The 55,687-nt window shown below is 63.8% G+C and carries 57 protein-coding genes, 1 tRNA gene and 1 pseudogene (1 of these 59 cut by a window edge); 35 read left to right on the forward strand and 24 right to left on the reverse strand.

Annotated elements, in window-relative coordinates:
• Positions 1-140: 140 nt before the first annotated feature.
• The 7 genes and pseudogenes from FHP89_RS16440 to FHP89_RS16470 all read right to left on the reverse strand — a co-directional run.
• Positions 141-251 (reverse strand): annotated as a pseudogene (locus FHP89_RS16440) (prepilin-type N-terminal cleavage/methylation domain-containing protein); the annotation flags it as partial.
• A complete protein-coding gene (locus FHP89_RS16445; RefSeq protein ID WP_144178968.1) occupies positions 248-532 on the reverse strand; it encodes a hypothetical protein in 285 nt (94 codons plus the stop codon). The gene FHP89_RS16445 and the pseudogene FHP89_RS16440, both read right to left, overlap by 4 nt.
• Positions 533-586: 54 nt before the next feature.
• Entirely contained in the window at positions 587-3,991 is a 3,405-nt protein-coding gene (locus FHP89_RS16450) for a pilus assembly protein (RefSeq protein ID WP_144178967.1), read from the reverse strand.
• Positions 3,988-4,551 (reverse strand): pilus assembly PilX family protein, encoded by a 564-nt coding sequence (locus FHP89_RS16455; protein ID WP_144178966.1) that lies wholly within the window; start codon positions 4,549-4,551, stop codon positions 3,988-3,990. Before FHP89_RS16455 ends, FHP89_RS16450 begins: the two co-directional genes overlap by 4 nt.
• Before the next feature lie 10 nt (positions 4,552-4,561).
• Positions 4,562-5,650: a PilW family protein gene (locus tag FHP89_RS16460; protein WP_144178965.1), complete on the reverse strand. Its 1,089-nt coding sequence runs from the start codon at positions 5,648-5,650 to the stop codon at positions 4,562-4,564.
• Between the two features lie 10 nt (positions 5,651-5,660).
• Complete coding sequence (gene pilV, locus FHP89_RS16465; protein WP_144178964.1) at positions 5,661-6,137, reverse strand: type IV pilus modification protein PilV; 477 nt, start codon at positions 6,135-6,137, stop codon at positions 5,661-5,663.
• A 2-nt stretch (positions 6,138-6,139) separates the two neighbouring features.
• Complete coding sequence (locus FHP89_RS16470) at positions 6,140-6,601, reverse strand: GspH/FimT family pseudopilin (protein WP_144179006.1); 462 nt, start codon at positions 6,599-6,601, stop codon at positions 6,140-6,142.
• A gap of 150 nt (positions 6,602-6,751) precedes the next feature.
• Here FHP89_RS16470 and FHP89_RS16475 point away from each other — a divergent pair.
• The 11 genes from FHP89_RS16475 (at position 6,752) to arsB (ending at position 16,996) form a co-directional block, all read left to right on the forward strand.
• Positions 6,752-6,827, forward strand: a tRNA-Thr gene (locus tag FHP89_RS16475).
• A gap of 234 nt (positions 6,828-7,061) precedes the next feature.
• On the forward strand, positions 7,062-7,502 hold the full coding sequence (locus FHP89_RS16480) for a DUF192 domain-containing protein (protein WP_313792196.1): 441 nt from the start codon (positions 7,062-7,064) through the stop codon (positions 7,500-7,502).
• A gap of 128 nt (positions 7,503-7,630) precedes the next feature.
• The gene (gene flhB / locus FHP89_RS16485) at positions 7,631-8,773 is read left to right on the forward strand and encodes a flagellar biosynthesis protein FlhB (protein WP_144178962.1); all 1,143 of its coding nucleotides are present in this window, start codon (positions 7,631-7,633) and stop codon (positions 8,771-8,773) included.
• Between the two features lie 28 nt (positions 8,774-8,801).
• Positions 8,802-10,904, forward strand: a complete 2,103-nt coding sequence (flhA, locus tag FHP89_RS16490; protein WP_144178961.1) for a flagellar biosynthesis protein FlhA — start codon at positions 8,802-8,804, stop codon at positions 10,902-10,904.
• A 150-nt stretch (positions 10,905-11,054) separates the two neighbouring features.
• Entirely contained in the window at positions 11,055-12,503 is a 1,449-nt protein-coding gene (gene flhF, locus FHP89_RS16495) for a flagellar biosynthesis protein FlhF (RefSeq protein ID WP_144178960.1), read from the forward strand.
• Between the two features lies 1 nt (position 12,504).
• Positions 12,505-13,293: a MinD/ParA family protein gene (locus FHP89_RS16500; protein WP_144178959.1), complete on the forward strand. Its 789-nt coding sequence runs from the start codon at positions 12,505-12,507 to the stop codon at positions 13,291-13,293.
• 184 nt (positions 13,294-13,477) lie between these two features.
• Positions 13,478-14,245, forward strand: a complete 768-nt coding sequence (locus FHP89_RS16505) for an RNA polymerase sigma factor FliA (protein WP_144178958.1) — start codon at positions 13,478-13,480, stop codon at positions 14,243-14,245.
• 23 nt (positions 14,246-14,268) lie between these two features.
• Positions 14,269-15,009 carry a flagellar motor protein gene (locus FHP89_RS16510; protein WP_144178957.1) on the forward strand — a complete coding sequence of 247 codons (741 nt, stop codon included), beginning with the start codon at positions 14,269-14,271 and terminating at the stop codon, positions 15,007-15,009.
• Positions 14,957-15,451: an ArsR/SmtB family transcription factor gene (locus tag FHP89_RS16515; protein WP_260851646.1), complete on the forward strand. Its 495-nt coding sequence runs from the start codon at positions 14,957-14,959 to the stop codon at positions 15,449-15,451. The genes FHP89_RS16510 and FHP89_RS16515 overlap by 53 nt, the downstream gene beginning before the upstream one ends.
• Before the next feature lie 36 nt (positions 15,452-15,487).
• On the forward strand, positions 15,488-15,901 hold the full coding sequence (locus tag FHP89_RS16520) for an arsenate reductase ArsC (protein ID WP_144178956.1): 414 nt from the start codon (positions 15,488-15,490) through the stop codon (positions 15,899-15,901).
• A gap of 12 nt (positions 15,902-15,913) precedes the next feature.
• Positions 15,914-16,996: an ACR3 family arsenite efflux transporter gene (gene arsB, locus FHP89_RS16525; RefSeq protein ID WP_144178955.1), complete on the forward strand. Its 1,083-nt coding sequence runs from the start codon at positions 15,914-15,916 to the stop codon at positions 16,994-16,996.
• A 17-nt stretch (positions 16,997-17,013) separates the two neighbouring features.
• Here arsB and FHP89_RS16530 read toward each other — a convergent pair whose 3' ends face one another.
• Positions 17,014-18,663, reverse strand: a complete 1,650-nt coding sequence (locus FHP89_RS16530) for a methyl-accepting chemotaxis protein (protein WP_144224975.1) — start codon at positions 18,661-18,663, stop codon at positions 17,014-17,016.
• Between the two features lie 187 nt (positions 18,664-18,850).
• Between FHP89_RS16530 and motD the strand changes: the two genes are divergently transcribed.
• The gene (gene motD, locus FHP89_RS16535; RefSeq protein ID WP_144178953.1) at positions 18,851-19,720 is read left to right on the forward strand and encodes a flagellar motor protein MotD; all 870 of its coding nucleotides are present in this window, start codon (positions 18,851-18,853) and stop codon (positions 19,718-19,720) included.
• 73 nt (positions 19,721-19,793) lie between these two features.
• Positions 19,794-20,267 carry a bacteriohemerythrin gene (locus FHP89_RS16540; RefSeq protein WP_144178952.1) on the forward strand — a complete coding sequence of 158 codons (474 nt, stop codon included), beginning with the start codon at positions 19,794-19,796 and terminating at the stop codon, positions 20,265-20,267.
• A gap of 49 nt (positions 20,268-20,316) precedes the next feature.
• On the opposite strand, the gene FHP89_RS16545 is transcribed toward FHP89_RS16540, so the two are convergent.
• The gene (locus FHP89_RS16545; RefSeq protein WP_222105426.1) at positions 20,317-21,264 is read right to left on the reverse strand and encodes a hypothetical protein; all 948 of its coding nucleotides are present in this window, start codon (positions 21,262-21,264) and stop codon (positions 20,317-20,319) included.
• A 143-nt stretch (positions 21,265-21,407) separates the two neighbouring features.
• On the opposite strand from FHP89_RS16545, the gene FHP89_RS16550 reads away from it, so the two are divergent.
• Positions 21,408-21,872, forward strand: a complete 465-nt coding sequence (locus FHP89_RS16550) for an Lrp/AsnC family transcriptional regulator (RefSeq protein ID WP_144178951.1) — start codon at positions 21,408-21,410, stop codon at positions 21,870-21,872.
• A 136-nt stretch (positions 21,873-22,008) separates the two neighbouring features.
• A complete protein-coding gene (locus FHP89_RS16555) occupies positions 22,009-23,172 on the forward strand; it encodes a GGDEF domain-containing protein (protein WP_144178950.1) in 1,164 nt (387 codons plus the stop codon).
• A 15-nt stretch (positions 23,173-23,187) separates the two neighbouring features.
• Here the strand turns inward: FHP89_RS16555 and FHP89_RS16560 are convergent, their stop codons facing one another.
• The 8 genes from FHP89_RS16560 to flgA all read right to left on the reverse strand — a co-directional run bounded on the left by FHP89_RS16560 (position 23,188) and on the right by flgA (position 32,249).
• Complete coding sequence (locus FHP89_RS16560) at positions 23,188-24,063, reverse strand: amino acid ABC transporter substrate-binding protein (protein WP_144178949.1); 876 nt, start codon at positions 24,061-24,063, stop codon at positions 23,188-23,190.
• Positions 24,064-24,375: 312 nt separating this feature from the next.
• Positions 24,376-26,748 (reverse strand): DNA topoisomerase IV subunit A, encoded by a 2,373-nt coding sequence (gene parC, locus FHP89_RS16565; protein WP_144178948.1) that lies wholly within the window; start codon positions 26,746-26,748, stop codon positions 24,376-24,378.
• A 15-nt stretch (positions 26,749-26,763) separates the two neighbouring features.
• Complete coding sequence (locus tag FHP89_RS16570; protein ID WP_144178947.1) at positions 26,764-27,900, reverse strand: ABC transporter substrate-binding protein; 1,137 nt, start codon at positions 27,898-27,900, stop codon at positions 26,764-26,766.
• Between the two features lie 30 nt (positions 27,901-27,930).
• Entirely contained in the window at positions 27,931-29,910 is a 1,980-nt protein-coding gene (locus tag FHP89_RS16575; protein WP_144178946.1) for a DNA topoisomerase IV subunit B, read from the reverse strand.
• Positions 29,911-29,991: 81 nt separating this feature from the next.
• Positions 29,992-30,678, reverse strand: coding sequence for an HD domain-containing protein (locus tag FHP89_RS16580; RefSeq protein WP_222105427.1), 687 nt, complete (start codon positions 30,676-30,678; stop codon positions 29,992-29,994).
• Positions 30,671-31,147, reverse strand: coding sequence for a flagella synthesis protein FlgN (locus FHP89_RS16585; RefSeq protein WP_144178945.1), 477 nt, complete (start codon positions 31,145-31,147; stop codon positions 30,671-30,673). The genes FHP89_RS16580 and FHP89_RS16585 overlap by 8 nt, the downstream gene beginning before the upstream one ends.
• The gene (gene flgM, locus FHP89_RS16590) at positions 31,144-31,440 is read right to left on the reverse strand and encodes a flagellar biosynthesis anti-sigma factor FlgM (RefSeq protein WP_144178944.1); all 297 of its coding nucleotides are present in this window, start codon (positions 31,438-31,440) and stop codon (positions 31,144-31,146) included. Before flgM ends, FHP89_RS16585 begins: the two co-directional genes overlap by 4 nt.
• 125 nt (positions 31,441-31,565) lie before the next feature.
• Entirely contained in the window at positions 31,566-32,249 is a 684-nt protein-coding gene (flgA, locus tag FHP89_RS16595) for a flagellar basal body P-ring formation chaperone FlgA (protein WP_144178943.1), read from the reverse strand.
• Positions 32,250-32,512: 263 nt separating this feature from the next.
• On the opposite strand from flgA, the gene flgB reads away from it, so the two are divergent.
• From flgB to FHP89_RS16670, 15 genes are all read left to right on the forward strand, one after another.
• Positions 32,513-32,917, forward strand: a complete 405-nt coding sequence (gene flgB, locus FHP89_RS16600) for a flagellar basal body rod protein FlgB (protein ID WP_144178942.1) — start codon at positions 32,513-32,515, stop codon at positions 32,915-32,917.
• 13 nt (positions 32,918-32,930) lie between these two features.
• A complete protein-coding gene (gene flgC, locus FHP89_RS16605) occupies positions 32,931-33,335 on the forward strand; it encodes a flagellar basal body rod protein FlgC (protein ID WP_144178941.1) in 405 nt (134 codons plus the stop codon).
• 14 nt (positions 33,336-33,349) lie between these two features.
• Entirely contained in the window at positions 33,350-34,021 is a 672-nt protein-coding gene (locus FHP89_RS16610) for a flagellar hook assembly protein FlgD (protein WP_144178940.1), read from the forward strand.
• Between the two features lie 15 nt (positions 34,022-34,036).
• Complete coding sequence (gene flgE / locus FHP89_RS16615; protein ID WP_144178939.1) at positions 34,037-35,260, forward strand: flagellar hook protein FlgE; 1,224 nt, start codon at positions 34,037-34,039, stop codon at positions 35,258-35,260.
• Positions 35,261-35,281: 21 nt separating this feature from the next.
• A complete protein-coding gene (gene flgF / locus FHP89_RS16620) occupies positions 35,282-36,022 on the forward strand; it encodes a flagellar basal-body rod protein FlgF (protein WP_144178938.1) in 741 nt (246 codons plus the stop codon).
• A 136-nt stretch (positions 36,023-36,158) separates the two neighbouring features.
• Entirely contained in the window at positions 36,159-36,941 is a 783-nt protein-coding gene (gene flgG / locus FHP89_RS16625; protein WP_144178937.1) for a flagellar basal-body rod protein FlgG, read from the forward strand.
• A 21-nt stretch (positions 36,942-36,962) separates the two neighbouring features.
• Positions 36,963-37,631: a flagellar basal body L-ring protein FlgH gene (locus FHP89_RS16630; RefSeq protein ID WP_144178936.1), complete on the forward strand. Its 669-nt coding sequence runs from the start codon at positions 36,963-36,965 to the stop codon at positions 37,629-37,631.
• Positions 37,632-37,740: 109 nt separating this feature from the next.
• Complete coding sequence (locus FHP89_RS16635; RefSeq protein WP_144179002.1) at positions 37,741-38,814, forward strand: flagellar basal body P-ring protein FlgI; 1,074 nt, start codon at positions 37,741-37,743, stop codon at positions 38,812-38,814.
• Positions 38,814-39,761 (forward strand): flagellar assembly peptidoglycan hydrolase FlgJ, encoded by a 948-nt coding sequence (gene flgJ / locus FHP89_RS16640; protein WP_144178935.1) that lies wholly within the window; start codon positions 38,814-38,816, stop codon positions 39,759-39,761. Before FHP89_RS16635 ends, flgJ begins: the two co-directional genes overlap by 1 nt.
• 236 nt (positions 39,762-39,997) lie before the next feature.
• Positions 39,998-41,935 carry a flagellar hook-associated protein FlgK gene (flgK, locus tag FHP89_RS16645; protein WP_144178934.1) on the forward strand — a complete coding sequence of 646 codons (1,938 nt, stop codon included), beginning with the start codon at positions 39,998-40,000 and terminating at the stop codon, positions 41,933-41,935.
• A gap of 25 nt (positions 41,936-41,960) precedes the next feature.
• Positions 41,961-43,124 (forward strand): flagellar hook-associated protein FlgL, encoded by a 1,164-nt coding sequence (gene flgL, locus FHP89_RS16650; protein ID WP_144178933.1) that lies wholly within the window; start codon positions 41,961-41,963, stop codon positions 43,122-43,124.
• 1 nt (position 43,125) lies between these two features.
• Positions 43,126-43,596, forward strand: a complete 471-nt coding sequence (locus tag FHP89_RS16655) for a hypothetical protein (RefSeq protein ID WP_144178932.1) — start codon at positions 43,126-43,128, stop codon at positions 43,594-43,596.
• Positions 43,597-43,811: 215 nt separating this feature from the next.
• Entirely contained in the window at positions 43,812-44,213 is a 402-nt protein-coding gene (locus tag FHP89_RS16660) for a hypothetical protein (RefSeq protein WP_144178931.1), read from the forward strand.
• A 33-nt stretch (positions 44,214-44,246) separates the two neighbouring features.
• The gene (locus FHP89_RS16665) at positions 44,247-44,462 is read left to right on the forward strand and encodes an RNA-binding S4 domain-containing protein (RefSeq protein WP_260851649.1); all 216 of its coding nucleotides are present in this window, start codon (positions 44,247-44,249) and stop codon (positions 44,460-44,462) included.
• Positions 44,463-44,471: 9 nt separating this feature from the next.
• On the forward strand, positions 44,472-44,927 hold the full coding sequence (locus FHP89_RS16670) for a YaiI/YqxD family protein (RefSeq protein ID WP_144178930.1): 456 nt from the start codon (positions 44,472-44,474) through the stop codon (positions 44,925-44,927).
• Between the two features lie 2 nt (positions 44,928-44,929).
• Here FHP89_RS16670 and FHP89_RS16675 read toward each other — a convergent pair whose 3' ends face one another.
• Positions 44,930-47,539, reverse strand: a complete 2,610-nt coding sequence (locus FHP89_RS16675) for a TRAP transporter permease (RefSeq protein ID WP_186300352.1) — start codon at positions 47,537-47,539, stop codon at positions 44,930-44,932.
• A gap of 347 nt (positions 47,540-47,886) precedes the next feature.
• Between FHP89_RS16675 and FHP89_RS16680 the strand changes: the two genes are divergently transcribed.
• From FHP89_RS16680 to FHP89_RS16690, 3 genes are read left to right on the forward strand one after another with little or no spacing between them, the layout of a single operon-like run.
• On the forward strand, positions 47,887-48,330 hold the full coding sequence (locus tag FHP89_RS16680; RefSeq protein ID WP_260851650.1) for a DUF302 domain-containing protein: 444 nt from the start codon (positions 47,887-47,889) through the stop codon (positions 48,328-48,330).
• Positions 48,314-49,489 (forward strand): YeeE/YedE family protein, encoded by a 1,176-nt coding sequence (locus tag FHP89_RS16685; protein WP_186300351.1) that lies wholly within the window; start codon positions 48,314-48,316, stop codon positions 49,487-49,489. The genes FHP89_RS16680 and FHP89_RS16685 overlap by 17 nt, the downstream gene beginning before the upstream one ends.
• On the forward strand, positions 49,486-49,764 hold the full coding sequence (locus FHP89_RS16690; protein WP_144178927.1) for a putative signal transducing protein: 279 nt from the start codon (positions 49,486-49,488) through the stop codon (positions 49,762-49,764). Before FHP89_RS16685 ends, FHP89_RS16690 begins: the two co-directional genes overlap by 4 nt.
• Before the next feature lie 3 nt (positions 49,765-49,767).
• On the opposite strand, the gene FHP89_RS16695 is transcribed toward FHP89_RS16690, so the two are convergent.
• Positions 49,768-50,964 (reverse strand): YbfB/YjiJ family MFS transporter, encoded by a 1,197-nt coding sequence (locus FHP89_RS16695; RefSeq protein ID WP_144178926.1) that lies wholly within the window; start codon positions 50,962-50,964, stop codon positions 49,768-49,770.
• A gap of 102 nt (positions 50,965-51,066) precedes the next feature.
• On the opposite strand from FHP89_RS16695, the gene FHP89_RS16700 reads away from it, so the two are divergent.
• Complete coding sequence (locus tag FHP89_RS16700; protein ID WP_144178925.1) at positions 51,067-51,918, forward strand: LysR family transcriptional regulator; 852 nt, start codon at positions 51,067-51,069, stop codon at positions 51,916-51,918.
• Positions 51,919-51,924: 6 nt separating this feature from the next.
• Here the strand turns inward: FHP89_RS16700 and fliR are convergent, their stop codons facing one another.
• From fliR to FHP89_RS16725, 5 genes are all read right to left on the reverse strand, one after another.
• Positions 51,925-52,716, reverse strand: coding sequence for a flagellar biosynthetic protein FliR (fliR, locus tag FHP89_RS16705; protein ID WP_144178924.1), 792 nt, complete (start codon positions 52,714-52,716; stop codon positions 51,925-51,927).
• A 14-nt stretch (positions 52,717-52,730) separates the two neighbouring features.
• A complete protein-coding gene (gene fliQ, locus FHP89_RS16710) occupies positions 52,731-53,000 on the reverse strand; it encodes a flagellar biosynthesis protein FliQ (protein ID WP_144178923.1) in 270 nt (89 codons plus the stop codon).
• Between the two features lie 34 nt (positions 53,001-53,034).
• Entirely contained in the window at positions 53,035-53,790 is a 756-nt protein-coding gene (gene fliP, locus FHP89_RS16715; protein ID WP_391525816.1) for a flagellar type III secretion system pore protein FliP, read from the reverse strand.
• Positions 53,787-54,221 (reverse strand): flagellar biosynthetic protein FliO, encoded by a 435-nt coding sequence (fliO, locus tag FHP89_RS16720; protein WP_260851651.1) that lies wholly within the window; start codon positions 54,219-54,221, stop codon positions 53,787-53,789. Before fliO ends, fliP begins: the two co-directional genes overlap by 4 nt.
• A gap of 115 nt (positions 54,222-54,336) precedes the next feature.
• Positions 54,337-54,891 (reverse strand): DUF1415 domain-containing protein, encoded by a 555-nt coding sequence (locus FHP89_RS16725; protein ID WP_260851652.1) that lies wholly within the window; start codon positions 54,889-54,891, stop codon positions 54,337-54,339.
• A gap of 314 nt (positions 54,892-55,205) precedes the next feature.
• On the opposite strand from FHP89_RS16725, the gene FHP89_RS16730 reads away from it, so the two are divergent.
• Positions 55,206-55,687, forward strand: partial view of a phasin family protein gene (locus FHP89_RS16730; RefSeq protein WP_144178921.1) — the 5' portion only. Its footprint extends 58 nt past the window's final position; 482 of the gene's 540 nt are visible here — the first part of the coding sequence; its start codon is at positions 55,206-55,208; its stop codon lies beyond the right edge, outside the window.

Genomic DNA, 55,687 nt, shown 5'->3' on the forward strand with positions numbered 1-55,687 from the left:
CAAAACCGCCCCGTTCGGGGCGGATCATCGAGAGATATTTGCAGGGGAAGAGTCGAGCTAAATTGCCCGAGGGCCGGGCTCGTCCAACAAACGGTTCAGATCGTGGCTCGCTTCGCGATCACGATCTAACCTTAGTCGTTGGGGTAGGCAATGGCGGCAAGAATGCCGATGATCGCGACAACGATCATCACCTCGATGAGCGTGAAACCGCGGTGTTCATGGCGCGGGAAGGGCTGCGCTATGCGTTTCATTGCGCGCTCCCGTTGCCAAAGAGGTGAAGCTCGACGACCACGGTGTTTCCTTGGCCGTCGGCGTTCGTTTCCATGGCGATTTGCTTTCCAACCCATGCCGAAGAAACCGGCGAATAGGCCAGACCGCGATCGTCGGCGGTGATTTTCGTCGCTGTCGTGACCTTGAGCTTCCGGTCGCCGACGACAATGGTGGATGTCGCCGGGCTGACCGCTTTGATGATCCCGATTTCTTCAAGCGGGCGCTCTTGTGCGATGGCGCCGAGGCTCAGCAGCCCGATCATGCTGGCGAAGGTCAGGCGACACACAAATGTATGAATAGTCATGGCCGAAATTCCTTATTGCAGCTGCCGCCACGAAATGCGGCGACTCCCGTCGGATTGTTGAGTGCTCTTGTCGATGGTGCCAGTCGAGGTTGAGCCGTATTTGTGGGTCTTGCCGCCTGCGTCGCGAACCTGGCCCAAGCTCTTGATCATGCCGCCCACCACACGACGCCCGCTCACGACTTTGTTGTTGTATTCGTTGCTGCTGCCGTAAGTGCCGTCCCTGGACAAGTCGAACACGTTGTGGTCCGTCCGTCCGCCGGTGTAGGGCGCCAGTTCGATGATCCAGCTTGAGCCACCCCCAGCGCACGCATCATCGTCGGGGATGGAGCTCACATAGATGATGCGATCTTTCCAGAGGATCGGGTCGGTCAGGATGCGCTCGCCTTCCTTGACGTTGGTCGGCGGGATGAGATCGACCAGGAAGCCTCGATGATTCACGGTTGGGGTGTTTTGCGAGAACTGACGAATTTCCCAGACGTTGCCTTTGAATGATTGTGACCCTTCGTAGGTGATGCTCTGCACCAGCAGATCGCTTCGCGCCACTTTGGATGTCGTGCTGATACTGCCGCAACCCGTGCCAGAGACACCGATGCCGCACTCGTCCTGAACGCCATAGAGCGACTGCTTGCTCAGGTCGGTGTTGTCGCCTGACTCAAAGTACTTGCCAGTCCCGAAATAGACCATCAGGCCTTTTGTGGGGTGCTTGCTGACCTGCACTTTGGCGGTGATCGGCTGCGCTTGCGCGGGAGAGCCTCCGTCAGTTGCCTTGAACAGCGGCTTGCCGCCGAAAGCGACTTTCCAGTTACTGTTGCTGCTGCCGGTAAAGTCAAACTTCCAGACATTGCCGTGCAAGTCACCGGCGTAAATCAGATCAATCGATCCGTTCTGGTCGCTGTCGATGACGACGGGCGTCGCCAGGCCATTCGGGGTTGTCGAACTTCCGACGCCGGTATCGATTTTCTTGATCAGTGCGCCGGTACTGATATTGACGACGAACAACTGGGCTTTTTGGGCCGTGCTGTTGTAGCCATTGCCAAAGATGGCGACCCAGTCACCGCTCTCAGTCCGGCCAATGGATGCCTGGCCGAGCGTGAAGCCCAGTTCGCCGAAACCGGTGGTGGAGTCGTTGACTTCCCAAAGAACGTCAGAGGCACCGAAGCCATGCGCATTTTCAACATTGAGCGCGAAGTACCCTTTGCCGCCTGCGCCAGTAGAACCAACCAGCACGGTTTTCCAGTTGCTGCCGATGAGGGCATCGCCGACTTTTGGCGCGCCATCCACATAGTAGCGGTGGGTGTACTTCGGGTCAGCCAGCGTTGGCAGGCCGGACATGATTGAGTTGGGGACGTAACCGAACAGCTCTGCGCCCGTGTCGCTATCCAGACCACGGAAAATGCCGTCATTGGCCCCAAAGAACAGTGCGCCCTTGCGGTTCTGGAAAGTGGTCGTGAGTCGTCGCGCGATATACGCTTTTCGTTCCGATGCGCTTAGCGAGCCGGCCAGACTGTATCCATAGTCCTCATTCTTGACGAATGCCGGATCGGAGTTGACGACGTCGCCCATGATGCTCTTGCGCGTGCGGAAGGGCCCGTTGTTTGACGCCTCTTTGCTCTGGTCGCCACGCACCCACTCCAGCAGGGTCGAGTCGTTATTGAGCGCAGTTTTCTGGCTTGTCGCCAACGACGCCCAAGCCAGCGGAATGCCCTGTCCGTTGCTGGGGTTGATGGTGAAGAGGCTGCGGGTCAAGAAGGCCGGAATCTGCTTGCTCGCTTGCCAAGTTGGCGTGGTATCCGGGTCGCCGGTGTTGACATCAATCTTGTAGGCCAACATGTCACCCGTCCAGGTGCCGCTGTCGAAGCGTGCCTGGAAGAGGAGCGTATTGGTGCTCAGGCGAGTGGAGTTGGCCGCCACTGTTGCGGCCGAACTGGTCCGGGCGTTGATGGTGGCCAGCGTGGCCGCGAGTGCGTTGGCGAAGGTTTGCGGGTCCTTTGCGCTGAAGAACTCGCCACGGCCGTTCAGGCTGGCGTGCAGCAAGTCATCAATCTTGGCCGGGTCACTGGAGGTCGGGCTGGGCCAACCAGGGTCCGTCTTGGTCGCAATCGCGGCAAAGGCGGTGGTTGATGAGATGGTGCCTTCAACGCCGAGACCGACACCAAAGGTCACCATGTGCTGCCAGAAGGCGGGGTCGTCGGTACTGACCGGGACGTTGTTGGTCAGATCGCTGCGCAGATCGCGATTCCAGTAGTACATGGCGATATCCGCCAGGTTGTTGCTCCAGCTGTCCTTGAACGGGCCGACCGGGGCGTACTGGTATGTCGCGCTATTGGGGCCGGTGATGAGCGGACCATTGTTACCGTCGTTGTTTTGCCTGGCGCCTGACGTTGCCGCTTCATAGTAACTGCCATCAGTCCAGTAGCCATCGGTGGTCAGAATGGTGAAGTTCTGGCGGCACGACAAGTCCTTGCCTCCCGATACGCCCGGGGTGGTGCTGGCGGCGCCGCGACTATCTTGCCACTCGTAGTAATCGCCTGCGGCATCAAGTGCCCGACGTAGCGGGGTGCTGCCTGTGGGCTGTTGCGCAAACAGCCAGTCAAAGAACTGCTTGCGATTGTTGGTGACGTTGCCAAAGTTGTCCTTGTCGCTGAAGTCACGTACGCCACGTTCGATGGTGGACGTCGATAAGCCGTCAACGTTTACGCTGCTTCTGTTGATACGGCCGTAGCCAATCCGCAGCCCCGTGCCCTGCTGCGCAAAGGCCCGGCTTACGCCCGCCTTGGCGGCCGACATACGGTCGCGGTAATAGGAGTACCAGTTGGCGAAGTTGGTTTCTTCACTACTGCCTACCTTGACGTAGGTATAGCAGTCGTCATCCGTTGCTGTGCCGTTGCAGTTCGCGTTCCCGGCGTTGAATACGTAATAGAAAGCGGCCTGAGAATTAGCGGAATATTCATTGGAGTAACCCGCGTAATACCAGGTTGGCCTGAATGAGGTGCTGAGGTTGACCGTATTGGTTCCTCGGCTGCTTGAATAGCCGTCTTTCCAGGCGGAAGTAAAGCTTGAATTGCCTCGACTCACGCCATCCTGATCCAGCGGCGGAAGGTATGTGGCGGTGGGGTCGTAATAGATCTTGTTGTAATAGCTCGACTTGGCCCGCTTGGTATTGTGGTTTGAATAAATGCCGTCCGGCATGAAGGACCAATCCATTGAACCGGAGTCATCGAGCACGAACAAGATGTTCGGCTCCACCGTGCCCCCCAGATAGAGCGGGACCTGAGAGATGGCCAGCGATGCTGAGAGCGCCTGACTGGGCAGGCCGAAAGCGCATGCAGCAACGACCGCTGCAGCGATGGGGGTCAGCGTTTTGGGCGGTGTAGTGTTCATGGCAACACCTTTCAGAATGGCGCGCGCGGTGTTCATTGCATCACCGTCGAGCGCAGGATGACGGTACTGGTGCCACTGGCACCGGTGGAGCGGGCGGTGATGTCGAAGATGCGGACATCGGCCGGTCGAAGTTCAAGCGATGCGGTTGAAAATACGCCGGGGCGCTCTTCAATCCAGTAGTCGGGCGCTTCAGCAAAGCTCGGATACGACACGGCGGGCGACAGGGGCGCCGTATAGGAGGCCATCGCCTTGAGGTTGTTGCCTGCGGCCCAGCCGCGTACGTTGGATGTGGTTGCCCAGTTGCTGGCCACGGACTCGTCTGGTGCCGGGTTGGACGGGAACGAAAACGCACCGTTTCCAGAGAGCGAGTTGAGGGCGGTCAGTGCCTCGTTTTCGCCGGCACGCAAAGCCATTTCGGCAGCCTGTGCCGCCAGATCACGATCGCGCATATTGCCGGACATACGCTCTTCCAGCGACGTGGTTTGCATGGCGGTCAAGCCCAGCATGGTCATCACCAATAGAAGAATGAGGCCGACAATCAGCGCCGAGCCGGACTGTTCGGTGCGGACCTTGTTTGAGTGATTTCGTGGCGTCATGGCGAGGCCCTTAGAAGCGGTTGCGCAACGCGATCGTTGTCGACACCGTCGAATACATCCGTCGATCCGCTGCCGTGGTTGTTACGCCATTGAAAGTGATTGGCATCGGCGCAGATACCGCGTTGTCATCCGCGCTGGCGAGCAGCAGTTCAAACTGGATTGCGATGACGTTCGGCCAGTCGGTTGCGGTCATGGCCGAGGCAGGCAGGTAGCGGGTCACGGTGCGAGCGTTCGCTCCGGGGGCCGCGGTAGCTGCGGGCAGACCGTACAAAACGTTCATGTTGGCAACGCCCTCGATCATCTCATTGCCGTTCAGATACAAGGATTGGAGCGCTTGCCCCTGGCGATTCACTTTGCTGGACTGCGCAAGATGGAAGGTCTGCGACTGCAGGCGCATGACGCGTGTGCCATCGCCGTACTCCCTGTCGCTTGCCAGACTGTCGGAGATGTTTGCCCCGCCAGTGACTTTGTGTTCCAGCGTGACGTTGTTGCCAGAGGCCGGTACATTGCTGACGCGAAAAGCGTCAGCAGAGATGCAGTCCGCCATTATCACGATGTCGCCTTGCCGGAAGTCCAGTGCGTTGTCGCGAATGACGGGAGAGTTGGCGGATTTGACTGAAGCCGTGAGCGTTGTCGCGGCGCCAGAAGCATAAAGAATGGTAATGACGTCGGTGCCGGGCACGCCAATGTTCGCCGGGGAGGCATAGGAGCCGACGATGCCCGGTGCGCCTGCCGCGTATCGATAGGCGCTGATGGCGTTTGCGCTGTCGAAAGTCACCCCAGTCGCACTGGACCGCGGGAACACCGCGCCATAGCCTTCCTCCTCGGCGCTGGCGGCCATGTAGCCGCAGCCAAGATGCCCCACCATCCGGAAATTGCGCTGCAGGAATTCGACGGCAAAACGGCCGTTCTCCTGTATGCGTGCCAATTCTTCGTTGTAGCGATAGGTCTGTTTGTTGTTGACGAATAGGGTGATCATGCCGCCCACAAGCAGCAGGCTGATCACCATGCCGATCATCAGTTCGATCAGCGTTGAACCACGCTGGCCGGTCAGGCGACGGCAGCGGTCAAAGACGGAGAGGGGGGCGATCGGGCTCATGGTCGGGCGCTCATTCGCGGGAAACGATCTGGATGATCTGGTTCTGTCGGGCGGCGGTTACGTCGTTTGCCTCGTTCCATCTGACCGAAATGACGAAAAACGGGCCACCATCACAGGCGCCAGGGGCGGCAGGGTTGCTGACCGTGCAGACCGAGCCATCACCTAGCGGAAGTTGCGCAGCCAGGCGGGCTTTCCAGTCAGTGATTTGTTGGTCGGGAAAGGTTGTTGCGCTGGTGAAGGCGCCAAAGGCCACGTTGAAATCACCATTGGTCGCATTTTGACCGCTCGCACGCACGCGCTCCTGCATGTCATAGGCGAGCGTGACGGCCTTTGAACGCAGTTGGGCCGTCTGGTTGAACTTGAGGGAACTGACCTGGAGCCCTGCCAGGCCAAGTAAGCCCAAGGACAGCACCACCATGGCAATTAGCGCTTCGATGAGCGAAAAGCCGCGTTGGCGAGCCCGGGGCTGGGTTGTGAGCCTTGTCATGTCTAGCACCCCACTACCGTGATGGCACCGTGTCCGATCGTGTTGATGATCAGCCGTCGCATACGTAGATCGCCAGATGTGCAGCCCGGCGGGGAGAGGTCAATTGTTCGATCGGCCTGGGCGATATTGAGTCCGAAAGAGTCGAAGGCGATGGCCGTTGTTGCCTGAGCGCCGGTCATGGTGACTTTGGGTAAGGCTTCGTGATCGCGCAGCAAGGTCCCGTCACTGGCATTGACTTGCCACCCCGCGCTGTAGCCGCCCGCTTTGGGTGTCACCGTGACCGTGAGACCGCGTTTGACGGCTTCGCTGCGGGCGAGCGCAAATGCAGAAAGGAGTTCATTCGCCTGGGTTGTCATTCGATTGTCTTCAATCATGCGAGTAAAGCTCGGCGTGGCGATCGCGGCAAGAATTGCCATGATGGCCAGGGTGATCATTAGCTCGATGAGAGTGAATCCGCGATTCATGGTCGTTGTCCGTAGGTTCTGGCTTGACTCTAGATGGCGCAAAGTCTGCAAGCGACAGGCAAACGCCGGGATGTGGGTTCCGGGGGATGAACGGTGGGTGAGGATAATGATTGCAAGTTTTGCAAAGCCTCGATAAAATTTGCGCCCTTTGCTGCTGTAGCTCAGTCGGTAGAGCAACTGATTCGTAATCAGTAGGTCACCAGTTCGATTCCGGTCAGCAGCACCAGTTGTACGACAAGGCCCTGGAGGTTTTCCTCCGGGGCCTTTGTCTTTCATGGTCGGGTGAGGCGCGCTTGATTGTTCCGTGTTGTGGTGTCGCGGGGCGTTGTTTCTACGCGTGTTCGTGATGGGCGTCACGCTGGCGTGTGGGTGGTGTTCCGCCCGGTTTCGCGGCGCGTCGCCGTCCGCTGGCTGTCCTTCGACTACACTTTGCGAGACACCTTTTTCGGGAGTGGCGCGCGTGCGTGGATGGCTGTTGATCGGGTTGAGTTCTGTTGTGTCGCTGGCTGTGCAGGCGGCGGAGCCTTTCGGGCGGGTGGATCTGTCGATCGGGCTGTACCGGATCGACGCCGAGGTGGCGGAAACGCCGGGGCGGCGGGCGCAGGGCTTGATGGGGCGGGAGCGTCTGTTGTCGCATGAGGGCATGGTGTTCGTGTTTCCGGAGTTGCGGGCGCACTGCATGTGGATGCGCAATACGCCGCTGCCCTTGTCGGTGGCGTTTATCGACGACTCGGGGCGGATCATCAATATCGCGCAGATGCAGCCGCACTCCGAAGACAACCATTGTGCCGCGCAGCCGGCACGCTACGCGCTTGAGATGAACCAGGGCTGGTTTGCAGAGAAGCGCGTTGCGCCGGGCGCCAAGCTTGTTGGCCTGGAGCGTTTGCCTGCGCCGCGCTGAGTCTGTGTTTGCAGAATTGGGGCGGTTTTCTGCCCTTTCTTCAGCCCTGATATTGTCCGTTCCGATCTGATAATGCTCACATCCGCTGCTCCGCGAGGGCAGCATGTGTGGCCGGATCGGAGCGTAGCGTGGCCGAAGAGAGTGATCTCGAGAAGACAGAAGAGGCGACACCACGACGCCTGGAGCAAGCGCGCGAAGAGGGGCAAGTCCCTCAGTCGCGCGAGCTGTCGACTTTTCTGGTCATGATGACGGGGGTCGCCGGCTTGTGGGTGATGGGGCAGTGGGTGTCCAGCCGCATTGTTTCCCTGGTCAAGGGCGGCTTGAGTTTCGAGCCTGAGTTGGCGCGCGATACCGCGTTGATGGTGGTCAACCTCCGCGATGTGCTCGCCGAGGCGGTGCTGACGGTGGCGCCGGTGTTTGCGGTGCTGATGGCTGCTGCGGTCGCCGCCCCCATCTTGATGGGTGGCATGGTGTTTTCTCCGAAGGCCTTGCAGTTCAAGTTCGAACGCATGGATCCGCTCAAGGGGCTGGGCAAGATGTTCTCCGTGCATGGCGCGGCGGAACTGGTCAAGGCGCTGTTGAAGGCTTTTCTGGTCGGTGGCGTGGGCGCGTGGGCGATCTGGCGCGAGAAGGACCAGATGCTCGCCTTGATGTCCCAGCCGCTGGCGGCCAGCCTCAATGACTTCGCACACATTGTGTTGTTCTCCGCCTTGCTGGTGGTCTCGAGCCTGGCCTTGCTGGCCGTGCTCGATGTGCCTTTCCAGCTGTGGCAGTACCACGACAAGCTGAAGATGACCAAAGAGCAGGTTCGCCAGGAGAACAAGGAGTCCGAAGGCGATCCGCAGCTCAAGGCGCGCATCCGTCAGGCGCAGCGCGAGATGTCGCGCCGCCGGATGATGTCCGAAGTGCCCAAGGCCGATGTGGTAGTGACCAACCCGACGCACTATGCGGTGGCCTTGCGCTACGACGCGGGGCGCATGGGCGCGCCGGTGGTGGTGGCCAAAGGCGCTGATCTGACGGCGCAAAAAATCCGTGAAATCGCGGCCGAGCACAATGTGCCGACGCTTGAGGCGCCGCCTTTGGCGCGTGCCTTGTTCGCGCACTGTGACATCGACCAGGCCGTGCCGGCCGCGTTGTACACCGCGGTGGCCGAGGTGATGGCCTATGTCTATCAACTCAACCAGTGGCTGGCCGGCGGCGGACAGGTGCCCGAGGCGCCGCAGACGCTGCCGGTGCCCGCCGATATGGACCCCGGCGCGAGCCGTGCCTGATGCTGAATCTAACTGAACACGCTCACTCATGAACGCCATCACGCTACGTTCCCTGATGTCTCCGACGGCCTTGCGTCAGCTGGCTGCACCCATGCTGATCATCATGATCCTGGCGATGATGGTGCTGCCGCTGCCGGCCTTTGCGCTGGACGTGTTCTTCACCTTCAACATTTCGCTGTCGGTGATGGTGATGCTGGTGGCCATGTACGCCAACCGGCCGCTCGATTTTTCGGTGTTCCCGACGGTGCTGCTGATCACCACCTTGCTGCGCCTGAGCCTCAACGTGGCCTCGACGCGGATCGTGCTGCTCGAAGGTCATGGCGGCCCCGACGCGGCGGGCAAGGTGATCGAGGCCTTTGGCCACTTTCTGGTCGGCGGCAACACGGCGGTGGGCCTGGTGGTGTTTACGATTCTTACGGTGATCAACTTCGTGGTGATTACCAAAGGCGCGGGGCGGATCGCCGAGGTCAGCGCGCGCTTCACCCTCGACGCCATGCCCGGCAAGCAGATGGCCATCGACGCCGACCTCAATGCCGGCCTCATCGATGACAAGGAGGCCAAGCGCCGCCGCCGCGAGATCGCGCAGGAGTCGGATTTCTACGGTGCGATGGACGGTGCCTCCAAGTTCGTGCGCGGCGATGCGGTTGCCGGCATCCTGATTCTGCTGATCAACATTGCCGGCGGCTTGGTGGTGGGCGTCATGCAGCACGACATGGCGCTGGCTCAGGCCGCTGAAAACTACACTCTGCTGACCATCGGCGACGGTCTGGTGGCGCAGATTCCCGCGCTGATCATCTCGGTGGCCGCGGGTCTGGTGGTGTCCCGCGTGGGTGACGAGGGGCAGATCAGTGGTCAGGTCGTCCGTCAGGTGTTTGCCAATCCGCAGGTCATGATGCTGACCGCGGCCATCCTTGGCGTGCTGGGCCTGATCCCCGGCATGCCCAATCTGGTCTTCATCCTGCTCGCCTCGTTCTTTGGCTGGCTGGCCTGGTGGCGGCAATCGCATCCGATCGATGGCCCGGCAGACGAGGAGGCTGTGAAAACGCCGACTCAGGCGGACATCGCCGCGGCCACCGAGCAGTCTCAAGAGGCGAGCTGGGCCGATGTGTCGCCGGTGGACGTGCTGGGTCTCGAGGTGGGCTACCGGCTGATCCCGATGGTCGATAAGGCGCAGGATGGCGAGCTGCTCAAGCGCATCCGCGGCCTGCGCAAGAAGTTCGCGCAGGATGTCGGCTTCCTGGCGGCGCCGGTGCATATTCGAGACAACCTCGAGCTCAAGCCCAATGCTTACCGGATCGCGCTCAAGGGCGTCGAAATCGGCAGCGGCGAGGCCTACCCGGGGCAGTTCCTGGCGATCAATCCGGGGCGGGTCACCGGCCCGCTGTCGGGCCGCGAGACCAAAGATCCGGCCTTCGGGCTGCCGGCCTTCTGGGTCGACGCCAGCCAGCGCGAGCAGGCGCATGCGCTGGGTTACACGGTGGTCGATGGCAGCACGGTGGTGGCGACCCACCTGAATCACCTCATTCTCGAACACGCGGCCGAGTTGCTTGGCCGGCAGGAAACCCAAGCGCTGCTTGACCACATCGGTCGCGATTCGCCCAAGCTCATCGAAGACCTCGTGCCCAAGCAGTTGCCGGTGTCGACGGTGCAGCGCGTGCTGCAGAACCTGCTCGAAGAGGGCGTCAATATCCGCGACATGCGCACCATCATCGAGGTGTTGGCCGAGCACGCCGCGCGGATTCAGGACCCGCTCGAACTCACCTCGCGGGTACGTCAGGCGCTCGGCCGGTCGATCATTCAGGCGCTGTTCCCGGGCGACACCGAGGTGCAGGTCATGGCGCTCGATCCGGGCCTGGAGCGGGTGCTGATGCAGGCCGTCGGCAGCGGCGGGCCGGAGGGCGGGGCGATCGAGCCGGGGCTGGCCGACAGTCTCTTGCGGCAGACCGTGTCGCTGGCGCAACGCCAGGAGAGCATGGGCTTGCCGCCGGTGCTGCTGGTGCCGGGGCAGCTGCGCTGGCTGCTGTCGCGCTTCCTGCGTCGCTCGGTGCCGACGCTCAAGGTGATTGCCAATGCCGAGGTGCCGGAAAACCGCATGATTCGCGTCGGCGCCACGGTCGGATCCGCCGCTTGAGCATCTGCTGGCATGCGCCGGCAAAAATGACCGGCAAGAAATAAGGGGGGAGAACCCCCTTTTTCCGGCGACGAGGTGGACGTCGAGCTCCGCATAATCGAGCCATCAAGACTCGTCCGGACGATCGGACCGATGGCTGCGGAGATCACCATGAACGTCAAACGCTATTTTGCCCAGACCGCCCGAGAAGCCCTGCGTCAGCTCAAGGAAGAGCTGGGCGCCGACGCCATCGTGCTGTCCAATCGATCGGTCGACGGTGGTGTCGAGATCGTGGCGCTGCCGGCGGATGCGGTCGAAGTGCTCCATCAAAGTACGCGCAGCGCGCCGGTCGCCGCCAAGCCCGCGCCGGCCAAAGCGCCTGTGCAGACGCATGACGACGACGAGGGCGATTACCGCGTTCAGTTGTCGTCCGCCCGTCGTCCGGTGACGCCCGCAGCTCAGCCAGCGCGCGCGCCCGCACCCGCACCGACGCAACAGATTCGCCCGTTTCAGCCGCCGCGTGTCGATCGCCCGGTGATGCATCACGAGGTGTTCCCCCGGCATGACGACATGCGCCCGGCCGAACCCCAGCGCACCGAGCCTTTGCCGCGCCAGCGTGCGCCGGCCGCGCGCCCCGTGCCGGCCGAGCCGCGTCGCGAAGAAGAATCTGCCCGTATCCGCGCCCTGCAGGAAACCAACACCCGGCTGATGGAAGAGATGGGCGGCATCCGCGCCATGCTCGAACGCCAGCTCGCCGGCTTTGCCTGGGGTGAGGCCGGGCGCCAGGCGCCCGCGCGCACCCGCATGACCGGTGAGTTGCTCGAAGCCGGCTTCTCGGCGCAACTGGCGCGCACGCTCTGCGATGCGGTCGATCCGAACGCCGAACTGAGCGCGGCCCGCAATGCGGTCAAGACCGCGCTCAATCGTGGCCTGCGCGCTTTGTCGAACGATGCCGACGTGATCGACCGTGGCGGTGTGTATGCGCTGGTCGGGCCGACCGGTGTGGGCAAGACCACCACCGCGGCCAAGCTCGCTGCGCGCTGCGTGGTACGCCACGGCGCCGACAAGCTGGCGCTGATCACCACCGACGGCTACCGGATCGGCGCGCATGAACAATTGCGCATCTACGGCCGCATCCTCGGCGTGCCGGTGCACGTGGTGCGCGACGCCGGTGACTTGCGCCAGACCCTGGCCGAGCTGCGCGACAAGCATATGGTGCTGATCGACACCGTCGGCATGTCGCAGCGCGACCGCATGGTCGGCGAGCAGGCGGCCATGCTCACCGGCGCCGGCAACGTCAATCGTCTGCTGCTGCTCAACGCTACCTGCCGCGGCGACACGCTCGATGATGTGGTGCGCGCCTATGACGGCCCCGATCTGGCCGGCTGCATCCTGACCAAGGTCGACGAGGCCGCCTCGCTCGCCCCGGCGCTCGATGTGGCGGTGCGCCATGAGATGTCGGTCTACTACGTGGCCAATGGCCAGCGCGTGCCCGAAGACCTCCATCTGCCCAATCGCGCCTACCTGCTGCATCGCGCGATGAAAGCGGTGGACGACAATTCGCCGTATCACCTCAAGGGCGAAGAAGCCGGTTTGCTGATGGCGTCGGCCGGAGCCTGACATGATCGACGGGCGCGAAGACCAGGCCGCAGGGCTGCGGCGCTTGTTTCGAAAGGCACCGCCGACCGTCGTCGCGGTGTTCTCTACCGGCCATGCCGCCGCCAAGACCGCGGCGCAGGCGATCACCCGCCTGGGCGGTCAGGCGCACCGCGTGCTGGTGCTCGATGAGGCCGCTGGCGCGAATAGCCTGGCGGACGTGTGGGGCCATGCACCCGGTGGTGATCTGCTGCATGTGCTCGATGACCGCCAGTCGCTGGAGGGCCTGCTGCTGCCGGTGCCCGGTTTGATGGGGCGGCTGCCGACCGCGGCGGTAGCCATGGCGCTGCCGCTGCTCGACGACGAGCGCCGCGCCCAGCTGCTGACGCATTTGCAGTCCCTGCAGCGCCGCACCCGCTTCATGGTCATCCATGCCTCGGCGCAGGCGCTGGACCCGGTGTCGCCCTTTGTGTTCGCCGCACCCCGTCACCTGGTGCTGGCCGAGGCCAGCGGGCGCGGTGCAACTGAAGCCTATGCCTGCATCAAGGCGCTGGCGGCGCAGGGCGCGGGGTCTTTGCATGTGGCGGTCGCGCGTGCGCGAGATCGCGCCGATGCGCGCGCCTTCTTTGACCGCCTGGCGGCGCTGGTGCGGGCCAAAGTGGGGATCCCGCTCGCTTGGGTCGGGCAGGTCGAACGCGATGATCTGGCCGGGCCCTTGCTGCATCACGCCGCCTTGCCGCAGGAGGCGGAAGCCGCTTTCCTGCGCAGACTGCACGGCTGGCGACACACTGCGGCAGCGGCGCCGCGGCCTTAGGTCAAAACGCGATGTCGACGCGCTTTTTTGCGTCGGGATGAGAATAAGACGGTAAGAAGCCGCCTTTTTTGGAGTGCACAAATTGGGTAAAGCACGGACAATAGGGCGTATCGGGCTTCATGGCGACGGCCATGCAGCGAGTCGAGCCCCCGGTCTGGGGCTGCACCATTGAACGGGCCACTGCATGTACACCGCATCCGGCACACTTGATCGCGACCAGTTGGTGGTGCATTACGCGCCACTGGTCAAACGCATCGCCTACCACCTGATGGCCAAGCTGCCAGCCAGTGTGCAGGTCGATGACATCATCCAGAACGGCATGATCGGGCTGCTCGACGCCATTGGTCGCTACGAAGAAGGCTTGGGCGCGCAGTTCGAGACTTACGCCGTGCAGCGGATTCGTGGCTCCATGCTCGATGGTCTGCGTGAAAACGACTGGTTGCCGCGCAGCCTGCGTCGCGACATGCGCCGCATCGAAGGCGCGATCCACGAACTCGAACAGACGCACGGCCGACACCCGACCGAGCGCGAGCTGGCCGACTCGCTCGGCATGGCGCTGGCCGAGTATCAGAAAATGCTGCAAGACGCCCGCGGCCATCAGTTGGTGTATTTCGAAGACTTTACCGATGGCAATGACGACGATTATCTCGAGCGCCACGCGGTCGGCCATGAGGGCGACCCGCTCGATGCCTTGCTCGACCAGAGCATGCGCGACATTCTTGTGGCGTCGATCGACGATCTGCCCGAGCGCGAGAAAACCGTAATGGGCCTGTATTACGAGGAAGACCTCAACCTGCGTGAAATTGGTGAAGTGCTCGGCGTGTCCGAGTCGCGCGTGTGTCAATTGCACAGCCAGGCCATCGCCCGCCTGCGCTCCCGGATTCACGGCAGCAAAGGCGGTCCCAAGGCTCGGCGCGGCCGACCGCCGAAGAACGCCGCCGACGCGGCCTGATCATTTAGGACGCGCCCACAGTCATGGACAGCATCAGCCTGATCGGACTGGTTCTCGGCCTGGCCGCCATTTTGGTGGGGCAGGTGCTTGAGGGCGGCCACATCAGCTCGCTGGTCCAGCCGACCGCCTTCATGATTGTGATTGGCGGCACGCTTGGCGCGGTCATGCTGCAAAGCCCCTTGCGCGTGTTCAAGGACGGCATGGCCATGGCTAAATGGATTTTTGTGCCGCCCGCCGCGACCCACGCCGAACTGATTGACCGGGTGGTGGGCTGGAGTCACGTGGCGCGCCGCGAGGGCTTGCTGGCGCTGGAAAACCAGATCGCCGGCGTGAGCGACGGCTTCACCCAGAAAGGCATTCAATTGCTGGTCGATGGCGTGGAGCCGGACCGTCTGCGCGACGTGATGGAGGTTGAAATCACCGCCTGGGAAAGCCGGATGAAGCTTGGCGCAAAAATCTGGGAAGCCGCGGGCGGCTATGCGCCGACGATCGGCATTCTGGGTGCGGTGATGGGCTTGATCCACGTAATGGAAAACCTCACCGACCCGTCCAAACTGGGTGCCGGCATTGCCGTGGCGTTTGTGGCGACGATCTACGGTGTGGGTTTTGCCAACCTGGTGTTCTTGCCGATGGCCAAAAAGCTGCAGGCGCATGTCGCACGTCTGGTGTCTCAGCGCGAGATGCTGGTCGATGGTCTGGTCGGCATCGCCAATGGCGACAATCCACGCATCATCGAAAGCCGCTTGCAGGGCTACGACGTCTGAGCTTGCGGCCGTCTGCGCCGCGCGCTTCTCCCCTTGTCGGTTTAACAAAAACTTCACCCGCCACGTCTTTCATTTCGATATTATTCGAAATATGGAAATAAAAGACGCTGCCCTGGTGTTGTCTGCGCTCGGCCATGAGGCCCGGCTGAGCATTTTTCGCCTGCTTGTGGAAGCCGGCCCTGCGGGACTCAACGCCGGTGCGATCAGCGACGCACTGGCCATGCCGCCGGCGTCCGCCTCGTTTCATCTGGCGCATCTGAGCCGGGTGGGCTTGATTCAAGGGCAGCGGACGCACCGCTTCATTCATTACTCGGCCAATTTTTCGGGTATGGATGAACTGATTGTCTTTCTGACGCGCAACTGTTGCCAGGGCGAGTCCTGCCTGCCGCTGACGGCGGCCTGCGAGACCCGCGAAAAGCGCCGCGCCATCGCCAATGACTGATCTGTCCAACATCACTTCAAGTAATCCCGAGACGCCATGACTGACCTGAAAACCGTGCTGGTGCTGTGCACCGGAAACTCCTGCCGCTCACAAATGGCCGAGGCCATTCTCAACCATGATCTCGCCGGCCAGGTGCGCGCCTTGTCGGCGGGCACAGTGCCCCAGCCCAAGGTGGCGGACGGTGCCATCGAAGCGCTCACGCAGGCGGGGCTGCCGACGGTCGGACTGACCCCAAAGGATGTGTCGGTCGTTCTCGACGAGCCCATCGATCTGGTGGTGACCGTGTGCGACAACGCCAAGGAGAGCTGCCCGATCTTTCCCCGACCGGTGCCGCGCATGCATGTGCCCTTCCATGATCCGCACGGCGAGCCGATCGACAGCTTCGTCGCCGTGCGCGACGAGATCCGCACCCGGCTGGTGCCGCTTGTGCGCGATGCGCTCGGTCTGTGAGAGGAGGTCGTCATGTCTGCACAATGTGAAGTCACGGCCAAGGTCGCCGCAGGGGCACCGATCAGTTTCTTTGAGCGCTATCTGACGGTGTGGGTGTTCTTGTGCATCTTTGCCGGCATCGCGCTGGGCCAGATCGCGCCGGGTGTTTTTCAGGCGCTCGGCCGTCTGGAGGTCGCCCAGGTCAATCTGCCGGTGGGGGTGCTGATCTGGGTGATGATCATTCCGATGCTGATGAAGATCGACTTCGGTGCCTTGCACGAGGTGCGCGAGCAGAAGCACAGCATGGCCATCACCCTGGTGGTGAACTGGGCGATCAAACCCTTCACCATGGCGGCGCTGGGCTGGATCTTCATTCGCCATGTGTTTGCGCCGTGGTTGCCGGCCGAGCAGATCGACAGCTACATCGCCGGCCTGATTCTGCTTGGCGCGGCACCGTGCACGGCCATGGTGTTCGTGTGGAGCAATCTGTGCCGCGGGAATGCCAATTTCACGCTGACCCAGGTCGCGCTCAATGATCTGATCATGGTCTTCGCCTTCGCGCCCATCGTTGCGCTGCTGCTGGGCGTGTCGTCGATCCCGGTGCCGTGGGACACCCTGTTTCTGTCGGTGGTGATGTACATCGTCATCCCGCTGGCAATCGCGCAGTTCATTCGCAAGCGCTTGCTGGCGCGCGGCCGGGCGGCGTTTGACGCGGCGCTGACGCGGATCGGCCCCTTCTCGATCATGGCGCTGCTCGCCACGCTGGTGCTGCTGTTTTCCTTCCAGGGCGGCACCATCGTTGCTCAGCCGGGCATCATCGCCATGCTGGCGGTGCCTATCCTGCTGCAGACCTTGTTGATTGCCGGGCTGGGCTATGTGCTCAACCGCGGCTTGCGGGTGCGCCACGATGTGGCCGGGCCGTCGACGATGATCGGCGCCTCCAACTTTTTTGAGTTGGCCGTGGCGGTGGCCATCGTGTTGTACGGCTTTGATTCCGGCGCGGCGCTGGCGACGGTGGTCGGTGTGCTGATTGAGGTGCCGGTGATGCTGTGGCTGGTGCGAACGGTCAACACCAGCAAGGCGTGGTACGAGCGGGGCTTGCAGCGCGCCGGGTGAGGGCGCGCTACGGCAGCTTACAGACGGAAGCTGCTGACCGAGCCTTTCAGATCGCCGGCCAGGTCACGCAGTTGGTCCGCCGCGCCGGCCATGCGGCCTAGGGCGGACTGGTTGGCGCGCACGCGCTCGGCCATGTCTTCCACATTGCGACTGATTTGGCCGCTCGATTCGCTCTGCTCGCGCACCGCGCGGGTGATTTCACCCACCTCGGCGGTCGTGTGGCTGACCGACTCGTTGGCTTCGCCAAGCGCTTCGGAGGCCAGGCGCATGCCGCTGCGGCTGTCTTCGAGCGACTCCAGCCCTTTGTTGAGTGCTTTTTCCAATGTGCGTGCCTGTTCGCCCAACACATTCGTAATACCGTCGATCTGGCTGGCCGACTGGCCAGACTTTTCGGCCAGTTTGCGCACCTCGTCGGCCACCACGGCAAAGCCACGGCCTTGTTCGCCCGCACGGGCCGCTTCGATGGCCGCATTCAGTGCCAACAGATTGGTTTGTTCGGCGATCTCGCGCACCTGCTGCGTCATGGTGGTGATTTCTTGCGCGCTCTTGAAGAAGGCTTGCGCCGTGTCGGTGACGCCGCGCATGACGCTGGCCGAGCCTTCGACTGATTTTGCCAAGGTGTCGAGGCGGGCCGCCGCGCGGGAAGACGCTTCGAGGCCTTTCTCAGACAGCGCGCTGAGTCTTTCGGTGTTGCCGCTGATGCGCAAGATGGCGGCGGTGACGGTATCCACGCCTTGCGCGGTGTCGCCGGCAGCTTCGGTTTGCCGTTCGGCAGATTCTGCCGCCTTGCGCGATTCGACGGCCACTTCGCCCGCGGCAGCGTCGACGCTGGCGACGGATTTGGCGACCCGGCCGATCAGCGTGCCCAGGTCGTTTCGGATCGACTCCGCGCTGATGGCGATGCGGCCCAGTTCGTCACGGGTGTGAGCCCGGATCGGCTGGCTGAAGTCGCCTTTGGACAGTGCGAGCAGGCCGCTTTCGAGTTCGCGTGCCGGGCTGATGAGTTGGCTGCGCAGCAGCCACAGGAAGAGACCAAAGGCCATGGCGCAGGCGATGGCCATCAGCGCGGCAGTAATCACAATGGCTTGCCGCGAGTCAGCCTTGATGGCGTCGGTTCGTTCGGCAATTTGCGCGTTGACCAGCGCCGCCAGATCGTCGAGGTGCTTGCCGGCAATCTTGTCGGCGTCGCGTACGTCTTTTTCCAGCGCATAGATGTCATAGCTGACGCGGTAGGCGGAGAGGGCGTCACCGTAAGCCTCGCGGAGGTTATGGTGTTCGGTCAGAAAGGACTTGGCGAGCGTCTGCGTCTGCTCATTGACCAGGGGCGAGGCGGCCAGCGCGGTCAGCGCGGCTTGCAGCGCGTCCTGCTTTTTGCCGTAAGCGAGCCAGTAGTCGGCGGTGATGTCGTCTTCGGTGATGCGCAGGAGAATGTTCTTCCAGTCCAGTAATTGGGAGAGGAACTCCGTTTTGTTCTCGGCCAGCTTGAACTGCTCGGAATGGAGCGCGTCGACTTCGCTGGTGAGCGTGTCGATGGCGCGATATTGCAAAAACAGGCCGACACAGGCCGCCACCAGCAGCAGGGCGGTGCCGCCGCCACAGATCAGCAGCAGTTTGTTGCGGATGCTGGACAGGATGAAGTTCATGATCGTGCCGTCGGAGGAAGTCAAAGTTGACGTCAACGTACGGCCGCGGCGGGCGTTTCTTTAGCGAGGAAAACCCGAATATTTGCCGAGGCCTGTCGGCCACGCGACTCGCGGGGACTCAAGGGTGTCTGGGCAATGCCGTAATGAGACTGTGGGTGGCACAAACGTTGCATTGATCGCTTGTGATGCCACCGAAGGACCGGACGCCGCCATGGCCAGACGAAACCGAGACGTAGAAGAGCACGAAAACCACGAGCGCTGGCTTGTGTCCTACGCTGACTTTATTACCTTGTTGTTCGCCTTCTTTGTGGTGATGTATTCGCTCAGCTCGGTCAACGAGGGCAAATACCGCGTGCTCAGCGACTCGCTGGTTCAGGCGTTTCGCAGCGTGAGTGTGAATGAATCGGGCACCCAGATCGTGGTACAGCAGGTGCCCATGCCGACGGGGCCGATTCCCATGCCAAAACCCGATCGTGCGCAACAGGCGGCGGAGCAAGCCAAGCAGGCGGCAAAAGAGGCGGCGGTCAAAAAAGTGCGGAGCATGGCCGACGAGATTCGGCGTGTGCTCAAGCCGCTGTCCGATGGGGGCCAGGTGCTGGTTACCGAGGGTGCGAACGGCATCAAGGTGGAAATCAACGCGGAAGTGCTGTTTGCCCCGGGCGAGGCCTTGCTCGGCGCACAGGCGGTGAGCGCCCTGAGTGCGGTGGCGCAGGTGCTGGTCGGGTCGGAGTTTCCGATCGTGATTGAAGGGCATACCGACAATGTGCCGATCAGTACCTATCGCTTTCCCTCGAATTGGGAGTTGTCTGCGGTGCGGGCGTCGAGTGTGGTGCGTTTATTCGTCAATTCCGGCGTCGAACCGGCGCGTCTGACCGCGGCGGGGTATGGCGATCAGCGGCCGGTGGCCGACAACGAAACGCCCGACAGCCGCAGCAAGAACCGCCGTGTGACCTTGCTGATCGAGTCGATCTTGGTCGAGGAAGAATTGCCGCCGGTGGTGCCGTTGCGCCGCAATGATCCGATTCAGAGCATTTTGCCCAGCGCCGGTGCGCCTTCGTCGGAGGCCGCCCAGATTCTTTAAAATTGACGTGTATCAAAATCATTGCGGCGCACAAGTTTAGGATGTTGTTACATTTTTTAACATCGAGCGCGCCATGGCGGAATTGTTTCAGTGGTCCGATGCATACGGCGTCGGCATTCAGGAAATCGACGAGCAGCACAAGGTGCTGGTCGACTTGCTCAATCGGCTGCATGACGCGATTCATGCGCACCAGGGATCCGAGACTTCGCGCAAGATTCTCGGCGATCTGGCCGACTACACCCGCACCCACTTTGCGGTTGAAGAGTCGCTCATGCGGGTGTCGAACTACCCCGACTTCGAGGCCCACAAGCAGAACCACGAAGACTTGATTGGCCAGGTCAATGCCTTGCAGGCCAAGCTGGAGACCGGCGAAGCCAAGATCACCTTCGAGTTGCTGCACTTCCTCAAGGTGTGGCTGACCCATCACATCAAGGAGGCAGACAAGCGCTTTGCCGACTATTTCATCAGTGTGGGCGGTGCGCCGGCCTGGGCGCCGCACGTCGAGCAGTCGATGAGCGAAAAGAAATGGTGGTGGAAGTTCTGGTGAGTTTGAATGTTGTGCAGTTCAAATCGGCCCCACGGGGCCGATTTGCTTTTCAGGCGCTGGCGGTGTGCCTCAGCGGCAGACGGGACAGCAGACGGATCACGATCAGCGCAAACAGCAGTCGCGCCCACAGGATGCCCGACAGGTCGGCCCCCATCAGCAGGATCAGCAAGGTGTCTTCGATCAGGCTGTGACACAGGCCGAGAAAGCTCAGCGTGAGAAACACATCGCGACGGCTCAGCGTGCCGCTGCGCACTTCCTTGAGCAGCAAGCCCGCGCCGAATGTCAGGCCGAGCGTGGCGCCGATGACCGTGATGTTGGCCGCTTCGCCGCGAATGCCGATGACCCGCAGCGCCGGGACGAGCAGGGCGTGAATCAGCTTTTCGATGCCCAGAATCCGAAGCAGGCGAAGCACCGCCATCAGTGCGGCGATGATCACCAGAATCCAGAGTAGTGTTTGCGCCTGGTCCAGCGCCCAGCCCGCCAGTGTGGGCGCCGCCGCCGGCGCCTGCCAGGGCAGATCGACCGGGTGGGCGAGCCAGCCGGTGGTTTGATAGACCAGATTCAACAGGCCGCCCAGCACGATGGCCCCGACCAGTCGGATCGCCAGGGTGGCGCGCCAGTGCACGCCCGCGGCCTTGGCCACGGCGCCTTCGACCGGCAGGGAATGGGCCACCAGCATCATGGCGCCGAGCACGGTCGCTTGCGCTGCCGTCACCGGGGTGTCCGCGGCGAGCGTGAAAAACACCACCAGACCGGCGTAGATGTTGCTGAGCAAGGTCGCAGCCCAGACCAGGCCGAGATTGTCTGGCAGGCCGACCAGCGACATGACCGGCGACAGGGCCCAGGCGAGCATCTCGCTGCCGCCCGCCATGTCGAGGGCTTTCACGATGAGCAAGGCCGGCACCATGACTTTCAGCAAGGCGCCGTAGACGTAGAGCACCTCACGGGCGAAGGCGATGATGGGGTGCGTCGGCGCGGTTGGGGGCGTGGCGGACATTCTGGTTTCAGTCTTGGGCTGGGTATGCTGCCAGTCTAGCGGGGCGGTCGGTAAATAATTAGGCATTCATCGATTCATCGTTTCCAAAAACTTTTCTATTTGGTCTAAAAAGGACAGATTCTGAACTTTTCACAGGCGAAGCCATGGCGCTCGACCGTATCGACCGACGCATCCTGAGCATCCTCCAGCGGGATGCGCGCTTGACCAATCAGAAACTCGCCGAGGTGATCGGGCTGTCGCCGCCGGCCTGTTTGAAGCGGGTCAAGCGCATGACCGAGCAGGGCTACATCAGCCGGCAGGTGGTGTTGCTTGACCCGGCGCGGATCGGGCCGCTGCTGCATATCGTGGTGGAGGTGACCATGGAGCGTGATCGAAAGGATTTGTACCAGCGCTTCCTGGGGCGAGCCATGGCGCATGCGGCCGTCAAACAGTGCTATCAGGTCACGGGCGAGATCGATTTTGTGTTGATTGTGGTGGTGCCGACCATGGAGGCTTACGACCAGTTCTGCGACGAGGTGCTGTACGCCGACGACAACCTCCGCAAGTTTCGAACACTGGTGTCGCGCTTCCGGAACAAGTTCGACACGGCGCTCGACGTCGGCGCCTAGCGCCGTGCGCGTGGCGACCACGGCCTTGGCGGCAGCGCTCGTCCGCCTATCGTTTTAGCATTTGGCAGGCATAATTGATCTACTACTTGCACCGCCATCTTCGACTCAGTGGCGGTGTGTTCGGAGCGTGCCTGCGATGCATCTGGATATTCCTACCGTCACCTTCCTCGCTGCGGTGAGTTGTTTGTCCGTTGCACTGGCCATGTGGGTCGTCGCCGGTCGCTATCCGCCGGTCGTGGCCCGCGCCATGTTCCGCTGGGGCGGGGCGTGCGGCTTGTCGGCCTTCGGCGCGTTGCTGGTCTTTTTGCGCGGCACGCTGCCGGATTTTCTGTCGGTGGTGGTTGGCAATACCGTCATCGTCGGCGGGTTTGCGATGGTCTACCACGCGATTCGGGTGTTGCATGAGCGAACGGGCCCCAGCGACCGTCTGGCCGCGGTCTGGGTGCTGGTGTGCTTTGTCTTGTACTGGACGGCGTTCGAGCTCAACCGCGACATCAATCTGAGAATCATTCTGGTGGCGACGCTGAAAATCCCGGTGCTGGCGCTGATTGTGCGCGAACTGTGGGTTGGCAGTCAGCGGGGCCGGCGGGCGATCGAGTTCATGCTGCTCAGCGTGTATTTGCTGTATGCGCTGGTCAGCGCGCTGCGTGCGCTGAATGTGATGATGACATCCGCGCTGGATCTCGATAGTTTTCTGAGTGATCCGGTGCAGCAGTTTTCCTTCGTTGCCTACTTCCTGACGCTGAGTGTGTCGTCTCTGTTTTTCATGTTGGCGCTGGGCGAGGTGCTGACGGCCGAGCTCTATCAACGGGCGACCACCGATCCGCTGACCGGCATCTACAACCGCCACGCCTTCGAAGAGCTGGCCTTGCGGGAGATTTCCCGGGCGCAGCGCACGGGGCGATATCCGAGCATGCTGATGGTCGATATCGACCACTTCAAGCAGATCAACGACCGCTATGGCCACACGGCTGGCGACGGGGTGCTGCGTGCGGTGGTCGGCGCCATTCAAGGGGCGCTGCGCCAGCAGGACTTTGTCGGCCGTTGGGGCGGCGAGGAGTTCTGCGTGCTGTTGCCGGAAACCGGCCAGATCGATGCGCTGCACGTGGCCGAGCGTTTGCGCAGCAGCGTGATGGAGATGCCCTTGTCCACGGTGGCGGAGGCGGTGACGGTCAGCATCGGTGTGAGCAGCCCGTATGCGCACGAATGCAGCTTTTCGGCCATGATCGAGGTCGCCGACGATGCCTTGTACAAGGCGAAGTTCGGCGGGCGCAATCGGGTGGTGATCTCCGGCGTGTAGCGCTGGCGTCAGCGCCTACGGAAACGCCGGCTCGCGGTTGGGGGTGGTGAAGGTTTCCTTGGTCAGGCGGTTCAGCGGTACGTTCAGGCTCGGGGTGTTGAACCAGCGTTGATACAGCGCCGGCATCTCGGGGGTGGGCAGGAGACGGCGCAGGCTGTTGCTGACCGTGTCGGTGAAGCGGGCATCGCCCTTGCGCATCATGATGCCGTAGGGCTCGATCGACAGAAACGGGCCAACCACTTCGTACTGCGCCGGGCCATCGGCAGTGGCGGAAATCTGCGAATACAGAATGATGTCGTCCAGCGCAAAGGCCTTGGCTTTGCCCTCGCGCACGGCCGCGAGGCCCGCGTCGGCGTCGGCCACGTGCAGCAGCGTCAGGCTCAGGCTGGCGGCGGCGTTGTGTTCGATCACCAGCTTCTCGCCGGTGGTGTTCTTGATCACCGCGATCGTCATGGTGCCAAGGTCGTCGATCGAACGGATCTTGTCGGCCTTGCGGGTGAGCAGGCGGGTGCCGGTGACGTAGAAGGCGGGGCTGAAGTCGTAGCGGGCGAGGCGATCACGCGTGATGGTCGAGGCGCTGCAGTCCATGTCGGTTTCGTTGTTGTCGAGCGCCGTAAAGCGGGTGTCCCAGGTGGTTTCCCGATACGCGATCTTCAATTCGGACAGGCCCAGCGTGCGCTGAATGTCAGCGGCGACATGGCGGCACAGATCAAGCGTATAGCCCTCAGGTGCGCCTGTGGTGGCGATACCGAAGGGCGGATTGCCGCCGACCCAGCCGAGGGTGAGCGTGCCGGTGCGGCGAATCTTGTCGAGCGTGTCGGCCTGGGCGGGCAGCGTGCCGAAGAGGGCCAGGGCGACGATCAATGTGTGGGTCAAGCGGGCGTGGCTCATGCCGTGTCTCCTTTGATTTCGAGCGCAGTTGCGGAACGCACTGTCGGTGGTTTCCGTCTTGTTGTCGTGTGTGGCGCTACGAAAAGGCTCCGGGCGAGGTGACGGATAGGTCACGACGCCCGGAGGGGGTGTTCCCGGGGTCGCCGGGAAGATCTATTAGACCGGTGTTGGCGGAGCAAAAAATCGCTTTATGACGACAGAATTCGGGGGCATCTGAAAGGAGTGTGCGATTTTTCGGTGCAATGAGAAAAGAAAACCCCCGGGACGGTGTTGCGCCGCACCCGGGGGAGTGTTTCAAGCCTGGGGCGCGGTTCAGGCCGCGCCGGTGGGTTTGATCTTTTGTGGCAGCGGCACGCCCTTGCGTGCGCGCCGATGGCGCCATAGCTCGAGCTGATTGGGCTTGATGCTCAACTCGGTGGCGCGACTGCCGCGGCCAATGCCTTGAATGACGAGGTTGGCGGCGTTGTCGGGCACCGCCACGGCGGCCAGTTGCGCGTCGGTGTCTAGCGCCATGACGATGACGCCGCGACCGCCTGACTGCACCTTCATTTCGCTGCTCGGGAAGACCAGTACCCGCCCGTTGTCGGAGAGGGCGGCAATCCAGTCGCCTTTGACGGGCGTCGGGCTCAGCACTTTTTCGCCTTTTTCGAGCGTCATGAAGGCTTTGCCCGCGCGCTGCCGGGTGGTGGCGTCGGCGATCTTGCAGATGAAGCCGTAACCGCCCGAGTTGGCGAACAGGTAGTGCGCCTCGGGCGCGGCGGTGACCACTTGCGCGAGTTTGGCGCCGTCCTGGAACTCGACCAGCGTGGCAATCGGCGTGCCGTCGCCACGGCCGCCGGGCAGGTCGGCGACGCGCACGGTGTAGGCGCGGCCCTTGGTGTCGATCACGATCAGCGACCAGATGCTGCGGGTTTCGATCACCGCAAAGCCGCTGTCGCCGGTTTTGTAATTGATGCTCTCGGGGTCGATGCCGTGGCCCTGGCGGGAGCGTACCCAGCCATTCTTGGAGACGACGACCGTCATCGGCTCGTCGGCCACGCTCACTTCAGCCACCGTCACCGGGGCGACGGTTTCGATCAGTGTGCGGCGTTCGTCGCCGTACTGCTTGGTGTCGGCCTCGATCTCCTTGAGGATCAGCTTGGTCATCGCCGGGCGGCTGTCGAGCAGGTGGGTGAGGCCGGCACGCTCGTCCTTGAGCTTGGCCAGCTCTTGCTCGATCTTGATGCCTTCGAGCCGGGCCAGCTGACGCAGGCGGATCTCGAGGATGTCTTCGGCCTGGATGTCGGTGAGGCCGAAGGCGGCGATCAGCGCCGGCTTGGGTTCGTCCGACTCACGGATGACACGGATCACTTCCTCGATATTGAGGAAGGCGATCATCCGGCCTTCGAGGATGTGGATGCGCCGGTCGACCTCGTCAAGACGGTGGCGGGTGCGCCGCTCGACCGTCACATAGCGGAAGTCCACCCACTCGCTGAGGATCTGCACCAGATTCTTCTGCTGCGGCCGGCCGTCGCGGCCGATCATCGTCAGGTTGAGCGAGGTAGAAGTTTCGAGGCTGGTGTGGGCCAGCAGCACGGCCATGAACTCGTCGCGGCTCTGTCGGCTGGAGCGCGGCTCGAGCACCAGCCGGATCGGCGCTTTGTCGGAGGATTCGTCGCGCACGGTTTCGAGCACGCCCAGCACCAGCTGCTTGAGCTGCTTCTGCTCCTGCGAGACTTCTTTCTTGCCGGTGCGCGGCTGCGGGTTGGTGAGGGTCTCGATCTCGGCCAGCACCTGCGCGGCCGACACGCCATGCGGAAACTCGTCGATGATCACCCGCCACTGGCCGCGGGCCATTTCCTCGACCCGCCAGCGGGCGCGCATGCGCAGGCTGCCGCGGCCGGTGGCGTAGGCTTCGCGCAGGGTTTCGGTCGTCGAGATGAGTTGGCCGCCGCCGGGGTAGTCCGGGCCGGGCAGCACTTCCATCACCTCGTCGAGCGTGGCCTCGGGCTTGCGGATCAGCAGGCAGGCGGCTTTGGCCACCTCGCGCAGATTGTGCGGCGGGATCTCGGTCGCCATGCCCACGGCAATGCCGGAGGCGCCGTTCATCAGCACGAAGGGCAGGCGCGCCGGCAGCAGCGCGGGCTCCTTGAAGGCGCCGTCATAGTTGGGACGGAAGTCGACCGTGCCGCGGTCGAGCTCGGACAGCAGCAGGTCGGCAATCGGCGTCAGGCGACATTCGGTGTAACGCATGGCGGCGGCCGAGTCGCCGTCGCGCGAGCCGAAGTTGCCCTGGCCGTCGACCAGCGGGTAGCGCAGCGAGAAGTCCTGCGCGGTGCGCACCATGGCGTCGTACACCGAGCTGTCGCCGTGCGGGTGGTATTTGCCGATCACGTCGCCGACCACGCGGGCCGACTTTACATGCTTGCTGCTGGCCGACAGGCGCATCTCGTTCATGGCGAACAGGATGCGGCGCTGCACCGGCTTCATGCCGTCTTCGACCTGCGGCAGCGCGCGCGACTTGACCACGCTCATCGCGTAGGCGAGATAGGCGCGCTCGGCGAACAGGTCGAGCGGCAGGGCGTCGTCGCCCATCGGGGGCGGCGTGTCGCCGGGGGGCGGGGCGGGCGGCGGTGCGTCAGCGGCGGGCGCGGGAGCCTCGTCGACGGGCGGCGGGGCAAACAGATCGAGAGAGTCGTTACTCATGAAATCGGGTCGGTCTCAGTACATCATGCGGCCACTGCCACCGATGACGCCAATGTCTCGGTAGGCAGAGCCGTTGTGGCGGGTAGGCGAATAGTTCAGCAAAAAGCCGGACACATTGGCCGGGTTGAGCGATTCAAGCGCGTCGCGCAGCTTGGCCCGGGTCACCGGTGCGCTGGCGTTGTTGGCGGCGAGCAGCATCAGCCGTGCGGAGATGAAGCCTTCCATGGTGTTGGGCGACAGTGGCTCGGCTTTGTCGCCGTGCGCTTCATGCAGCGCGCGCAGCTCTTCGCAGATCTTGAGTGTGCACGAGCCCGGGTCGGGCATGACCGACACCATGCCAAAACCGCGGGCCGCGTCGATGCCGGCGGTTTTGACGATCTGGGTGGCGTCGTTCACCGAGATGCCGATGCGCGGTGCAAACAGGCCGGCCGCGTGCGTCGCCTTGACAACGACGGCAGTCGGCGCCCCTGCGGTACCGATCAGCACGCCTTGCGGGTCGGCAGCCATGACGGTGGCCACGGCCGCTGAGACATCAACGCTGCCGCGCGGGCTGATGCCGCGGCCGGCCGCTTCGAGGCCGTGGGCCTTCAGTGCCTCGACATAGGCGCTGTGGATCGATTCGCCGAAGGGATCGTCTTCATGCAGGATGCCGATGCGCTTGATGCCGGAGTTGGCAAAGTGCAGCACGATGCGCTCGACCTCCTCGGCATAGCTGGCGCGCACATGGAACACCTGCGGATGCAGCGGCGTGCGCAGATGGTCGGCGCCGGTGTAAGGGCCGATCAAGGGAATTTTGGCCTCATCGAGCAAGCCGCTCTTGAGCACCGCGGCGGTGTTGGCGGTGCCCAGGATATTGACGATGGCCACAGGGCTGTGGGTGCCGATGCCTTCCTTGAGCAGCCGGACGGTGTCCTCGACTTCATAGCGGTCATCGAGCGCGACCAGTTTGATCTTCTGACCATGGACGCCGCCTTTGCGGTTGGCCTCGTCAATCGCCAGACTGGCGCCGTAGCGCACGGCGCGACCCAGGCTGGCGCGCGAGGCGGAATAGTCGGCCACCTGCAGCACGGTCAAGTCGGCAGCATGCGCGGGGGGTGCTGCCAGGCCCAGGGCGGCGGTGAGGCACAGCGAGCTCAGGATGCGTTGGATCATGGTGCGGTGTCTCACGTCAAAGTCGTGGGTTTAAAGATCGGCATCGACGGTGTCTCCCTTGGTTTCCATCCAGGCGCGGCGATTGCTCGCCTCACCTTTGCCCATCAGCAGCGTAAACATGCGCAGGGTGTCGTCGAGTGCGTCGGCGCGGACCTGCACCGGCAAGACGCGGCGGGTAGCCGGGTCCATGGTGGTTTCACGCAGTTGCTCGGGGTTCATTTCGCCGAGGCCCTTGAATCGGCCGATTTCCAGCGATTCCGGTTTGAAACCTTCTTGCAGCGTGCGGTCGCGGATCGCGGTCAGCTCGCCATCGTCGAGCGCATACAGCCGGCGCGCGGGGCGCTTTTTGCCTTGCGCCGGCACGTCGACGCGGTACAGCGGCGGCTGCGCCACATAGATGTGGCCGGCCTCGATCAGCTTTGGGAAATGGCGGAAGAACAGCGTCAGTAGCAGGGTCTGGATGTGCGCGCCGTCGACATCGGCGTCGGACATGATCACCACCTTGCCGTAGCGCAGGCTGCTCAGGTCGGGCGTGTCTTTCGGGCCGTGGGCATCGACGCCGAGGGCCACCGCGATGTCGTGGATCTCGTTGTTGGCGTAGAGGCGGTCGGGGTCGATCTCCCAGGCGTTCATGACCTTGCCGCGCAGCGGCAGGATGGCCTGGGTTTCCTTGTTGCGGGCGAGCTTGGCGCTGCCGCCGGCCGAGTCGCCCTCGACCAGAAAAAGCTCGTTCTGGTCGATATCTTCGCTCTCGCAGTCCGACAATTTGCCGGGCAGCACCGCGACGCCGGAGGTTTTCTTCTTCTCGACCTTTTTGGCGTTTTTCTGGCGTGCCGTGGCGGCGCGGATGGCCAGCTCGGCGATCGCCTTGCCGGCGTCGACATGGTTGTTGAGCCAGATTTCGAAGGGGTCGCGCACCATGCCGGAGACCAGCTTGACCGCTTCGCGCGAGTTGAGCTTTTCCTTCACCTGGCCCTGAAACTGCGGGTCGAGCAGGCGGGCCGAAAGCACAAAACTGAGCCGGCTACAGGCGTCGTCCTGCTGCAGCTTGAGGCCGCGCGGCAAGAGCGCATGATGCTCGATGAAGCTCTTGACCGCCTCGAACACCCCGGCGCGCAGGCCGGATTCATGTGTGCCGCCGGCGACGGTGGGGATCAGGTTGACATAGGATTCGGCCGGCACGGCAGGGTCGAACCAGCCAAAGGTCCAGGCCGCGCCTTCGCCGCTGGCAAAGGCTTCGTCGTCGCTGGCGGCGTATTTCTCACCGGTAAACAGCGGCGCGACCGGCTCCTGGTCGCCGGCCAGCTCCGACAGATACTGCGCGAGGCCACCCGGGTAGTGCCATTGCTTGCTGATGACGCTGCCGTCGGCCTGTTCGACATCGAGCTGGACGGCCACGCCGGGCAGCAATACGGCCTTGGAGCGCAGCAGGCGCTCCAGCTCGTTCATGGGCACGCGCGGCACATCGAAGTATTTCGGGTCGGGCCAGACCTTGACCGTGGTGCCGGTGTTGCGCTGGCCACAGGTGCCGATCTCTTCGAGCGGGCCGATGCGCTCACCGCCGTTGGCGAAGACGATGCGATGGACCTTGCCGTCGCGCTTGATCTCGACCTCGATGCTCAGCGACAGCGCATTGGTGACGGCCACGCCGACGCCGTGCAGGCCGCCCGAAAACGCGTAGGCGCTGTTGCCCTCGCGCTTGTTGAACTTGCCGCCGGCGTGCAGCCGGGTATAGGCCAGCACCACCACCGGCACCCCTTCTTCGGGGTGCAGGCCGACGGGGATGCCGCGGCCGTCGTCGGCCACGGTGATCGCGCCATCGCGATGGGCGGTGACCTGGATCTTCTTTGCCGAGCCGGCGAGGGCTTCGTCGGCCGCGTTGTCGATCACTTCCTGGATGATGTGGGCCGGCGAATCGGTGCGGGTATACATGCCCGGCCGCTCGCGCACCGGCTCCAGGCCTTTGAGGACGCGGAAGGAGGACTCGTCGTAGTTTGTGGTGCTTGCCATGCGGATTCCGTTGGATGCCGTCCGCCGCGGGGGCGGAACACGGGTCGAAAGGATAGCGGCTTTGCCGAAGCCTGTGTGTGTCTAGCCGTCCGCCTCGGGTTTGTGGGCGGTTTCGGTGCCAAGCTGGGCCAGAAACGCGCGCATGAATTCGATACGTTCCGCCGCTTCGCGTTTGGCGGCGTCGGTGTGCAGCGTCTCGCCAACATGAAACAGCTTGCGGTAGAAGTGGTCGATGGTGAAGCGCTGGTCGTCGGGCTCGCGCGACGCGCAGAACGGATCGTCGGTGTGATAGAGCGGCCGGCCCAGTGCGCCGCCGACCATCAGGCAGCGGGCAATGCCGATGGCGCCGAGGGCTTCGAGGCGGTCGGCATCCTGCACCACCTTGGCTTCCAGCGTCTCGGCGGTGATGCCGGCGCTGAAGCTGTGCGCCTCGATGGCATGGCCGATGGCGGGGAGCAGGTTGCTTGACGTGCCTTGCTCGCGCAGCCAGTCGACGGCCAGCGCGGCGGCGTCGCGCGACGAGCGGGCACGGTCGGGGTGATTCTTGGGGTAGCTCACGCAGTCGTGCAGCCAGGCGGCGGGGATCACCACGGCCAGATCGGCGCCTTCGGCGGCCGCGATCAGGCGGGCATTGGCAACCACGCGCTCGACATGGCTGATGTCGTGCGCCGGGTCGGCCGGCAAACGGGTCAGGATGAAAGCGCGCAGCGCCGCTTCGGTGGGCCTCAGCGCGTCGTGGGCGAGGCGGTCGCGACCGGCCTCAGACACTGCCCAGGCTTCTGCCGCCGCCCGTGGGGCGCGATTGCCCGTCCGGGCCGTAGAGTTGAGGCTGGTTGGCGGCGGCCAGCAGTGTGGTCAGTGCGGCCTGATTGTGTTGCATGCGCTCGACGATCAGCACGCCATTGCGCTGGTTGCGATCGCGCGCTTCGCGGGCCAGCTTGAGCACGGTGTCCCAGGCGGCGAGCGCGGCGGGTGCGTCCTGGCACAGCGCGCGGAGGATCGCGTCGGTCTGCTGCAGCCCGAGGCGGGCGAGCAGACGGGTGCGGTCGTCGTTAATTTTCTGAAGCTGCCGGTAGCGCTGGTTTTTTTCGTCGGCCACGGGCATCAGCGCGTCGGCCTGGCCGTCGATGAGCAATTGCTCTTCGTGAACGAGTAAATCGACGAAGCCGCGCAGGCGCGAGGCTTCGTCGATAATCAGTGCATGCAGGCGAAGGCGATCCGGGTTCTGGTTTGTCACGCTTGTCTGGGTTGGTGAGCCAGCATCTGGCGAACGCTTTCAATCAGCCCGTCGGCGACCTTGTTGGCATCCACCTTGAACTGGCCATCACTGATGGCTTGTTTGATTTCATCTACGCGTGCCTGGTCAACCACCGGGGTTGCCGCAATGGCTTTTTCCGCCTTCTGCAGCCCCGACGACAGCTGCACCTGATCGCCTGTTGGGGCGCTCGGTTGCGCTGCGGCAGTCGCTTTGGCACGCTGCTCGCCGGCAGGCGTATTGCCCACCGTTTTCACGGAGTTGTCGATTTTCACAGCCTGGTCCTCTTTTTTTATATATGACTACAGGTGCTGTTACGGCGATGCACAACAGAACTTTAGCATCCAGATCAGATACTGAATGTAACGCCGTTTTACCTGCGGCCACGCTGTGAAACATATCACGGACTCAGCACTACCTCCCCGTTTTCACCTGCAACACCATGGACAACCTTGCCTGACGGCAGCCGCACACGCACGCCTTGGCCGGCCCGCGCGCTGTTGAGCGCCGTGCCGCTGTTGGCCACACGAAAACCGTTGCCCTGCACGATCACCGACACCGGTCGGCCGGATTGAATGACTTGCGGCTGGGCCATCATCGTCGCGCGCAGGGGCTGCCCCTGGGCGACCGCGAAGCGCATCTGACTGCCAATGGCCTGAGTCGGATCGGTGAGCAGATGGCGCCCCATCTCGGTGAGGTCGCCTTGCTGTTCGGCCAGATCGCTGGCGGTGAGGATTTCGCCGGGGCGCAGCGCCCGGGCGCTGACCAGGTAGTGGCCCATCACCTGCACATGCGCCGCGACATAGAGCGACCAGTTGGCCGGGCCGGTGCAGCGCACGCCGACGCGGACACGGCCCCAGGCGCGCGCACCGGCGGGCAGCCATGGCTCGATGCGGTCGCAGGCGGGTAGTGCTTGTGTTTGGGGTGGCGTGACCTCAATGCGGACTTCGCCCGGCGAACCGGCGGTCTGACCGCGCAGGAACTCGTACACCACCGCGCGGATGGTGTCGGCCGTCTGGGCGCTGGCGCCGGTGCCAAACAGGGCGAGGCCGACAAGGAGCAGGCAGGAGGCGACGTGTTTCATGGCGGCATTACACCATGTTCTGGCGCGAGGGCGTGCCGGGAACAAACCGGTGTTTACGCCCCTGTTTGCCGGATCGGCAAAGCTTGCCGCTTGCCGGTTGGATTTGCCGGTGCGGCGGCTGAAATGCCCGTGTTTTGGCGGCTTATTCGTCCGATGGCCACCAATGTGCGGTGCGTAGGATGCCTGGCATGAAAGGTGCAATAGGGTTCCTGCCCCCGGCGCCAGCCATTGATGGCCCGAGGCACAGCAAACGAGGTGACACCATGACCAACCGGCTCGACAACGCACTGCAGTTTCACCAGGACGCGCTGAATGCGCGCGCCTACCGCCAGCAGTTGCTGTCTACCAATATCGCCAATGCCGACACGCCTAACTATAAGGCGCGCGATGTCGACTTCAGCGCAGCGCTGACGGGCGCGCTGGGTTCGCGCATGGGGCCGCTGGCACTGGCCACCACGGCCCGTGGTCATCAGTCGGGCAGTACGGCCAATCCGCTTGAAGCGGCGGCGCGGTACCGCACCGAGCAGCAGTCGAGCGTCGATGGCAACACCGTGAATATGGACGTGGAGCGCGCCGCCTTTGCGGAAAACGCGCTGCACTACGAAGCGAGCATCACCTTCATCAACGGCCTGCTGCGCTCGATGCAAAGCGCGGTCCAGGGTCAGTGAGGGGGGCTGAACGATGAGCATGCTTAACGTCTTCAAGATCGCCGGTTCGGCGATGAATGCACAGTCGGTCCGACTGAACACCACCGCTTCCAACATGGCCAACGCCGACAGCGTGGCCGGGCCGGATGGCCAGCCCTACAAGGCCAAGCAGGTGGTGTTCTCGGCCGAGTCGGTCGATGGCGCCAGCTCGGTCGGCGTGAAGGTTGATCAGATTGTCGAGAGCGCCGAGCCGGGGCGCATGGTGTATGACCCGGCCAACCCCGCTGCCAACGGCGAGGGTTATGTCGAAATGCCCAACGTGAACGTGGTGGAGGAGATGGTCAACATGATCTCCGCCTCACGCTCGTATCAGGCCAATGCGGAGGTGATGAACACCGCCCGCACCTTGCTTCAGCGCACGCTGGGCATCGGCCAGTAAAGGAGAAGTGAGTCATGGCCACCGTCGATAGCGCCACCAGCGCACAGCAGATTCTGAACAATCTCGCCCGTACCGAGGCGCAAAAGCCGAAGGCGACGGAGGATGCGCAGAGCCGTTTTCTGACCTTGCTGACGACTCAGCTGAAAAACCAGGACCCGCTCAGTCCGATGGACAACGCCGCGGTGACCTCTCAGCTTGCACAGATCAGCACGGTCGATGGTATCGAGCGACTCAACGCGACGCTCAGCGAACTGATGGAAGGGCAGCAGTCGTCAGAGGCCTTGCAGGCGGCGCAGTTGCTCGGCCGTGGTGTGCTGGTGCCGGGCAAGGGTCTGGTGCTGACCGATCAGGGCTCGCTGGGCGGCTTCAAGCTCGACACCTCGGCCGACAAGGTGGTGGTGTCCATCTCCGATGCCAACGGCCTTGAAATCGCCTCGGTCGACATGGGCGCACATAACGCCGGCACGCACTCCTTCCAGTGGGACGGCACCGCCACTGATGGCACACCGGCCGCCGCCGGCGCCTATACGGTGAAGATCACCGCGACGCAGGGCGACGATACCGTCTCTGCCACCGCGCTTGAACTCGGGCAGGTCTCCAGCGTGATCCGCGGGCCCTCCAGTGTCGATCTGCAAGTCGGCGCCCTGGGCATTTTCCAGCTTAACGAAATTCAGCAAATTCTCTGACGGGAGCATATCGCCATGGCTTTCCAACAAGGTTTGAGCGGCCTGAATGCCGCCTCCAAAGCCCTCGACGTGATCAGTAACAATGTGGCCAACGGCAGCAACGTCGGCTTCAAGGGCGGCTCCACCCTCTTTACCGACGTGTATGCCGCGGCGCTTAACGGCGCAGCCGCTGGCGTGCAGATCGGTATCGGTACAGCGGTAGGCGCAGTGGCCCAGCAGTTCTCGCAGGGCAATATCACGCCGACCGGTAACCCGCTGGATATCGCCATCAACGGTCAGGGTTTCTTCCGGGTCAGCGGGCAGGGGGCGATCGCCTATACCCGCAATGGTCAGTTCGATGTGGATAAGAACGGCTATATCGTCAATTCGTCCGGCTACCGGCTCACCGGCTATGCGGCCGACAACCAGGGCAATATCCTGCCGTCGTCGCCGACCGATTTGCAGATCGACACCTCTGACCTGCAGCCGCAGCCGTCGTCGGCCATTGCCGTGGGTTTGAACCTGGATTCACGCGCGGTGGCGCCGGGTGTGGCTTTTAACGCCGCCAACCCGACGACCTACAACGCCTCCACCTCGGTCACCGTGTTCGACTCGCTCGGCAACGACCACATTCTCAATATGTACTTCCAGAAGACCGGTGGCGGCACCTGGGATCTCTATACGCAGCTCAACGGCGGTGCGGCCACGCTCGCTACGGGTAGTCCTTCCATGACCTTCGACGGCGCAGGCGCGCTGACCGCGGGTGCGACACACACCTTGTCGCTGACGATCCCCGCCACCTTCGGTGCAAACACGCCGCAGGCGGTGACGCTGGATTTCGCGGGCAGCTCGCAATACGGCAGCGCCTTCGGGGTGAACCGGCAGGTTCAGGACGGCTACGCCTCTGGCCGACTGTCCGGCATCACCATCGCCGACGACGGCACCATGCAGGGCCGCTACTCCAACGGCCAGTCGCGCAACCTGGGTCAGGTGGTGCTGGCCAACTTCGCCAGCTCGGGCGGTCTGCTCTCACTCGGCAGCAACCTGTGGGGCGAGTCGCCCGACTCCGGTCAGCCGCTGATTGGCGCGCCGGGTTCTGGCAGCCTGGGTCAGCTCGCGGCGGGCTCTGTCGAAGAGTCCAACGTGGATATGACCGCTGAACTGGTCAACATGATTACCCAGCAGCGCGCCTACCAGGCCAACGCGCAGTCGATCCGTACCCAGGACCAGATTCTGCAGACCCTGGTCAACCTGCGCTGATAGCCGAGGGAGTCGCACGCCATGGATAAGTTGATCTACACCGCCATGACCGGTGCCAAGCACATCCTGACTCAACAGGCTGCGGTGTCGCACAACATGGCCAACGCGACCTCGACCGGCTTTCGCACCGAGATGCACAAGTTTCGCGCGGTCGATGTGCAGGATTCGCCGCTGGCCAGCCGCAGCTTTGTGGTCGATGCCAGCGTGGCGACCGACTTCCGGCCGGGGCCGCTGCAGCTGACCGGTCGCACCTACGACGTCGCTGTTGAAGGCAAGGGCTGGTTTGCGGTGCAGGGTGCCGACGGCCAGGAGGCCTACACCCGCAACGGCAGTTTCGAACTCTCCGCCGAGGGTGTGCTGCAGACCCGCGACGGCCGCGCCGTGATTGGCGACGGTGGTCCCATCACCGTGCCGCCGGACAACCAGATCGTGATCGGCAAAGACGGTTCGATCTCGGCCATTCCGACGACGGGCGACAAAAATGCGGTCAACGTGATTGGCCGTCTCAAGCTGGTCAATCCGCCCGAGGCCGAGTTGCGTCGGGGCGAAGACGGCCTGTTTCGCACCGCCGGTGGCGCGCCCGCGCCGGCAGACGAGGCCGTGCAGGTGGCCGGCGGCTATCTGGAAGGCAGCAACGTGAATGTGGTTGATCAGATGGTCAACATGATTTCCCTGGCCCGCCAGTTCGAAATGCAGACCCAGCTGCTGCGCAAGGCCGAGACCAACGACCAGGTCGCCACCAAGTTGTTGACGACCGGCTGAGGCATGAACTGACCGGCATTTTGGCGCTTCTTCCTCGCATCGGGAGGGCGTCGCCCGGCGTACTCTGATCTCAAGGGCTGCCCTGTGTGCCGGCCCACGCGAATGCATAGCGCCCTAGCGCGCGAAGGAGCCCGACATGATCCGCTCACTGTGGATTGCCCGCACCGGCCTGGACGCCCAGCAAACCCAGCTGGACGTGGTGTCAAACAACCTCGCCAACGTCTCCACCACCGGTTTCAAGCGCTCGCGCGCGGTGTTTGAAGACCTGCTGTATCAGACCCTGCGCCAGCCCGGCGCCCAGTCGACCCAGCAAACCCAGATCTCCAGCGGCCTGCAGATCGGCACCGGCGTGCGCCCGGTGGCCACCGAGCGCATCCACACGCAGGGCAACCTGCAGCAGACCGGCAACGGGCTGGATGTGGCGGTGCAGGGCGAGGGCTTCTTCCAGATCCAGCTGCCTGACGGCACCACCGCCTACACCCGCGACGGCTCTTTCCAGCTCGACAACCAAGGCCAGATGGTCACCGCCAGCGGCTATCCGCTGAGCCCGGCCATCATCCTGCCGGCCGACACCGTGAGCATGACTATCGGCAAGGACGGCACGGTCAGCGTGCAGCAGTCCGGACAGGTCTCGCCCACGCAGGTCGGCACCATCCAGCTGGCCACGTTTGTGAACAACGGCGGACTGCAAAGCGCAGGCGAGAACCTCTACCTCGAGACCGCCTCCAGCGGCACGCCGACGCCCAACACCCCGGGGTCGAACGGCGCCGGCGTGCTCAACCAGAATTACATCGAAACCTCCAACGTGAACGTGGCCGAAGAGCTGGTGCAGCTGATCACCACCCAGCGTGCCTACGAGCTCAATTCGCGCGCGATTCAGACCTCCGACCAGATGCTCGGCCGGCTGACGCAGCTCTGATTTCGGCTCGGGAGACTCGTCATGCGCGCCCTGATCACCTCGCTGCTGACGACCTTGCTGGTCGGCTGCGCGGCGCTTGAAACCACGCCGCCGACGGCCGTGCATCAACCCATGTCGGCCCGGCCCGAAGTGCGTGCTGGCGTGGCACCGGCCAACGGCGCCATCTTTCAGACCGTGGGGTCGCGCCCGCTGTTTGAAGACCGCCGTGCCCGGCTGGTCGGCGACACCATCACCATCAATCTGGCCGAGAGCACCACGGCACGCAAGGCCTCCAATGCCAGCGCGAGCCGCGATGGCAGCCTGAGCGCCGGCATCACTTCGATCAACAAGCTGCCGCTCAAGGGGCTGGCGGGCCTGGGTGTTGAGGCGGAGAGCGAGAGCGACTTCTCAGGCCAGGGCGCGGCCGCCGCCAACAACCTGTTCAACGGCACCATCACCTGCACAGTGATCGAGGTGTATCCGAACGGCAACTTGCTGGTGTCGGGCGAAAAGCAGGTGTCGATCAACCAGGGCAACGAATTCATCCGCTTCTCGGGCGTGGTCAATCCCAACCATGTGACCACCAGCAACACCGTGCAGTCCACCCAGGTGGCCGACGCGCGCATCGAATACAAGGGCAGCGGCTATATCAACGAGAGCCAGGTGATGGGCTGGTTACAGCGCTTCTTCCTGCTGCTGTTGCCGATCTGAGGTTGTCATGAACATCGCATGCGAATTCTTTGTGGGGTGGGTTTCAATCCGCCATCGCTGGCTCGATCGGTTTGGCGGGTTGAAACCCGCCCTACGGGTGGCGCTGGCCATGCTGTGTGCGCTGTTCGTCGGTGCCGCCCACGCCGAGCGCATCAAGGACCTGGCCAATATTTCCGGCGTGCGAAGCAACCAGCTGGTCGGTTACGGTCTTGTTGTCGGTCTGGACGGCAGCGGCGACCAGACCACCCAGACGCCGTTCACCGTGCAAAGCATCATCAACATGCTCGGCAACATGGGCGTGACCATGCCGCCGGGCACTAACTTGCAGCTCAAGAACGTGGCCGCAGTGATGGTCACCGCCGACCTGCCGCCCTTTGCGCGGCCCGGCCAGCGCATCGATATCACCACCTCGTCGATTGGTAACGCCAAGAGTCTGCGCGGCGGCACGCTCATCTTGACGCCGCTGAAGGGCGCCGATGGCCAGATCTACGCCATGGCGCAGGGCAACGTGATTGTTGGCGGCGCGGGTGCGTCGGGCGGCGGCGCCTCGGTGGTGGTCAATCATCTGTCGGCTGGCCGTGTGCCCAACGGTGCCACGGTCGAGCGTGCGGTGCCCACCGCGCTGGGGCAGGGCGATGTGATTCTGCTTGAGCTCGAGCAAACCGATTTCGGCACCGCCCAGCGCATGGTCGATGCCATCAATAGCGCGACCTCGCCGGGTCAGGCGCAGGCGCTGGACGGGCGGACCATTCAGGTTCGCGCGCCGTCCGATGCGTCGATGCGGGTCGCCTTCCTCGGCCGGATCGAAAACATCGACGTCACCCCGGCGCTGCAATCGGCCAAGGTGATCATCAATTCGCGCACCGGCTCGGTCGTCATGAACCAGGCGGTGATGCTTCAGCAATGCGCGGTCGCGCACGGCAATCTGTCGGTGTCGGTCACCACCGAACCGGTGGTCAGCCAGCCCAACCCGCTGTCGGGGGGGCGTACTGTGGTGGGCGAGCGTGGCGATGTGTCGATCGATCAGGCCGGCGGCGCGCTGATGCGTGTGCCCGCGGGCACCAACCTCGCCGAAGTGGTCAAGGCGCTCAACGCCTTGGGCGCCAATCCGATGGACTTGATCAGCATTCTTCAGGCCATGAAAGCCTCGGGCGCGCTGCGGGCCGATCTGGAAGTGATCTGATGCAGGGCGCCGCGCAACTCAATACCCTCGATCCGAATGCCATGGCCGACCTCAAGCGTCTGGCCAAGGACAACGATCCGAAGGCCATTGAAGCGGCGGCCAAGCAGTTCGAATCGCTGTTTCTCGCCATGGTGCTCAAGTCCATGCGCGCGGCCATGCCCACCACCGGTTTGATGGATAACGATCAGAGCCGCATGTATCAATCCCTGCTCGACCAGCAACTGGCCGCCAACATGGCTGCCAGCGGCGGCGCGGGCCTGGCCAAGGCCTTGATCGCGCAACTTGGCGGCAATCCGATGCAGGCACCCAGCCGCGACGAGATTTCGGCCGGCTTCGACATTGCCTCGGTGCCGCGTCGGCCGGCAAATGCTGCCGCTGCGCCCTTGCCGCCGGTCGATCTTGCCGCCCGCCGTGCCAGCATGTCGGCCGGTGTGAGCGCACCCACCACCATCGAACCGACGCCGCCGGAGATTTCCTCCGACGCTGCCGCCTTCGTGCGCAAGGTCATGCCGCATGCTCAGGCGGCCAGCCGTGAAACCGGCATCCCGGCGCACTTCATGGTTGCTCAGGCCGCGCTCGAAACCGGTTGGGGCAAGTACCAGTTGCGCGACGCCAGCGGTCAGCCCAGCCACAACCTCTTCAACATCAAGGCCGGCAGCAGTTGGGAGGGCAAGACGGTATCGGTGGGCACCACCGAATACGTCAATGGCCGCCCGGTCACCGAGCAGGCCCGCTTCCGCGCCTACGGATCGTATGCCGAGTCCTTCCGCGACTACGCCCGCCTGATCGGCAACAGCCCGCGCTACGCCGATGTGGTGGGGCAGCAAGACGCCGCCGCCTTCGCCCGCGAGCTGCAAGCCGCCGGCTACGCCACCGACCCGCGTTACGCCGAAAAACTCACCCGCATCATCACCGGCCCCACGCTGCGCGGCGCGTTGCCGGGCTGATTCCCTTGCTGGGTGCGGTATTGGCCCTGACGTCCTTTGAATTGCTGAGTCTCTCCAGCGTTGCGATGACGTAGGGTGGGCGGCTCGACGCCCACCATCGTGCCTCGCGATATGTGTTGTCGGGTGGGCAGTGAGCGGCCCACCCGACGAGACTCATCCGTTTGTCGCCCAAGCTGTTAGCTGGCATAAGTTTTGCGTTGTTCTGGTCGTAGAAGTCTTAGCGACGAGGAACTCCCATGGCAGGCATGCTCAATATTGGCATCACAGGTCTGAACGCCGCCCAGGCGTGGTTGAACACGACCAGCCATAACATCTCCAACGCATCGACGCCCGGCTTCAGCCGGCAGACGGTTGGTCAGAGCACGCTGACCCCGGTGTTTTCCGGCGGTGGATTTTTTGGCCAGGGCACGCAGGTCGACTCGGTCAAGCGGGTGTACAGCCAGTTTCTCGAGAACCAGGTGCTCACCGCCGACACCCGCCGCGCCTCGCTGACGGCTTACGAAAGCCAGATTACGCAGATCGACAATCTGCTCGCCGATCCGACCTCGGGCTTGTCGCCAGCGATTCAGAGTTTCTTCAATGGCGTTCAGGAAGTGGCGGCCAACCCGTCGAGCGTGCCCGCCCGGCAGGCGATGATCGCCTCGGGCGAATCGCTGGCCTCGCGGTTTCAGTATCTCGATAGCCGCCTGCGTGATATCGGCGAGGGCGTTGAGGGCGAAATTGCCAGCACCGTTTCTCAGATCAACGCCCACGCCAAGCAGCTGTCGGAGATCAATCAGCGCATCCTGGTGGCCGAGTCCGCGGGCTCAGGTACGCCGGCGAACGACCTGCACGACTTGCGCGCCACGGTGCTGAGTGACCTGAACAAGCTCATTCAGGTGAGCACGGTGACCGAGAGCAATGGCTCGCTCAGCGTATTCATTGGTAGTGGACAGCCGCTGGTGATTGGCGGGCAGGTCACCACACTGAATACTTCACCGAGTGTCGACAATCCCGAAAAACTCGCGGTCGGCCTGCAATTGATCGGCGGCGGATCGGTGCAGATGCCCGAGACGCTGCTCACTGGCGGCTCGCTCGGCGGCCTGCTCGAGTTTCGTCGTGATTCGCTTGAGAGCGCCAAGAGCCAGCTCGGCCTGATTGCCGTTGGTTTGAGCGAGACCTTCAATGCTCAGCACAAGCTAGGGCAGGATCTGGACGGCGCGCTCGGCCTCGATTTCTTCAAGCCGCTCAGCCCAAGTACCCGTCCGCTCAACGGTGCGACCACCGCACCGACGGTGGCCTTTGGCAACGTGGCGAATCTTACCGGCGACAATTACCGCCTCACCTACACCAACACGACGGGCGCCTACACGCTGGTCAATGCGCGTACCGGGGCGAGTGTCGCTTCGGCCGCCAGCGTGGGGCTGACCATCACCCCGCCGGGAACGACGGTCAGCGGGGAAGAGTTCATCATCGAGCCGACCCGCGAGGCCGGTGCCAACATCAGTGTCGGTATTGGCGATACCCGACTGGTGGCGGCGGCCGGGCCAGTGCGTGCTCAGGTCGCCGGCAACAATACCGGAACGGCCACCGTAAGCAGCGTGACGGTGACCAGCACGGCCGGCTTTGCCACCGCCTCGCCGCACATCGGCGCGCACACCTTGCAGTTCAATGGCGTGACCAACCAATATGATGTGCGCGATGCCGGCAATACGCTGATCGGCAGCATCGCTTTCAACCCGGCCACCGACTCGGCGGGGGTGACGCGGACCTTGCCCGGCGCACTGGGGGGTATCGATATCAAATTGGCCGGTGTGCCGGTCACCGGTGATCGCATCACGCTCGAAAGCAACACCGATGGCGTCGCCGACAATACCAACGCCGTGGCATTGAGCAATCTGCAGACGGCGAAGACCTTGCTCGCCTCGGGCGGGTCCGCGACGGCCAGTTATCAGTCCACGTATTCAAATCTGGTCAGCAATGTGGGCAACAAGACCAGTGAAGTGAAAGTCAGCCGTGCCGCACAAGACACGCTTGTCGGCCAGGCCACGGCCAGCCGCGAAGCACTCTCAGGCGTGAATCTCGACGAAGAAGCCGCGAACCTGATCCGCTACCAGCAGGCCTACCAGGCCTCGGCACGGGTGATGTCGATCGCGTCCAGCTTGTTCGACGAAATTCTCTCCATCGCGCGCTAAGGCAGCGAAAAGAAGGAGCCCGATCATGCGAATCAGTACCGGTATGCTCTACCAGACCGGCGTCAACACCATCCAGAAGCAGACCGCGCAGATGCTGCAGACTCAGCAGCAGGTGGCGACCGGCCGGCGCATCATCGCCCCCTCGGACGACCCGATTGCCTCGGCGCGTGCGCTGGAGATCTCCCAGGCCCAAGGCATCAACGCCCAGCAGCAGGTCAACCAGGGCTACGCCAAGGATTCGCTCGGTCTGCTCGAGAACAAGCTGGCGGCCGTCGAAGAGCTGATCATTCACACCCGCACCCGCGCGGTCGAAGCGGGCAACGGCACTTACGCGCCCAGTGAGCTCAAGTCCTTGGCCATCGACGTGCGCGCCAGCTTCGATTCCATGCTGGCCTTGGCCAATAGCCAGAACGGGCAGGGCGAATACCTGTTCTCGGGCTACCAGGCCGATGTTCAGCCCTATGTCGGCACGCTCGACGGCGTCAGCTATCAGGGCGACCAGGGGCAGCGCACCTTGCAAGTGTCGCCCTCGCGGCTCATGCCGGTTAACAACGCCGGCAGCGACGTATTCAATTCCGTGCGGCAAGACCCCGGCAAGTTCTTTGCCGTGCCGGTCGCGCCCAATGGCGGCACGGGGCATATCGCCGAGGCACAAACCACGGGCACCTACACCGGCACCCGCTACGACATCCAGTGGGACGGCACCAACTACAATGTCACCGACGCTGATACCGGCGCCGCCGTGGTCAGCCAGAGCGGTCCCACGCTCACCTTTGGCGCCGTGCAGCTTGAAATGGGCGGCACGCCCAACGCAGGCGACAGTTTTGAAGTCGGCCCGCGCGCCAATGTCTTCAATATGTACACCAACATGGTTCGCGCGCTCGAAAACCCGTCGACCACCGTTGGCATCCAGGGCGCCGTCGCGCAGGCCATCGAAGGCATGGACCGCAGCCTCGATCAGGTCCTTGTGGTGCGCGCCTCGGTCGGCTCGCGCATGGTCGAGCTGTCCACGCTCGAATCGGTGGGTAGTGATCTGGACATTCAATACACCCAGACGCTCTCGCGCCTGCAGGATGTCGACTATGCCGAGGCGGTGAGCAACCTCACCTTGCAACAGACTTACCTGCAAGCCTCGCAGCAGTCCTTCCTGCGCATCAACCAGCTCAGCCTCTTCAACTACCTCAGCTGACATGCGCGCCGCCCGCCCACTCCTCGCCATCACCGCGCTTGTTGTCGCAGGTTGCAGCAGCATCCCCAACCCCAGCCTCGGCGAAGGCCCCAGCACCCAATGGCTGCTCGCGCCGGCTGCCGCCATCACCGTGATCGAGAGCGGCTACACCACCAATGCGCACATCGCCGGTATGGTCGCCGGCTGGGCGCTGCTTGACCCGCTCGCGCCCAACTGGCAGATCCAGGCCACCCGCATCGATGAGCGCAATGTGCGCTTCCGTCTCCAGCACAAACTCCTGCACACCGGCGGCGAAGGCGAAGCCCGTCAGGTGCTCCGCCGCAACGCGGAGCGCATCACGCAGGAAGAAGGCTTCAGCGAATACGAGATCGTTCGCCTCGAGGAAGGCGTTGATTCCACGCGCCCCTTCGCGCGCCGCACGATGGTGGCGGATGTGCGAATGCTCAGGGGCCGGTCGCTGCCGGGTCTGTAGAGGCGGGGCATCAACCGTCTAGATGCCTCACATCCATCGGTGATCCCGGTGGGGGTGTCGCCTGGCCCTATTTACGCATTTTGTGCCGAGTAGTGGCGGCGGTTTCAATCGGCACAGACATCCGCCGCCGGCGTGATTCAACGCGCCGATAGTGCTTTACTCCGTCGGCGCGAGCGTCGAACATATCCGGCTTTTGCGGGTAAGGCACTGCAGCGATGAAAAACTCCCCGGTTCTGATGATGTGGCTGACGCTCCTCTGTGCGTCGGTGCAGGCGGCAGACATGGATGCGTTTTTCGCCAACGCGAAGAACGAGAAAGGGTTTGCGGCCTCGACAGCGGCAGGGCAGGTTGTCGCGGGACGTCAGCGCATCATGGCGGCGTGCGCCGAGGCGAAAACAAAGAATCCGGCGGCGGACTGTGCGTGTGTCGAGCGCGAGTTGGGGCAGGTGTCTGATCGCACGTTCTATTATGAAAGCGTGCTGGCGTATCAAGCGTACCGGGAGAAGGTCGAGGCGCTTGAGGCGGATGACCAGGCGCGGTATGCGCAACTCAAGCAACAGCATGCGCAGCGGTTGAGTTTGTCGCGCCGTCTCGAGACGGCGTGTGGAAAGTTCTGATCTGCCCGGTGGGCGGCGTTTGATAGGGCGGCGATGATGCGCGATGTAGTGATTACCGTGGAGCCGGTTGAGCTCTACAAGATTCTGAAATTCGAAGGCCTGGTGGGCAGTGGCGGTGAAGCGAAGACGGCCGTGGCCGAGGGCCTGGTGCGGGTCAATGGCGAGGTGGAAACCCGCAAGCGCCGGCAGATCGTGGCTGGCGATGTGTTGGGCTTTGCCGGCGAGACGATTCGCATTGTGCGGGCTTGAGGCGTGACGATGCAGATATGGGTTGATGCCGATGCCTGTCCGGTGGTGATCAAGGATATCCTGTTCCGGGCGGCGGATCGCGCCAAGGTGATGACCACGCTGGTGGCCAACCAGATGGTGCGGGTGCCGCCCTCGCGGTTTATCAAGATGGTGCAGGTGTCATCGGGCTTTGATGTGGCCGACAACGAGATTGTGAAGCGTCTTGAGCCCGGCGATCTGGTGATTACCGCCGACATTCCGCTGGCGGCGGATGTGATCGAGAAGGGTGGCCATGCGCTGAACCCGCGCGGCGAGTTTTACTCGGCCGAGAATATCCGCTCGCTGCTGAACATGCGCGACTTCATGGACACGCTGCGCTCCAGCGGTGTCGATACCGGCGGGCCGCCGGCCTTCAGCCTGAGCGATCGCAAGGCCTTTGCCAGCCATCTGGATCGCTTTCTGGCGCGCCACGCGCCGCGCAGCTGAACTCAGGCCGCCGGCGCCTCGGCCGCGCGTTCGGCCAGCGCCGTGCGGCGTCGTTGTTGCTGGCGTATCACCCAGCCGATGAGCGCCAGCGCCGGCAGGAACATCCACTCCTGCGCCGGGCGGTCGCTCGGCACTTCGACCGCATCAATCCGAAAACCGCTTTGAATGCCGAGTTTGGCGGCCTGGCTGCCAAACGCGACGCGCGTGATGGTGAAGCCGGTGTCGCTGATCACCGTGCCCACGCCGCTGTCGGCGAGACGTCGGGTGGCGCTGGCGGCCGGTTTGCCCAGCGGTAGCAGTACGCCGCGCTCAACCTCGTCGCCTTCAATCGTGGTGCCGCTCAGGAACACCCGCATCTGCGCGTTGGGCGGCGCATTGACGATGGCCGCTTCGGCCTCGGCGCCGATGAGTTGTTTGTAGGGCGCGATGAGCGGGTCCATGAACATGCCGGGGTTGAACAGCATAAACACCGCCAGCAGCATGATCAGCCGTTCGCGCCCGGTGCTCTTGATCAGCAGCCAGCCCTGATTCACCGAAATGAAGGCGAAGCCCGCCAGCGTGGCGCTGCCGAGGGTGAGCAGCGTATGCCCCACGCCTTCGACGCCGATCAGCAGCAGCTTGGGGTTGAGCACGAACATGAAGGGGATCAGCACCATGCGCATGGAGTAGCGGAAGGCTTGCATGCCGGTCTTGATCGGGTCGGTGAGGGCGATGCTCGCCGCCGCGTAAGAGGCCAGCCCCACCGGCGGGGTGATGTCGGCCATCAAGCCAAAATAGAACACGAACAGGTGGGCGGCGATCAGCGGCACCAGCAGGCCGTTCTGCGCGCCGAGCGCGACGATCACCGGCGCCATCAGCGACGACACCACGATGTAGTTGGCGGTGGTCGGCAAACCCATGCCGAGCACCAGGCAGATCAGCGCGACCAGCACCAGCATGAGGATGATGTTGCCGCCCGACAGCGCGGTGACCAGATCGGTCATCACCAGACCGATGCCGGTGAGCGTGACGGTGCCGACGATGATGCCGGCGGTGGCCGTGGCGATGGCCACGGTGACCATGTTGCGCGCGCCGGCGGCCATGCCGTCGACCAGATCCTGTGCGCCGCGCCAGGCCGAGGCACGGATGCTGCCTTCGCCCCGAAACCACGTTAGCAGCGGGCGCTGGGTGAGCACGATGAAGGCCAGGAACAGCACGGCCCAGAAGGCCGCCCGGGTGGGCGAGAGTTGTTCGATGACGAGGTTCCACACCAGCGCGCCCACCGGCAGCAGAAAGTGCAGCCCCGAGCGCAGCGTCGGGCCGAAGGCGGGCAGGGCGGTGATCGGTGCGTCGGCCGACTCGTCGGTGCGGATGTGCGGCGCGCTGATGCGCAGCAGCACCACATAGGCGACCAGCATGAGCGCGGCAACGACGGCAAACGAGATCTGCGGCAGCACTGCGTGCACCGCCGCACCGGCGACGGTGACGAAGGCCAGCGTGCCGGCCAGGCCGATGACGCCCAGCGAGATGTTGGCCAAGGTGCGTTGCCAGCGTGGCGAGTGGCGCCGCGGCAGGCCGCGCATGTTGGCCTTTACCGCCTCGAGATGCACGATGTACATCAGCCCCAGGTAGGACACCAAGGCCGAAATGAGTGCGTGTTTGAGTACCTGCACATAGGGTACGCCGACATACTCGACCATCAGGAAGGCGGCCGCGCCCATGACGGGCGGCATCACCTGGCCGTTGACCGAGGCGGCCACTTCGATGGCCGCGGCCTTCTCGGCCGAATAGCCGACACGCTTGATGAGCGGAATCGTGAGTGGCCCGGTGGTCACCACATTGGTGATCGACGAGCCGGAGATCAACCCCGTGGCCGCCGACGCGACCACCGCCGCCTTGGCCGGTCCGCCGCGTAAATGGCCGAGCATGGCCACCGCGCTGCGGATGAAGTAGCTGCCGGCGCCCGCCGTTTCGAGTAGCGCGCCAAACAGCACAAACAAGAAAATGAAGCCGGCCGACACCCCCAGCGCGACGCCGAACACGCCCTCGGTGCCCAGCCACAGGTGGCCCATGGTGTGGCTGAACGAGGCGCCTTTGTGGGCGATCAGATCGGGCATCTGCTCGCCGAAGAAGATGTAGATGAGCAGCGTCAGCGCCAGCCCGACCATGGGCAGGCCGAGCACGCGGCGGGTCGCCTCTAGCAGCAGCGTGAGGCCGATGGCGGCGGTACCCACTTCGATTGCCGAGGGATTGCCGACGTGTTCGCTGACCGACTCATAAAACAGCGCCAGGTAGCCCGCGCTGAGTGCCGCCAGTGTGGCAAGTACGATGTCGGCCCGCGGAATGTCCGGGCGGCGCTCGCGCCGGAGCACCGGGTAGGCGAGCAGCGCCAGAAAGACCGCAAAGGCCAGGTGCAGCGAGCGGATGCGCGCCTCGTTGAACACACCCACCCCCAGCCATTCGGGCAGCGGTGAGGCCACCCAGAGCTGAAACACCGACCACGCCAGCCCGGTGAGCGCGAGCACATGCGCCATGCGCCCGGCTGGCACGCGCAGACCCATGGCGACGTTGGCCGCGCGGAGGCGTGGTGTGGTCGTGCCTGTTTCGGGGGTGTGCTCGTTTGCACCGTTCATTTGCGTGCTTGTCTCCCTCGGTGGGGCGGTCTGCGCCGCTTCCCGGGTGTTGCCTGTCGGCAACATCCTTGTGTCGGACCAGTATCTTTGGCTGATCAGGGGTGGGTCAAGGGGGATATGTCAGAGCCTGTGGCGTCTACGCCCGTCGGGCGGCCGACCGGCGTGGCAAGGTGTTGTTCGCCGTGTGCGCAGGTCATGCCACAGCGCAACACGATGCGCCAAGTGCGTGTAAGCCTGCTGCGTCGACGCCGGTCTACCGGAAGAGGTGCAAGTCGCACCGAAGGGGAGGTGGGTTTATGGCAGTGTCGATTCGTTGTAGATCTCGGCGGGCAGCGTCGCGTGCGAGCGTGACCCTGGCCTTCTGCCTGAGCATGCTGGCGACCGGCGCGTCGGCTGCGCCGCCGGCGGTGATGACCACGGCCAGCGGGCATGGCTTCGATACGCTGGTGTCGCGCCTGGAGGCGTCGATCGGCCGGCACAAGATGGGCTTGGTCGCGCAGGCCAGCGCCAGCCGGGGCGCTGCCTCGCGCGGGGTGAGCATTCCGGGCAACGCGGTGCTGATGGTGTTTCGCAATGACTACGCGGTGCGCATGCTCGCCGCCAGCGTGGCCGCGGGCATCGAGGCGCCGCTGCGGCTGTATGTGACCGAGCTGCCGGACGGCACAACGCAGGTGCACTACGTGGCGCCGAGTGCGGTGTTTGCGCCCTATGGCAGCGCGGCGCTCGATGCCATGGCGCGGGAGCTGGATCCGGTGTTTGCGAAGATTGTGGCCGATGCCGCTGCGCCCTGATCGGTCTGTGGCCGTGCAGTGGCCGGTGGCGGCGCTGGCCTTGCTCGGTGTGCTTGGCCTGATGCCGTTTCTGGCCGGCCGAATGATCGCGCTGCTGGTGATTGGAGTCTGGCTCGGCGTGACGCTGTTTCATGCCGCCTTCGGTTTTGCCTCGGCGTATCGGGTGGCGATATTGCGGCGCGAGTCCGCCGGGGTGCGCGCGCAGTTGTGGATGGTCGCCTTGGCGACGGTGTTGTTTGCGCCCGCGTTGGCGACGGGCGAGGTGTTTGGTCAGGCGGTCGGCGGGGCGGTGGCGCCGGTGGGCTGGCAGGTGGCGATCGGCGCCTTCGTGTTTGGCATCGGCATGCAGTTGGGCGGCGGCTGTGGCTCGGGCACGCTGTACACCGCCGGCGGTGGCAACCCGCGCATGGGCGTGACCTTGCTGGCGTTTATCGCCGGCTCGTTCTGGGCCAGCCTGCACATGGGCTGGTGGCAGATGCTGCCGGGCATCCCGGCCGTGTCGCTCGGCCACACGCTGGGCTGGCCGCAGGCGGTGGCCTTGCAATTGGCGGTGCTGGGTGTGGCGGCGTGGTGGCTCAAGCGTCGCGATAGGGCGTCTGCGCCAGCGACGCGTCGGCACCGGGTCTGGCAAGGTCCGTGGCCTTTGATGGCCGGCGCGGTGGCGCTGGCGGTGCTCAACCTCGCCACGCTGGCGCTGGCCGGCCATCCATGGAGCATCACCTGGGCGTTTACGCTGTGGGGTGCAAAGGCGGCGAGCTGGGTCGGCTGGGACGCGGCGAGTGCGCCCTTCTGGCAGGGCGGTTTTCAGCAGGCTGCGCTGGCGAACAGTGTGCTGACCGACACCACCTCGGTCATGGATATCGGCTTGCTGCTTGGCGCCATGCTGGCCGCGGCGTTGGCCGGGCGTTATGCCGCCAACCGCCGCTTCTCCGGGCGGGCGGTGATGGCCGCCGTCGTCGGTGGGTTGCTGATGGGCTACGGCGCGCGCATCGCCTTTGGCTGCAACATTGGGGCGTTTGTGTCGGGCGTGGCCTCGACCAGTGTGCATGGCTGGCTGTGGATTGCCTGCGCCATCCCGGGTACGGTGTTGGGTATCTGGCTGCGGCCGATGTTTGGTTTGGCGAATGAACCGCCTGTTGCAACAGGAGGAACGGGATGACCGAAGGTGATGGTGACTGGCTGATGGTGGCCCGATGTCTCGACCCGACCGAGGCGCATCTGTTGCGCGCCTGTCTGGAGGCGGCGGGGCTGGACGCGATGGTGGCCGACGCCAATCTGGTTCAGACGCATTCGCTGATTGCGGTCGCGGTGGGCGGCGCGCGGGTGATGGTGCCCGAGGCCCAGCTCGAGCGCGCCAAGGCGGTGCTCGAAGCCTACCATCGGGGCGAGTTCGCGCTCGACGACGACGTCGATGTGGGTGAGCCGCGCGACTGAGGTTCAGGCAGCGTGCGCGGTGGCGCTGGCCGCGTCGCGCCGCTCGACCGCCTTGAGCATGATCAGCAAGATCGTGCCGACCACCATCACGCCGGCGGCCAGGTACAGTCCGCCGGCGTAGCTGCCCAGGCGGGTGGCGATAAAGCCGGTGATGGCCGGGGCGATGATCTGCGCCACGCCGTAAGAGAGCGTCATCTTGCCCATCATCTTGGCCGGGCGGGTGGGGTAGTAGCGCCCCGCCATGGTCAGCACCAGGCTCACCATGCCGATGAAGGTGCCGCCAAACAGGATGGCGCCGGCCATGGCGGGCACCAGGCCGTCGGCCACCACCGGCAGCACGATACCGACGATCTGCAGTGCCGAGGCGAGAATCAGCGCGTTGAGATCGCCGGTACGCCGGGCGATCAGGTCCCACACCATGCATGACGGGGCGCCGGCCACGCCGATAGTCAGGAACACCAGCCAGCCGCGTCCCGCTAGACCCGGCAGCTGATCGATGATGGCGACAATGAAGGTCGCGCTGACCACATAGCCGACACCGGCGCAAAAATACGCCGCCATGAACAGACGCATGAAGGCCGGGCTCGGCGGGGCGTCGACCAGCTTCTGGCCGGTTTTGGTGACCGCGCTGCTGTCGGGCGGCGGCAGCCAGCGCAGCGCCGGTACCAGCAGCACGCAGCCGATGGCGGTCAGGGCGAACCACTGCTCGCGCCAGTCAAAGAAGGGGCTCATCAGCGCGACCGCGGCCGAACACCCGGCGATGCCCAGACCGATGCCGGCAAAGTGGATGCCCAGCTCGCTGCGGTGATTGTGGCGGATCAGCCAGTTGAGGATCAGCCCGGTGCCCAGCAGCATGCCGGCGGCGCTCGACAGCCCGGCGATGAAACGTGAGATGGCCCACACGGTGACATCGGTGGTCAGCCCCATCATCACGGTGCTGAGAATCGCCACCACCAGGCCGATGCGGTAGAGCCGGTCCTTGAGCACCAGATCGCTGATCAGCGAGGCGATCAGCGCACCCGACAGATAGCCCGCGTAGTTGATCGCCGCCAGCCAGCCCGCTTCGGCCACGCCCAGCCCGGCCTGCGCCTGCATGATCGGCAACAGCGGCGTATAGGCAAAGCGCGCAACCCCCAAGGCCAGCAAGAGGCTGAAGATGCCGGCACTCAGGACTTTGAATCGTTCGCGTTGATCGCTCATAGGGGTAGATTTTTTCTGTTTGGTGGACGCACGATAAACGGGCTAATGTATCAATACAAATGATTTGTTAAGAACGGTTCGTTCTCTATTGGAGGTATCAGGATGGAGCTGGTCGCGTTACGGACCTTTCAGACCGTGGTTGAGGAGGGCGGCGTGCTGGCCGCCTCGCGCAAGCTCAACACGGTGCAATCCAATGTGACAGGCCGAATCCGCCGGCTCGAAGAGGAGCTGGGGGTCGAATTGTTCTTCCGTAAAGGCCGCGGCCTAGAACTGGCGCCCTCGGGCCGCGTGCTGCTGGCCTATGCCCGGCGCCTGCTGCAACTCGAGCGGCAGACGGCGGCGGCCGTCCGCCAGATTGGCGAGAGCAGCGGTGAGCTGCGGGTGGGCACCATGGAGACCTTTGCCGCCCTGCACCTGCCCGGCGCGCTGAAAGCGGTGCGCAGCAAGCATCCCTTGCTGGAGCTTCGGGTCAAGACCAATACCAGCGCGGCATTGGCCGAGGCGGTGCTCGATCACAAGCTGGACTGCGCGTTTGTGGCCGGTCCGGTGACCCACCCGGCGCTGCAGTTTGAGGAACTGGTGGTCGAGGAGTTGGTGCAGGTGTCGGCGCCCGGCATCAGCCCGGTCACGCATCCGCTGATTTTCTTCCGAGAAGGCTGCGCTTACCGCACCCGCGCGCTGACCTGGCAGCGGGCGATGGGTCATGCGGTGTCCGACGCGATGGAGTTCGGCACGCTGGAGGGCATTCTCGGTTGTGTGTCGGTCGGCCTGGGCTGGACGCTGATGCCGCGCGCGGTAGTCGAGCAATCTGGCCATGCCGATGCGCTGGTGCTCGAAGCCTTGCCCGACGAGGTGGGGCAGGTGCCCACCGGCATGATCTACCTGCGCGATGCGCCGCCGATGGCGGCCTTGAAGACGCTCGCCGAGGCGGTCATGGCCGGCGCGGCGCGTTGATTGGCCCTAGGGCGTGCCGCTCAGGGTTTGCACCACCACGGCGATGGCCTCAAAACCTTGCTCGTAGAAGTGCGTCATCACCGGGGCGAAGGCGTCCAGCGACAGCATCAGCACCACGAAGCCGGCCGACATGGTGATGGGGAAGCCGACCGCGAAGAGGTTGATTTGCGGTGCGGCGCGTGTCAGCACGCCCATGGCGATGTTGGTGATCAGCAAGGCGGCCACCAGTGGCAGCGCCAGCAACAGGCCGGAGGCAAACAGCATGGCGCCGGTGCTAGCGGCTTCGCGCCAGCCGATGGCGGCGAAGGGCTCGGGACGGATCGGCAGCCAGTCGAAGCTACGCACCACCACTTCGATCATCAGCAAATGGCCGTTGAGGGCGAGAAACAGCAAGGAGGCGAGCAAGCCCATGAACTCGGCCAGCACGCCGGTCTGGCCGCCCGACTGCGGGTCGAAGAAGGTGGCGAAGGACAGGCCCATCTGCAAGCCGATGAGCTCGCCCGCCACGTCCACCGCGGCAAACACCAGGCGCATCACGAAGCCGATGACCACGCCGATCAGTATCTGCTGCACAAACACGGCCAGCCCCAGCCCGGAACCTGGGTCGAGCGCAGGTAGTGGCGGCAGTGCCGGGAGGATGGCCATTGCCGCGATGACGCCGACCGCCAGGCGGATGCGCACCGGCACCGCGCCGTTGCTGAACAGCGGGGCGGCGGAGATCATGCCGAGCACGCGCGCCAGCGGGAGCATGAGCCCGACGAGCCAGGCGTTGAGTTGGGCGCTGCTGACCTCGATCATTCGTGCGCGCGACCCTAGCCGATGAGGGCGGGGATGGACTCGAACATGCGGGTCATGAAGTCGGTCAGCAGGGTGATCATCCACGGGCCGGCGACAATCAGCGTGACAAAGATGGCGATCACCTTGGGTACAAAGGAGAGCGTCATCTCGTTGATCTGCGTGGCGGCCTGGAAGATGCTGATCAGCAAGCCGGTGACCAGCGCGGCGATGAACAGCGGCGCGGCGACGAGCAGGGTGACTTCGACCGCCTGACGGCCGATGTCGATAACGGTTGCCGGCGTCATGGGCGCGCTCCTGGGAGTTGGGGGGCGGGGGTGTTCACAGCACGAAGCTCTGCACGAGGGAGCCGATCAGCAGCGTCCAGCCGTCGACCAGCACGAACAGCATGATCTTGAACGGCAGCGAGACGATCACCGGCGACATCATCATCATGCCCATCGACATCAGCACCGAGGCGACCACCATGTCGATGATCAGAAAGGGGATGAACACGATGAAGCCGATCTGGAATGCGGTTTTCAGCTCCGAGGTGACAAAGGCGGGCACCAGCACTTTCATTGGCAGGTCAGCCGCCGAATCGACCTTGGGTGTGTCAGCCATCTGCGAAAACAGGTTCAGGTCGGGCTCGCGCACCTGGCGCAGCATGAATTCCTTGACCGGTTCGGCCGCGCGGTTGGCCGCCTCGTCCATTTCGATGGTGCCGGCGGTGAGCGGCAGGTAGGACTCGGTGTACACCTTGTCGATCACCGGCGACATGATGAAAAAGCTGAGGAACAGCGCCAGCCCGACCAGGATCTGGTTGGGCGGCGAGGTCTGCGTGCCCAGCGCGTGACGCAGCAGCGAAAACACGATGATGATCCGGGTGAAGCTGGTCATCATCAGCACCACCGCGGGCAGGAAGGTCAGCGAGGTGAGCAGCACCAGCGTCTGCACGCTGAGGCTGTAGGTGGTGCCACCGTTGGCGGAGGGTACGCCGGTGATCGCGGGCACGGCCTGGGCGAGGGCGAGTTCGGGGAGGGCGGCGAGCGCCAGGGTGAGCAGGGCGAGGCCGGCGCGAGCGAGGTGGCGCATCATTTGCGCGCCTCGATCAGCGACTTGAGACGGGCGGCGAAGCCGTTGGCGTCTTGCAGGTCGTCGGTGGTGGCGGCAGGAATGGCGAGCGCGTCCGGATCGACGGTGTGCAGCATGTTGACCCGGCCGGGGGCGACGCCGAGCACCAGCACGGTGTTGCCGACCTCGACCAGCACCACGCGTTCGCGCGGGCCCACCGGTGCGGCACCGAGCACCTTCAAACCACGGGCGCTGCCGCGCGGCGCGCCCAGGCGCTTGAGCAGCCACAGGCATACCAGCAAGACCGCGACGACCACCACCAGGCCGAAGGCCATCTGACCCAGGCTGCCGGCCAGCGAACCACTGGTGGCGCCGGCGACGCTCGGCGCCGGCGTGTCGGCCGCGTGGGCGACCAGGGGCAAGCACGTCAGGATCCACAGCACACTTCGCAACATCGAGCGCCTCAGGGCGGTTCAAGAACACGCTGGCAGAGTAGCCCGATGCAAGGCAAGGCGAGGGCAGGATAAGGCGGCAAAAATTGCCGCTATTCCGGCCCGAGGCTGCGGCGGCTTACTTTGGCGGTGTGTCGAAGCAGGCCTTCAACAGTGCCTGCATCTTGTCGGCGCCGAGTTCTTCGACCCGCGCGATGTTGCGCTCGGGGATCTGGTCCGGGTCGGGATAGTTCTCGACCGCGCGGGCCAGGCTGTCTTCGCGGATCAGGTGCAGTAGCGGGTAGGGCGAACGGTTGGTGGTGTTCTCGACATCGTCGGGTTCGGTGCCGCCGAACTGATAGTCGGGGTGGAAGCTGGCGATCTGGAAGGTGCCGCGGTAGCCCAGCTGCTTGAGGATGCGGGTGGTGTGGTTGATGAACTGGTTGTACTCAAAAAAGTCTTGCAGCACATGCGGGTGGATCAGCAGCGTGGTTTCGATGGCGTCATTTTCGGCCATCAGAGTCAGCTCGGCTTCCAGGTCCATCTGCAACTGCTCGTCGGTGCTGGCCTCCGACACAAAGAAGCGCACCCGGTTCTTCACCAGCTCGCGCTTGGCAAAGGGGCACAGGTTGAGGCCGATGACGAGGGTTTCGAGCCAGCGCCGCACGGGCGCAATGTAGTGTTCGTGGTCCAAGAGAATGTCCAGTGGTGTTGGTTGCGTCGAGGTGCACAGCATGCCTGAGGCGTGTCTTGCGGGGCCAGGCGTTCGTGCGGTGAAGGGAGCAAAGTGTGTGCCTGACGCCGCAGATTGGCTTGCAGCTTAGCGAAAACCACGGCCGCGCGCAGGGGGCAGGGGGCGGGTGCTTGTTGGTTAATGCTGCAATGCAACAAATGTGTTGACATGTCGTTTAATCAGCTTATACTTCGATCCATGTTGCACCGCAGCACAAGTTTCAAAGCGCTTTTGCGGGCCACCGATTTTTAAACGATCTCACAAGGAAATTCACAATGAACAAGTTCACCACCCCCGAGCAGTTCGCCGACGCTGGTAAGGCCGGTCTGGAAGCCCTGCTGTCGCAAGCCACCACCGCTTTTGCTCGTGCAGAGCGCCTGGCTGCCCTGAACCTGAACACCAGCCGCGCCATGCTCGAAGACGGCGCCCTGAACACCAAGGCCATCATGGCCATCAAGGACCCGCAAGAGCTGGTCAAGCTGCAGACGACCCTGGCCAAGCCGATGGTCGACAAGGCCGTTGCTTACGCTCGTAGCGTGTATGAAATCGCCACCGAAGGCCAGAACGAAATGGCCCAGGCTTTCGAAGCTCAGATCGCTGAAATGAACAAGACCTTCAGCGCCGCGCTGGCTCAAGCCGAGAAGTCCGCCCCGGCCGGTTCCGAGGCTCTGTTTGCTGCTGCCAAGCAGTCGATGGCCGCTGCTTCCAGCGCCTACGATTCGATGAACAAGGCTGCCAAGCAAGCTGCTCAGATGAC

The organism is Denitromonas ohlonensis (assembly GCF_007625205.1).
In the GTDB taxonomy this organism is placed as follows: Bacteria; Pseudomonadota; Gammaproteobacteria; order Burkholderiales; family Rhodocyclaceae; genus Nitrogeniibacter; species Nitrogeniibacter ohlonensis.

Bases quoted from the DNA above. Each gene is read 5' to 3' on its own strand.
- FHP89_RS16655 (WP_144178932.1), top strand. From the start codon at position 43,126: ATGCGCGCCGCCCGCCCACTCCTCGCCATCACCGCGCTTGTTGTCGCA.
- FHP89_RS16575 (WP_144178946.1), bottom strand. From the start codon at position 29,910: ATGGCAAGCACCACAAACTACGACGAGTCCTCCTTCCGCGTCCTCAAA.
- arsB (WP_144178955.1), top strand. From the start codon at position 15,914: ATGTCTGCACAATGTGAAGTCACGGCCAAGGTCGCCGCAGGGGCACCG.
- FHP89_RS16460 (WP_144178965.1), bottom strand. From the start codon at position 5,650: ATGAGCCCGATCGCCCCCCTCTCCGTCTTTGACCGCTGCCGTCGCCTG.
- fliQ (WP_144178923.1), bottom strand. From the start codon at position 53,000: ATGACGCCGGCAACCGTTATCGACATCGGCCGTCAGGCGGTCGAAGTC.
- FHP89_RS16450 (WP_144178967.1), bottom strand. From the start codon at position 3,991: ATGAACACCGCGCGCGCCATTCTGAAAGGTGTTGCCATGAACACTACA.
- fliP (WP_391525816.1), bottom strand. From the start codon at position 53,790: ATGATGCGCCACCTCGCTCGCGCCGGCCTCGCCCTGCTCACCCTGGCG.
- flgK (WP_144178934.1), top strand. From the start codon at position 39,998: ATGGCAGGCATGCTCAATATTGGCATCACAGGTCTGAACGCCGCCCAG.
- fliO (WP_260851651.1), bottom strand. From the start codon at position 54,221: ATGTTGCGAAGTGTGCTGTGGATCCTGACGTGCTTGCCCCTGGTCGCC.
- pilV (WP_144178964.1), bottom strand. From the start codon at position 6,137: ATGACAAGGCTCACAACCCAGCCCCGGGCTCGCCAACGCGGCTTTTCG.
- FHP89_RS16470 (WP_144179006.1), bottom strand. From the start codon at position 6,601: ATGAATCGCGGATTCACTCTCATCGAGCTAATGATCACCCTGGCCATC.
- FHP89_RS16545 (WP_222105426.1), bottom strand. From the start codon at position 21,264: ATGTCCGCCACGCCCCCAACCGCGCCGACGCACCCCATCATCGCCTTC.
- parC (WP_144178948.1), bottom strand. From the start codon at position 26,748: ATGAGTAACGACTCTCTCGATCTGTTTGCCCCGCCGCCCGTCGACGAG.
- FHP89_RS16700 (WP_144178925.1), top strand. From the start codon at position 51,067: ATGGAGCTGGTCGCGTTACGGACCTTTCAGACCGTGGTTGAGGAGGGC.
- FHP89_RS16670 (WP_144178930.1), top strand. From the start codon at position 44,472: ATGCAGATATGGGTTGATGCCGATGCCTGTCCGGTGGTGATCAAGGAT.
- FHP89_RS16445 (WP_144178968.1), bottom strand. From the start codon at position 532: ATGATCGGGCTGCTGAGCCTCGGCGCCATCGCACAAGAGCGCCCGCTT.
- FHP89_RS16555 (WP_144178950.1), top strand. From the start codon at position 22,009: ATGCATCTGGATATTCCTACCGTCACCTTCCTCGCTGCGGTGAGTTGT.
- flgE (WP_144178939.1), top strand. From the start codon at position 34,037: ATGGCTTTCCAACAAGGTTTGAGCGGCCTGAATGCCGCCTCCAAAGCC.
- fliR (WP_144178924.1), bottom strand. From the start codon at position 52,716: ATGATCGAGGTCAGCAGCGCCCAACTCAACGCCTGGCTCGTCGGGCTC.
- FHP89_RS16675 (WP_186300352.1), bottom strand. From the start codon at position 47,539: ATGAACGGTGCAAACGAGCACACCCCCGAAACAGGCACGACCACACCA.
- FHP89_RS16550 (WP_144178951.1), top strand. From the start codon at position 21,408: ATGGCGCTCGACCGTATCGACCGACGCATCCTGAGCATCCTCCAGCGG.
- FHP89_RS16455 (WP_144178966.1), bottom strand. From the start codon at position 4,551: ATGACGCCACGAAATCACTCAAACAAGGTCCGCACCGAACAGTCCGGC.
- FHP89_RS16510 (WP_144178957.1), top strand. From the start codon at position 14,269: ATGGACAGCATCAGCCTGATCGGACTGGTTCTCGGCCTGGCCGCCATT.
- FHP89_RS16515 (WP_260851646.1), top strand. From the start codon at position 14,957: ATGGCGACAATCCACGCATCATCGAAAGCCGCTTGCAGGGCTACGACG.
- flgB (WP_144178942.1), top strand. From the start codon at position 32,513: ATGACCAACCGGCTCGACAACGCACTGCAGTTTCACCAGGACGCGCTG.
- flhF (WP_144178960.1), top strand. From the start codon at position 11,055: ATGAACGTCAAACGCTATTTTGCCCAGACCGCCCGAGAAGCCCTGCGT.
- FHP89_RS16500 (WP_144178959.1), top strand. From the start codon at position 12,505: ATGATCGACGGGCGCGAAGACCAGGCCGCAGGGCTGCGGCGCTTGTTT.
- FHP89_RS16685 (WP_186300351.1), top strand. From the start codon at position 48,314: ATGCCGCTGCGCCCTGATCGGTCTGTGGCCGTGCAGTGGCCGGTGGCG.
- FHP89_RS16540 (WP_144178952.1), top strand. From the start codon at position 19,794: ATGGCGGAATTGTTTCAGTGGTCCGATGCATACGGCGTCGGCATTCAG.
- flgJ (WP_144178935.1), top strand. From the start codon at position 38,814: ATGCAGGGCGCCGCGCAACTCAATACCCTCGATCCGAATGCCATGGCC.
- flgC (WP_144178941.1), top strand. From the start codon at position 32,931: ATGAGCATGCTTAACGTCTTCAAGATCGCCGGTTCGGCGATGAATGCA.
- flhA (WP_144178961.1), top strand. From the start codon at position 8,802: ATGAACGCCATCACGCTACGTTCCCTGATGTCTCCGACGGCCTTGCGT.
- FHP89_RS16505 (WP_144178958.1), top strand. From the start codon at position 13,478: ATGTACACCGCATCCGGCACACTTGATCGCGACCAGTTGGTGGTGCAT.
- FHP89_RS16610 (WP_144178940.1), top strand. From the start codon at position 33,350: ATGGCCACCGTCGATAGCGCCACCAGCGCACAGCAGATTCTGAACAAT.
- FHP89_RS16520 (WP_144178956.1), top strand. From the start codon at position 15,488: ATGACTGACCTGAAAACCGTGCTGGTGCTGTGCACCGGAAACTCCTGC.
- FHP89_RS16665 (WP_260851649.1), top strand. From the start codon at position 44,247: ATGATGCGCGATGTAGTGATTACCGTGGAGCCGGTTGAGCTCTACAAG.
- flgG (WP_144178937.1), top strand. From the start codon at position 36,159: ATGATCCGCTCACTGTGGATTGCCCGCACCGGCCTGGACGCCCAGCAA.
- motD (WP_144178953.1), top strand. From the start codon at position 18,851: ATGGCCAGACGAAACCGAGACGTAGAAGAGCACGAAAACCACGAGCGC.
- FHP89_RS16635 (WP_144179002.1), top strand. From the start codon at position 37,741: ATGCTGTGTGCGCTGTTCGTCGGTGCCGCCCACGCCGAGCGCATCAAG.
- flgA (WP_144178943.1), bottom strand. From the start codon at position 32,249: ATGAAACACGTCGCCTCCTGCCTGCTCCTTGTCGGCCTCGCCCTGTTT.
- FHP89_RS16695 (WP_144178926.1), bottom strand. From the start codon at position 50,964: ATGAGCGATCAACGCGAACGATTCAAAGTCCTGAGTGCCGGCATCTTC.
- FHP89_RS16660 (WP_144178931.1), top strand. From the start codon at position 43,812: ATGAAAAACTCCCCGGTTCTGATGATGTGGCTGACGCTCCTCTGTGCG.
- flgF (WP_144178938.1), top strand. From the start codon at position 35,282: ATGGATAAGTTGATCTACACCGCCATGACCGGTGCCAAGCACATCCTG.
- FHP89_RS16560 (WP_144178949.1), bottom strand. From the start codon at position 24,063: ATGAGCCACGCCCGCTTGACCCACACATTGATCGTCGCCCTGGCCCTC.
- flgL (WP_144178933.1), top strand. From the start codon at position 41,961: ATGCGAATCAGTACCGGTATGCTCTACCAGACCGGCGTCAACACCATC.
- FHP89_RS16690 (WP_144178927.1), top strand. From the start codon at position 49,486: ATGACCGAAGGTGATGGTGACTGGCTGATGGTGGCCCGATGTCTCGAC.
- FHP89_RS16570 (WP_144178947.1), bottom strand. From the start codon at position 27,900: ATGATCCAACGCATCCTGAGCTCGCTGTGCCTCACCGCCGCCCTGGGC.
- FHP89_RS16630 (WP_144178936.1), top strand. From the start codon at position 36,963: ATGCGCGCCCTGATCACCTCGCTGCTGACGACCTTGCTGGTCGGCTGC.